The sequence below is a fragment of the Micromonospora sp. NPDC126480 genome, assembly GCF_040302465.1.
Taxonomy (GTDB): domain Bacteria; phylum Actinomycetota; class Actinomycetes; order Mycobacteriales; family Micromonosporaceae; genus Micromonospora.
On sequence record NZ_JBEORU010000038.1, the window covers coordinates 1 to 56,822 of the forward strand.

General features: G+C 72.5%; 51 protein-coding genes and 1 tRNA gene (1 of these 52 running past the window's edge). 29 read left to right on the forward strand and 23 right to left on the reverse strand.

The window, feature by feature from the left end:
• Window positions 1-98 precede the first annotated feature (98 nt).
• Together ABTW87_RS26870 and ABTW87_RS26875 are read left to right on the forward strand one after the other, a co-directional pair.
• Window positions 99-299, forward strand: coding sequence for an excisionase family DNA-binding protein (locus tag ABTW87_RS26870; RefSeq protein ID WP_350653872.1), 201 nt, complete (start codon window positions 99-101; stop codon window positions 297-299).
• A complete protein-coding gene (locus ABTW87_RS26875) occupies window positions 299-1,519 on the forward strand; it encodes a tyrosine-type recombinase/integrase (protein WP_350653873.1) in 1,221 nt (406 codons plus the stop codon). Before ABTW87_RS26870 ends, ABTW87_RS26875 begins: the two co-directional genes overlap by 1 nt.
• 21 nt (window positions 1,520-1,540) lie before the next feature.
• Here the strand turns inward: ABTW87_RS26875 and ABTW87_RS26880 are convergent, their stop codons facing one another.
• The 3 genes from ABTW87_RS26880 to ABTW87_RS26890 all read right to left on the reverse strand — a co-directional run bounded on the left by ABTW87_RS26880 (window position 1,541) and on the right by ABTW87_RS26890 (window position 3,567).
• Complete coding sequence (locus ABTW87_RS26880; RefSeq protein ID WP_350653874.1) at window positions 1,541-2,704, reverse strand: hypothetical protein; 1,164 nt, start codon at window positions 2,702-2,704, stop codon at window positions 1,541-1,543.
• 183 nt (window positions 2,705-2,887) lie between these two features.
• Window positions 2,888-2,959, reverse strand: a tRNA-Val gene (locus ABTW87_RS26885).
• Between the two features lie 50 nt (window positions 2,960-3,009).
• Window positions 3,010-3,567 carry a TIGR02611 family protein gene (locus ABTW87_RS26890; RefSeq protein ID WP_350653931.1) on the reverse strand — a complete coding sequence of 186 codons (558 nt, stop codon included), beginning with the start codon at window positions 3,565-3,567 and terminating at the stop codon, window positions 3,010-3,012.
• 294 nt (window positions 3,568-3,861) lie between these two features.
• Here ABTW87_RS26890 and ABTW87_RS26895 point away from each other — a divergent pair, with 294 nt between their 5' ends.
• Window positions 3,862-4,293: an SsgA family sporulation/cell division regulator gene (locus tag ABTW87_RS26895; protein ID WP_007457244.1), complete on the forward strand. Its 432-nt coding sequence runs from the start codon at window positions 3,862-3,864 to the stop codon at window positions 4,291-4,293.
• Between the two features lie 103 nt (window positions 4,294-4,396).
• On the opposite strand, the gene ABTW87_RS26900 is transcribed toward ABTW87_RS26895, so the two are convergent.
• Window positions 4,397-5,173 (reverse strand): RhlG family 3-oxoacyl-ACP reductase, encoded by a 777-nt coding sequence (locus ABTW87_RS26900; protein ID WP_350653876.1) that lies wholly within the window; start codon window positions 5,171-5,173, stop codon window positions 4,397-4,399.
• Window positions 5,174-5,404: 231 nt separating this feature from the next.
• Between ABTW87_RS26900 and ABTW87_RS26905 the strand changes: the two genes are divergently transcribed.
• The 5 genes from ABTW87_RS26905 to ABTW87_RS26925 all read left to right on the forward strand — a co-directional run bounded on the left by ABTW87_RS26905 (window position 5,405) and on the right by ABTW87_RS26925 (window position 8,337).
• Complete coding sequence (locus ABTW87_RS26905; RefSeq protein ID WP_350653877.1) at window positions 5,405-6,352, forward strand: helix-turn-helix transcriptional regulator; 948 nt, start codon at window positions 5,405-5,407, stop codon at window positions 6,350-6,352.
• 7 nt (window positions 6,353-6,359) lie between these two features.
• Window positions 6,360-6,815, forward strand: coding sequence for an RrF2 family transcriptional regulator (locus ABTW87_RS26910; protein ID WP_350653878.1), 456 nt, complete (start codon window positions 6,360-6,362; stop codon window positions 6,813-6,815).
• Window positions 6,815-7,327: a GNAT family N-acetyltransferase gene (locus tag ABTW87_RS26915; protein ID WP_350653880.1), complete on the forward strand. Its 513-nt coding sequence runs from the start codon at window positions 6,815-6,817 to the stop codon at window positions 7,325-7,327. The genes ABTW87_RS26910 and ABTW87_RS26915 overlap by 1 nt, the downstream gene beginning before the upstream one ends.
• 102 nt (window positions 7,328-7,429) lie before the next feature.
• Entirely contained in the window at window positions 7,430-7,609 is a 180-nt protein-coding gene (locus ABTW87_RS26920) for a DUF4236 domain-containing protein (protein ID WP_088995195.1), read from the forward strand.
• A 116-nt stretch (window positions 7,610-7,725) separates the two neighbouring features.
• Window positions 7,726-8,337, forward strand: coding sequence for a potassium channel family protein (locus tag ABTW87_RS26925; RefSeq protein ID WP_350653881.1), 612 nt, complete (start codon window positions 7,726-7,728; stop codon window positions 8,335-8,337).
• Here the strand turns inward: ABTW87_RS26925 and ABTW87_RS26930 are convergent.
• Complete coding sequence (locus tag ABTW87_RS26930) at window positions 8,315-9,235, reverse strand: hypothetical protein (protein WP_350653932.1); 921 nt, start codon at window positions 9,233-9,235, stop codon at window positions 8,315-8,317. The genes ABTW87_RS26925 and ABTW87_RS26930 overlap by 23 nt on opposite strands.
• 112 nt (window positions 9,236-9,347) lie before the next feature.
• Complete coding sequence (locus ABTW87_RS26935) at window positions 9,348-9,875, reverse strand: VOC family protein (RefSeq protein WP_350653883.1); 528 nt, start codon at window positions 9,873-9,875, stop codon at window positions 9,348-9,350.
• A gap of 50 nt (window positions 9,876-9,925) precedes the next feature.
• Between ABTW87_RS26935 and ABTW87_RS26940 the strand changes: the two genes are divergently transcribed.
• Both ABTW87_RS26940 and ABTW87_RS26945 read left to right on the forward strand, forming a co-directional pair.
• Entirely contained in the window at window positions 9,926-10,387 is a 462-nt protein-coding gene (locus tag ABTW87_RS26940; RefSeq protein WP_350653933.1) for a MarR family winged helix-turn-helix transcriptional regulator, read from the forward strand.
• A 47-nt stretch (window positions 10,388-10,434) separates the two neighbouring features.
• Entirely contained in the window at window positions 10,435-12,330 is a 1,896-nt protein-coding gene (locus tag ABTW87_RS26945; RefSeq protein ID WP_350653884.1) for a fibronectin type III domain-containing protein, read from the forward strand.
• Here ABTW87_RS26945 and ABTW87_RS26950 read toward each other — a convergent pair.
• Entirely contained in the window at window positions 12,327-13,667 is a 1,341-nt protein-coding gene (locus ABTW87_RS26950) for a sensor histidine kinase (protein WP_350653934.1), read from the reverse strand. The two genes, ABTW87_RS26945 and ABTW87_RS26950, sit on opposite strands and share 4 nt — an antisense overlap.
• An 83-nt stretch (window positions 13,668-13,750) precedes the next feature.
• Window positions 13,751-14,407 (reverse strand): response regulator transcription factor, encoded by a 657-nt coding sequence (locus tag ABTW87_RS26955; protein ID WP_350653885.1) that lies wholly within the window; start codon window positions 14,405-14,407, stop codon window positions 13,751-13,753.
• Between the two features lie 98 nt (window positions 14,408-14,505).
• Here ABTW87_RS26955 and ABTW87_RS26960 point away from each other — a divergent pair, with 98 nt between their 5' ends.
• Together ABTW87_RS26960 and ABTW87_RS26965 are read left to right on the forward strand one after the other, a co-directional pair.
• Window positions 14,506-15,588, forward strand: a complete 1,083-nt coding sequence (locus ABTW87_RS26960; protein WP_350653887.1) for a LolA family protein — start codon at window positions 14,506-14,508, stop codon at window positions 15,586-15,588.
• Between the two features lie 207 nt (window positions 15,589-15,795).
• Complete coding sequence (locus tag ABTW87_RS26965) at window positions 15,796-18,075, forward strand: HelD family protein (protein ID WP_350653888.1); 2,280 nt, start codon at window positions 15,796-15,798, stop codon at window positions 18,073-18,075.
• An 88-nt stretch (window positions 18,076-18,163) separates the two neighbouring features.
• On the opposite strand, the gene ABTW87_RS26970 is transcribed toward ABTW87_RS26965, so the two are convergent.
• Window positions 18,164-18,571, reverse strand: a complete 408-nt coding sequence (locus ABTW87_RS26970; protein WP_350653890.1) for a hypothetical protein — start codon at window positions 18,569-18,571, stop codon at window positions 18,164-18,166.
• A gap of 360 nt (window positions 18,572-18,931) precedes the next feature.
• Between ABTW87_RS26970 and ABTW87_RS26975 the strand changes: the two genes are divergently transcribed.
• Entirely contained in the window at window positions 18,932-19,309 is a 378-nt protein-coding gene (locus tag ABTW87_RS26975) for a hypothetical protein (RefSeq protein ID WP_350653891.1), read from the forward strand.
• Window positions 19,310-19,370: 61 nt separating this feature from the next.
• Here ABTW87_RS26975 and ABTW87_RS26980 read toward each other — a convergent pair whose 3' ends face one another.
• The 3 genes from ABTW87_RS26980 to ABTW87_RS26990 form a co-directional block, all read right to left on the reverse strand.
• Complete coding sequence (locus ABTW87_RS26980; protein WP_350653935.1) at window positions 19,371-20,282, reverse strand: sporulation protein; 912 nt, start codon at window positions 20,280-20,282, stop codon at window positions 19,371-19,373.
• 265 nt (window positions 20,283-20,547) lie between these two features.
• Window positions 20,548-22,359 carry a response regulator transcription factor gene (locus ABTW87_RS26985; protein WP_350653893.1) on the reverse strand — a complete coding sequence of 604 codons (1,812 nt, stop codon included), beginning with the start codon at window positions 22,357-22,359 and terminating at the stop codon, window positions 20,548-20,550.
• The gene (locus ABTW87_RS26990) at window positions 22,356-27,059 is read right to left on the reverse strand and encodes an STAS domain-containing protein (protein ID WP_350653895.1); all 4,704 of its coding nucleotides are present in this window, start codon (window positions 27,057-27,059) and stop codon (window positions 22,356-22,358) included. Before ABTW87_RS26990 ends, ABTW87_RS26985 begins: the two co-directional genes overlap by 4 nt.
• 127 nt (window positions 27,060-27,186) lie before the next feature.
• Here ABTW87_RS26990 and ABTW87_RS26995 point away from each other — a divergent pair, with 127 nt between their 5' ends.
• Window positions 27,187-27,792, forward strand: coding sequence for a hypothetical protein (locus tag ABTW87_RS26995; RefSeq protein WP_350653896.1), 606 nt, complete (start codon window positions 27,187-27,189; stop codon window positions 27,790-27,792).
• Window positions 27,793-27,839: 47 nt separating this feature from the next.
• Here ABTW87_RS26995 and ABTW87_RS27000 read toward each other — a convergent pair whose 3' ends face one another.
• Entirely contained in the window at window positions 27,840-28,616 is a 777-nt protein-coding gene (locus ABTW87_RS27000; RefSeq protein ID WP_350653897.1) for a DeoR/GlpR family DNA-binding transcription regulator, read from the reverse strand.
• Between the two features lie 36 nt (window positions 28,617-28,652).
• Window positions 28,653-30,698, reverse strand: coding sequence for a beta-galactosidase (locus tag ABTW87_RS27005; RefSeq protein WP_350653899.1), 2,046 nt, complete (start codon window positions 30,696-30,698; stop codon window positions 28,653-28,655).
• Between the two features lie 275 nt (window positions 30,699-30,973).
• Here ABTW87_RS27005 and ABTW87_RS27010 point away from each other — a divergent pair, with 275 nt between their 5' ends.
• From ABTW87_RS27010 to ABTW87_RS27035, 6 genes are all read left to right on the forward strand, one after another.
• Window positions 30,974-32,302, forward strand: a complete 1,329-nt coding sequence (locus tag ABTW87_RS27010) for an ABC transporter substrate-binding protein (RefSeq protein WP_350653900.1) — start codon at window positions 30,974-30,976, stop codon at window positions 32,300-32,302.
• Between the two features lie 22 nt (window positions 32,303-32,324).
• Entirely contained in the window at window positions 32,325-33,281 is a 957-nt protein-coding gene (locus ABTW87_RS27015; RefSeq protein ID WP_350653901.1) for a carbohydrate ABC transporter permease, read from the forward strand.
• The gene (locus ABTW87_RS27020) at window positions 33,278-34,189 is read left to right on the forward strand and encodes a carbohydrate ABC transporter permease (protein WP_350653902.1); all 912 of its coding nucleotides are present in this window, start codon (window positions 33,278-33,280) and stop codon (window positions 34,187-34,189) included. The genes ABTW87_RS27015 and ABTW87_RS27020 overlap by 4 nt, the downstream gene beginning before the upstream one ends.
• A complete protein-coding gene (locus tag ABTW87_RS27025) occupies window positions 34,186-36,318 on the forward strand; it encodes an alpha-galactosidase (protein WP_350653903.1) in 2,133 nt (710 codons plus the stop codon). Before ABTW87_RS27020 ends, ABTW87_RS27025 begins: the two co-directional genes overlap by 4 nt.
• Window positions 36,319-36,430: 112 nt before the next feature.
• A complete protein-coding gene (locus tag ABTW87_RS27030; RefSeq protein WP_350653936.1) occupies window positions 36,431-36,823 on the forward strand; it encodes a YciI family protein in 393 nt (130 codons plus the stop codon).
• Between the two features lie 5 nt (window positions 36,824-36,828).
• Window positions 36,829-38,112 (forward strand): RNA polymerase sigma factor, encoded by a 1,284-nt coding sequence (locus tag ABTW87_RS27035; protein ID WP_502891653.1) that lies wholly within the window; start codon window positions 36,829-36,831, stop codon window positions 38,110-38,112.
• A 42-nt stretch (window positions 38,113-38,154) separates the two neighbouring features.
• Here ABTW87_RS27035 and ABTW87_RS27040 read toward each other — a convergent pair whose 3' ends face one another.
• Entirely contained in the window at window positions 38,155-39,537 is a 1,383-nt protein-coding gene (locus tag ABTW87_RS27040) for a cellulase family glycosylhydrolase (RefSeq protein WP_350653905.1), read from the reverse strand.
• 228 nt (window positions 39,538-39,765) lie between these two features.
• Here ABTW87_RS27040 and ABTW87_RS27045 point away from each other — a divergent pair, with 228 nt between their 5' ends.
• Both ABTW87_RS27045 and ABTW87_RS27050 read left to right on the forward strand, forming a co-directional pair.
• Window positions 39,766-40,728 (forward strand): TIGR03557 family F420-dependent LLM class oxidoreductase, encoded by a 963-nt coding sequence (locus ABTW87_RS27045; protein WP_350653907.1) that lies wholly within the window; start codon window positions 39,766-39,768, stop codon window positions 40,726-40,728.
• Entirely contained in the window at window positions 40,725-41,582 is an 858-nt protein-coding gene (locus tag ABTW87_RS27050; protein ID WP_350653909.1) for an alpha/beta fold hydrolase, read from the forward strand. Before ABTW87_RS27045 ends, ABTW87_RS27050 begins: the two co-directional genes overlap by 4 nt.
• Before the next feature lie 134 nt (window positions 41,583-41,716).
• On the opposite strand, the gene ABTW87_RS27055 is transcribed toward ABTW87_RS27050, so the two are convergent.
• From ABTW87_RS27055 to ABTW87_RS27085, 7 genes are all read right to left on the reverse strand, one after another.
• Window positions 41,717-42,823 carry a hypothetical protein gene (locus ABTW87_RS27055; RefSeq protein ID WP_350653911.1) on the reverse strand — a complete coding sequence of 369 codons (1,107 nt, stop codon included), beginning with the start codon at window positions 42,821-42,823 and terminating at the stop codon, window positions 41,717-41,719.
• 65 nt (window positions 42,824-42,888) lie between these two features.
• Window positions 42,889-43,686, reverse strand: coding sequence for an endonuclease/exonuclease/phosphatase family protein (locus tag ABTW87_RS27060; RefSeq protein ID WP_350653913.1), 798 nt, complete (start codon window positions 43,684-43,686; stop codon window positions 42,889-42,891).
• An 8-nt stretch (window positions 43,687-43,694) separates the two neighbouring features.
• Window positions 43,695-45,185, reverse strand: a complete 1,491-nt coding sequence (locus ABTW87_RS27065; protein ID WP_350653915.1) for a phosphatase PAP2 family protein — start codon at window positions 45,183-45,185, stop codon at window positions 43,695-43,697.
• Between the two features lie 70 nt (window positions 45,186-45,255).
• On the reverse strand, window positions 45,256-46,257 hold the full coding sequence (locus ABTW87_RS27070; protein WP_350653917.1) for a YihY/virulence factor BrkB family protein: 1,002 nt from the start codon (window positions 46,255-46,257) through the stop codon (window positions 45,256-45,258).
• Window positions 46,250-47,236, reverse strand: a complete 987-nt coding sequence (locus ABTW87_RS27075; RefSeq protein WP_350653919.1) for a diacylglycerol/lipid kinase family protein — start codon at window positions 47,234-47,236, stop codon at window positions 46,250-46,252. Before ABTW87_RS27075 ends, ABTW87_RS27070 begins: the two co-directional genes overlap by 8 nt.
• Window positions 47,237-47,326: 90 nt before the next feature.
• Complete coding sequence (locus ABTW87_RS27080; protein ID WP_350653920.1) at window positions 47,327-47,905, reverse strand: Clp protease N-terminal domain-containing protein; 579 nt, start codon at window positions 47,903-47,905, stop codon at window positions 47,327-47,329.
• Window positions 47,905-48,141, reverse strand: a complete 237-nt coding sequence (locus tag ABTW87_RS27085; protein ID WP_155333268.1) for an HTH domain-containing protein — start codon at window positions 48,139-48,141, stop codon at window positions 47,905-47,907. The genes ABTW87_RS27080 and ABTW87_RS27085 overlap by 1 nt, the downstream gene beginning before the upstream one ends.
• Window positions 48,142-48,207: 66 nt before the next feature.
• Here ABTW87_RS27085 and ABTW87_RS27090 point away from each other — a divergent pair, with 66 nt between their 5' ends.
• The 6 genes from ABTW87_RS27090 to ABTW87_RS27115 all read left to right on the forward strand — a co-directional run bounded on the left by ABTW87_RS27090 (window position 48,208) and on the right by ABTW87_RS27115 (window position 54,713).
• Window positions 48,208-49,008, forward strand: coding sequence for a PP2C family protein-serine/threonine phosphatase (locus ABTW87_RS27090; protein ID WP_350653922.1), 801 nt, complete (start codon window positions 48,208-48,210; stop codon window positions 49,006-49,008).
• A 23-nt stretch (window positions 49,009-49,031) separates the two neighbouring features.
• Window positions 49,032-49,595: a TetR/AcrR family transcriptional regulator gene (locus tag ABTW87_RS27095; RefSeq protein ID WP_350653924.1), complete on the forward strand. Its 564-nt coding sequence runs from the start codon at window positions 49,032-49,034 to the stop codon at window positions 49,593-49,595.
• A complete protein-coding gene (locus ABTW87_RS27100; protein ID WP_350653925.1) occupies window positions 49,592-50,416 on the forward strand; it encodes an oxidoreductase in 825 nt (274 codons plus the stop codon). Before ABTW87_RS27095 ends, ABTW87_RS27100 begins: the two co-directional genes overlap by 4 nt.
• 90 nt (window positions 50,417-50,506) lie before the next feature.
• On the forward strand, window positions 50,507-51,346 hold the full coding sequence (locus ABTW87_RS27105) for a universal stress protein (protein ID WP_350653926.1): 840 nt from the start codon (window positions 50,507-50,509) through the stop codon (window positions 51,344-51,346).
• A gap of 86 nt (window positions 51,347-51,432) precedes the next feature.
• Window positions 51,433-53,835, forward strand: coding sequence for a phosphoketolase family protein (locus ABTW87_RS27110; protein ID WP_350653927.1), 2,403 nt, complete (start codon window positions 51,433-51,435; stop codon window positions 53,833-53,835).
• Window positions 53,832-54,713, forward strand: a complete 882-nt coding sequence (locus ABTW87_RS27115) for a universal stress protein (RefSeq protein ID WP_350653928.1) — start codon at window positions 53,832-53,834, stop codon at window positions 54,711-54,713. The genes ABTW87_RS27110 and ABTW87_RS27115 overlap by 4 nt, the downstream gene beginning before the upstream one ends.
• Before the next feature lie 12 nt (window positions 54,714-54,725).
• Here the strand turns inward: ABTW87_RS27115 and ABTW87_RS27120 are convergent, their stop codons facing one another.
• Entirely contained in the window at window positions 54,726-56,597 is a 1,872-nt protein-coding gene (locus ABTW87_RS27120) for a heavy metal translocating P-type ATPase (RefSeq protein ID WP_350653929.1), read from the reverse strand.
• A 191-nt stretch (window positions 56,598-56,788) separates the two neighbouring features.
• Between ABTW87_RS27120 and ABTW87_RS27125 the strand changes: the two genes are divergently transcribed.
• On the forward strand, window positions 56,789-56,822 hold the 5' end (the start) of the coding sequence (locus ABTW87_RS27125; RefSeq protein WP_502891652.1) for an Acg family FMN-binding oxidoreductase. Its footprint extends 959 nt past the window's final position; only the first 34 of its 993 coding nucleotides appear in the window; its start codon is at window positions 56,789-56,791; its stop codon lies beyond the right edge, outside the window.

Genomic DNA, 56,822 nt, shown 5'->3' on the forward strand with positions numbered 1-56,822 from the left:
TGGCCATGCACGGCAGCCAGCATGAAAGCCATACCTGCCTCGCCCGCGTCAGCCCGTACGACTACCACCGTCGGGCTCGCTATGAAAGGTAGGGCCGCATGAACCAAGACCTCCGCCCCCGCTGGTACTCCCCCGCCGAGGTCGCCGTCCTGCTCGGCTTCGGCATCTCCAAGGTCAAGATGAAGATCGCCACCGGCGAACTGCGCTCCATCAAGGACGGCAAGTACCGCCGCATCCTCCCCGAATGGGTCGACGACTACATCCGCGAGCAGGTCGAACGCCAGGAGGCTGCTGCCTGATGCCCGCACGCGCACGAGCCAACGGCGAAGGCTCCATATTCCCCTACCGCAACGGCTACGCCGCCTACGTCTGGGTCACCAAACCCGACGGCAAACGCACCCGCAAGTACGTCTACGGAAAGACCCGCGAGGCCGTCCACGACAAGTGGATCAAGTTGCACCAGCAGGCGAAGCAGGGGCCTGTGGCGACGAGCGTCCCCACGGTCGGCAGCTTCCTCACCTGGTGGTTGGCCGAGATCATCCAGCCGAACCGGGCACCGTTGACCTACGCCACCTACGAGACGTTCGTCCGCCGCTACATCGCCCCCGGCCTCGGAGCCAAGCGGCTCGACCGGCTTCAGTCCCGAGACGTGCAGACCTGGATCAACCAGGTGGCCCGGACCTGCCAGTGCTGCGTCCAGGGCAAGGACGCCGCACCCCCGAGAGACAAGCGGCGCTGCTGCGCCATCGGCCGGTGCTGCCAGGCCGTCCTGTCGGCCCGAACGATTAGCGACATCCGAGCTGCGCTGCGAGCCGCCCTCACCCACGCCCAGGCCGAAGACCTCATCGCCAAGAACCCCGCCGTGCCGGTCACCCTGGCCACGGTCCGTCGCCGCCGGGGCAAGTCGTGGTCGAGCGACGAGGCCCGTAGGTTCCTGGAGTCCGCCCGCGCCGACGAGGACCCGCTCTACGCCGCCTACGCCCTGGTCCTCGTCACCGGCCTACGCAAGGGCGAAGCGCTCGGCCTTACCTGGGCAGACGTCGACCTCGACACCGGAGAGCTGACCATCGGCCGCCAACTGCAACGCGTACGCGGGCAGCTCCTCCACCGCGACACCAAGACCCAGGCGTCCGACGCCACCCTCCCCCTACCCGACATCTGCCTGACGGCGCTCAAGCTCAGAAGCGAACAACGCGACGAGGCACGAGCAGCCGCCGGAAAGGCGTGGCGCGAGAACGGCCTGGTATTCACCACCCGCTATGGGACACCCATCGAGCCGCGCAACTTCCAACGCTCCTGGCAGGCGAGATGCGAGAGAGCGGGCGTCACGCCGATCACCGTCCACGACGCAAGAAGGACCTGCGCCACGCTCCTGGCCGACCTGGACGTCCACCCGCGAGTCGCCATGCGGGTCCTCCGGCACGCCCGGTTCTCCGTGACGATGGAGATCTACACGCAGGTCTCGTCCAAGGCGACGCGCGAAGCGCTCAAGCGCCTCGGGGATGTCCTCGACGGGTGATGCTGCAACCGTTCGCTACGGTCAGGTCGCGCTGCGAGGCTGTCCAGCACACCAGGCCGCGAGAGCTTCCTCTGTATTGGGGAGATTGCACTCTCCAATGGCTCGCGGCATCATCGGTCCCTGCCTCAGCAGGCGGGCATCAATGACGACGCGAACGACCTCCTGCTGCAGAGGTGAGAGATCATCGAATGCAGCGCCGTCCGGAAGCGGACCGTCGGGAAAGGCCAAGCCGAGCAGTAACCGCAGCGCCAGGAAGTCATGACGGTGCGGGTCTGGAACCCGCATCCGCTCCAGCAGCAGTCCAGCGAGCGGTGGCACCGAGTTCGCGGTGAGACCGCCGAGGGCCGAGGCGACGGCATTGACCAGTACGCCAGCCTGTGACTCCCAATCCTCAACCGGGTCCATCAGGCAGTCGGCAAGTTCGGCCAGAAGCGCCGTGTCGGGTGCCGGGAGGAGCCGCACCAAGCCGATCAGCGCCGCCCGGTGAAGAAGCCGGTCAGCGTTGCCACGCCATTGGCGTACCGCATCCACGATGGCACCGTCGGAGGGTTGACCGGCGAGTCCCGCCGCGATGCACATCTCCGCAGCTACAGCCGGGTCCGTCTCTACTGAGAGCCGTTGGGCCAGGACGGGTGACATGGTTGCCCACTCCTGCGGGAAGGCGGCGAGCAGATGCGCCATCCCGAGTCGGAGGCCCGGGTCGGGATTCTGCAGGACCTGCAGGTACGTGGGGACACCGGCCCGCACTGCCGCATACGCCGCGGCATGGCCGGCAGCGGTTACCGGGCGTTGGTATCCGCCATGCCTGCGCCACTCCGGCGACCTGGACAACCACCAGTCCGAGCGCTGCGATGCGAGCTCGCCCAGAGTCGGAACGTCCGACGCCGGCCTCGGTGACTCGTACAGCTCGACGCAATCGAGAATCATCCGCAGGAGGCGGTAGGCCACCAGCCGATCCGGTGCCTCCTGATCGGCAAGCAGATCGATCAGATACGGCGCTGCGGCGGCGGCCGGCTCCTCCACCAAGCCCTGGTCCTGAAGATGGTCCTCGAGCTGCTCCTCCGCCTCGGCTCGCGCCGCCGAGTCCTGAGATCGAAGTGTCTGCAACAGCGTCGGTACATCCGAGGCCGGTCCGTACGGGCCTTGCAGCGATTCCCAGTCGACGGCGCGCAGGTAGTCATCCACGGCCGGCAAAGTAGCATCGCGGACCGGCCGCCGGGCTGCTCGATCCCCGCCCCGCCATAACTACCCGCGTCGCCCGCGACCGGTTGGGGGCGTCACTCTCCCTGCTGGCCGTTGCTGTACTTCGCGGCTGTACGGGCAGCAAAAAGGCCACCCCCATCGATGGGAAGTGGCCTTCTACCTGCGTGGGCGATACTGGGATCGAACCAGTGACCTCTTCGGTGTGAACGAAGCGCTCTCCCGCTGAGCTAATCGCCCTCAGCGCCGACGACTCTACCTGATCGCCAGCCCCGACCAAAAACCGGGCCTCAGTGCGTCGCGAGGTAGTGCAGCGCCCGGGCCACCACGTCGATCCCGAGGCTGTACTTGAGCGACAGCCACACCACGGTCGCCACGAACACGAGACCGACCGAGCCGAGCACGAACCGCACCCCGAGCGACTGGCGTTTGATCCACTCCGTCCAGCCGTGCACGTGCCGTCGGGTGAACGCGAGCAGCCGCCGGGCCCAGTGGAACTCGACGGCCCAGATGCCGAGGCCGGCGATCACCAGCAGCCACCCGGGCCCGGGCAGCGGGATCAGCGCGACGCCGAGGGTCACCACGAGAGCGCCGGCGATCGCGACGAAGATCTTGAGGGCCACGCGGCCGGTGGGGTTGGCCCGGATGAGCGCGAGGGTGGTGGAGATCCGCTGCCGCCAGCGCGGCCGTTCCCGTCGGGCGGCCAGCGCCGTGCCACCGCCCGGCGCGCGCTCGCCGCGCGCCGGCCGTCCGGGCCTGTCCCGCTGCTCGTTCGGCACCCCGTACCCCCGCTGTTCGGCTGCCCTGACCGCGATGATCGGCGGGCCGGGCGGCGTGACCGGATCCACTGAGGATCGCTTCGTCACCATTTCCACCCCCAGTGTGGCGCGCGCCCGTCACTGCAACCGTCGACTGGACGTTACCGGAGTAAGTCGACGACTGAACCACCCGATGCCGGGCGGCACCGCGGACTGGGTAGAACCGGAAATCCTACAAGAATCTTCACGTTCTCGAAGGCCTTCCGATGTCCTTCCCACCACTGGGTGAAGTCAGCGTATGGCGGAGCGTAGCTAGGAGCAGCACCTGAGTATGGGAAAAGCGGGACACGCGCGTTCCGCAGCGGTGCCGGGGGGAGAACGTCCATGAGTGTCATCCGACCGACGACCGTAGAGGTCGAGACGTCGCTAAGGCTCGTCGCACCTGACGCCACGGCCTTGCCGGTGCGTGCCAGTCTGCGATACGACCCTGCTGACCCGTATGCGGTCCATGTCCTGTTCCACGCGGAATCGGCCGGCGGCGAGGCCGTCAGCTGGTCGTTCGCGCGGGAACTGCTGGTGACCGGCCTCGATGAGCCGGCCGGCATCGGCGACGTGCGGGTCTGGCCCTGGGCCACCCCGCGCGGGGACTTCGTCGCCCTGGCGCTGTCGTCCCCGGACGGCAACGCCCTGTTCGAGGTGCCGCGGAGCGTCCTGGTGCGCTTCCTGCGGCGGACCTACGTCGTCGTCCCGCGCGGCCGCGAGGCCGAGCACCTGGACGTCGACACGGCGGTGAACCGGCTGCTCGCCGGTCGCTGACAAACCAGAAGAACCGGCCAGACGGGGCCGCGCGGATCTGCCGAGTCCGCGCGGCTCCGGCTACCCGGGGAGTACGCGGGCAGCCTCCCGCCGCCGGCGGTGCTCAGCCGCGGGTGGTGATGCCCCCGTCGACCGGGATCACCGCGCCGGTCAGGTAGGCGCCGGCAGGCGAGGACAGGTAGATCGCCGTGCCGGCCATGTCCTCCGGCCGGCCGATCCGCCCGAGCGGCACCTGCTTCTCGATGGCGGCCCGGGACGACGGGTCGTCCAGCGCGAACGCCATCATCTTGCTCTCGAACGGGCCGGGCGCGATCGCGTTGACGGTGATGTGCTCGCCGGCGAGCTGGTGGGCGAGGCTGCGGGTCAGCATGTGCACGGCCGCCTTCGTGGCGGAGTACGCGTACACCTCCATCCACGGCACGCGGATGCCGTCGATCGAGCCGATGTTGATCACGCGGGCGGGGTCGTCGGCGCTGGCCGCCGCGCGCAGCGTGGGCAGCAGCGCGGTGGTGAGCCGGAAGACGGCCTTGACGTTGACCGCCCAGAGCTTGTCGAACGCGCTCTCCGGGTACTCCTCGAGCGGTGCTCCCCAGGTGGCGCCCGCGTTGTTGACCAGCACGTCGAGCCGGTCGTACCGCTCCCGGATCGCGGCGGCGAGGCCCTCGGCCCCGGCGTCGGTGCTCAGGTCGGCGGGGATCGCCTCGCAGTGCCCGTGCGCGGACAGCTCCTTGGCGACCGCCTCGCAGACGTCCGCCTTGCGGGAGGACACGATCACCTGCGCGCCGGCCCGTACGAAGCCCTCGGCGATCATCAGGCCGATCCCTCGGGAACCGCCGGTGACCAGGACCTTCTTGCCGTCGACCGAGAACAGATCCGTCATCGCCCATCCCCTCGCCAGTTGACCCCTACCGTCCGGTAACGTATCCGCCCCCACGGCCCCCCACAACCCCGCCCACCCTGCCGCGAGGGCGCAGTTTCGGAGAAGTTGTCCCCATCCGCGCGCTGGAGGGCACTCTTTCGCCGAAACTGCTCGGGTCGCCGAGCGCGGGCAGGGCGGACACGGAGCGTGGTGGGATGCGGTGATCGTGGCCCCGGGCTACCGTCGCAGGTGATGGTTTCTCCTGCTCAGCCCTCCCCCGGCGCGTTCCGCGCCCCGGCCGAGATCGAGACACTCGGCCTCGGTGACCTCGTGGCCGATCCGACGTGGCGGCGTCCGATCCTGCTCGACCGGGACCTGCTGGTCCTGGTCACCAGCGGCCACGGCAGCGCGGAGCTGGACTTCCGCGTCCTGCCCTGCCGGCCGGGCACGCTGCTGCGGGTCACCACCGGCCAGGTGCTCCGGTGCGCGCTGCCCGACCTGGACGCGACCGTGGTGCGCTGGGCCCCGGAGGCGCTGCGCGGGTTCGACGTCGATCCGGACGCCGTCCCGCCCTGGCTCCAGCTCGCCGGCGAGGACGAGGACGCGATCATCAGCGAGGTGAGTCAGCTCGCGGTGGACTGCGAACGGCACCGTGGCGTACCCGCCGCGGCCGGCCTGCTCCGCCACCAGCTGGCCGTGCTGTTGCTGCGCCTGACCCTGCTGCCGGACGCGGTGCCGCCGGTGCCGCGCGCCGAGATGATCACCTTCCAGCGGCTCTGCCGCGAAGTGGAACGCGGCTACCAGCACACCCGTCGGGTGGAGGACTACGCCGCCCGGCTCGGCTGCTCGGTCCGTACCCTGACCCGGGCCTGCCTGGCGGTCACCGGGCGCAGCGCCAAGCAGGTGGTGGACGACCGGGTCGCGTTGCAGGCCCGCCGGCTGCTGGCGGCGACGGACGAGCCGGTCGCCCGGATCGGCCGGGACCTCGGCTTCTCCGAGCCGACCAACTTCGGGCGGTTCTTCACCCGGGAGGTCGGGGTCAGCCCCGGTGCGTTCCGCGCCGCCCGGGACCGTCCCACCGGCACCGACGCACCCGGCGGCCCGGTGGCGGCGCCGGCCACCCCGGCCCTCGGGGTGACCCCCCGCGTGGTACGCCCGCGTCGACCTGCCGACGCGGCCGGTGACCGTCGACGGGCATGATGGGCTGGTGCAGATCTCGGCGCGCGGTGACTACGCGGTGCGGGCGGCGTTGAGCCTGGCCGCGGCGTACCCCCGGTTGCTCTCCACCCAGGCCATCGCCGCGGAGCAGGAGATGCCCCGCAAGTTCCTCGAGGCGGTCCTGGCCGACCTGCGCCGGGCCGGCGTGGTCCGGGCGCAGCGCGGCGCCGAGGGTGGCTACACACTGGCCCGGCCGCCGCGCGAGGTGACGGTCGGCGCGGTGCTGCGAGCGGTGGAGGGCCCGCTCGCCGGGGTACGCGGCATGCGGCCTGAGGAGACCCGGTACGACGGCGCGGCGGCGAACCTGCCCGGGCTGTGGGTGGCCGTGCGGGCCGCCGTGCGGCGGGTGGTCGACGAGGTGAGCCTGGCCGAGCTAATCAGTGGCCGGCTTCCCGCGCACGTGCGGAAACTGACCGCCCTGCCCGACGCCTGGGAGCCACGCTGATGCCCACCCCCGTCCTGCGCACCGACCGGTTGCTGCTGGAGCCGTACCGTCCGGACGACGCCGAGGACTTCGTCGCCCTGTTCGCCGACCCGGAGGTGGGCCGGTTCATGGGTGACGGTCCACTGTCGGCAGACGAGGCGGGCGCCCTGTTCGGCCGGGTGTTCACGAAGGTCTACGCGGAGGACCTGTTCGACGTGTGGGCGGTGCGGCACGACGGCCGGTACGTCGGGCACGCCGAGATCAAGCGCACCGACCAGGTCGACGGCTACGAGATCGTGTACGCGCTGGCGAAACCCGCCTGGGGTGGTGGCCTCGGCACCGAGTTGGCCCGGGCGCTGGTCCGGTACGGCTTCGACACCCTCGGCCTGCCGGTGGTGTACGCGACGGTCGCCGACGCGAACCGGGCGAGCCTCGCGCTGCTGGCCAAGCTCGGCTTCGTCCACGAGCGCGACATCGCCGAGGAGGACGGCACGACCACCCGCGTCCTCGCCGTGCCGGCTGCCACGGCCTGACCGGCGGTCCACACCGGATCGGCACCGGGTTTCGCGAAAAGACGCTCCGGGCATGTTCGGGTTCGACACGGCAGGGAAAGGGACACCGAAGGGAGCCCGGCGATGGGTCTCATGTTCCGCAAGCGCAAGAAGTACGGCCCGATCATCCTGAACTTCACCGAGAACGGCTTCTCCTCCTGGAGCATCAAGATCGGCCGCTGGTCGTGGAACTCCCGGGCGAAGGCTCACCGCGTCGACCTGCCCGGCCCGCTGTCCTGGAAGCAGGACAAGTCCCGCACGTGAAAGGAAGGGCCCCCTATTAACGCCTGCGGTAGAGGAAGGGCCCCTTCTTAACACCCCGAACACCGCGCACCGCCAACCACCGCGCCCGCTCCCGCGTTCGGTTCCCGGAACCGGCCGTGGGAGCGGGCGTCGCGGTGAAGAATCTCGGCATGGCCCGGCGCTGGCGACGCGAGACCCGACACGCGTTGCTGGCCTGCCTGCTCCTGCTGGTGACGTACTTCGTCATCCCGGTGAAGTCCGACCCGGACACCACCCGGCTGGTGGCGCGCAGCGCGGTCACCGTACTGCTGGTGGCGGCGGTGGCCTGGCTGGTTACCAGGCAGGTACGGCGGGAGTTCGTCGCGGACAGCACCGGGGCCGAGCCGGAGGTACGGTCGCTGGCGCGGCTCGCCGTCGGCCTGGTCGGGGGCCTGCTCGCCTTCGCGCTCGCCGACTACGTCATCTCCCGCACTCCGGGGCAGTTCGCCAACCTGGAGACCCGGATCGACGCGCTCTACTTCGCCCTGAGCACCCTCACCACCATCGGTTTCGGAGACGTGCACGCCCGGGGACAGGTCGCGCGGGCTGCCGTCTGCGTGCAGATGGTCTTCAGCATCGGGGTGCTCGCGACCGGGGTGTCGGTCCTGGTCCGGCGGCTGCTGCCGGGCCGGCCCCCGGGCCCGCCACCGGCCGGTCCACCGTCGCCGACGATGACGCCCCGTGGGCCTACCGGCCCGCCACCGAGATGACGACGTCCCCGCCGAGCCGGCCGTGGTCCGGGTCACGGGTGACCGCGCCGGAGTGCAGCAGCCCGGTGAGCGCCCGCTGCACGTCCGCCGACCGGTACACGGTCGCGGTCAACGCGTGCCGGCGCAGCTCGGTGACCGTACGCGGCCCGGAGCGGGCCAGCTCGGCGAGGAGTTCGCGGCGCAGCGGCCCCGGTTCCGGGTCGAGCGCGATGTCGAGCGGCCGCCCGGCCGGGTCGGCGGGGTCGCGGTAGCGGACGCCGGCGTACTCGTCCACCGCCCACAGCACGTCCTTGAACGCCTCCAGGCTGCGGTCGTGGCCGGTGCCGAACGCGAGCCGCCGCCCCGGCGACCCGTCGACCGGTACCAGGTCGACCTCGGCCGCGAGCGGGAACCCCGCGGCGGCGAGCGCCACCCGGGGCGGAGTGTCGGTCGCGGTGCCGTCGGTCGGCCCGGAGTCGGTGACGAGGAGGATCTCGGCGGGGCGGCCGGACGCGGCGGCGGCGAGCACGGCCGGGTCGACCGGGCCGGCGTCGTCCAGGTACGACAGAAGTGGCGCGCCGGTGGCGCCGGCCGCCTTCAGCGCGACGGGCAGCCGGGCCGGCCCGCCGGGCACCAGGTGCACGGCGACCTCGGCCGGCAGCGTCGCCTCGACCGCGCCGAGCCGGGCCGGCAGTTCCTCGGTGCCGCCGGCGAGCACCAGCACGGTGACCTGCCGGCCGCGCAGGCGGTCGGCGTACTCGGCGACCACGCCGAGGACCGCTTCGGCGGACTCGGCGGCGACGGCGGCGGCACCCGCCCCGTAGGCGAGCGCCACGACGCTGCGCCGCCCCCGCCCGACCGCCCGCGGCACCCAGACCTCCAGATGCCGGACGAGCACCTCCCGCACAACCCCGTCCATCACGCCCTAGGTTCTACCGCAACTCGGCGATCATGGAGTTGTGGTGGTTGACAAACATGGTCGGAAGAGGGCTTACCGGGCACCACAAGTCCATGATCGACGGCCCGGCGCCTTACGGCAGCGCCGGGACGCTCACGCCCAGGCCGCCGCGGGTCTGCCCGCCGTAGCGGCGGCGCTCGGCGTCCAGGTCGAGGCGGCCGATCCGCTTACGGGCGGCGAGGGCGTCGTCGTCGAGGCGGTCGGCGGGGACCAGCCAGACGATCTCGAACTCCAACCCGTCCGGATCCCGGCCGTAGAGGCTCTTGGTGGTGCCGTGGTCGGAGCTGCCGGCCAGCGCACCGGCGGCGGCGAGCCGCTGCGCGGTGGCGGCCAGCTCGTCGAGGGTGTCGACCTCCCAGGCCAGGTGGTAGAGGCCGACGGTGCTCCGCCCCGCGGCGGAGCGGGCGGCCCCGGCGCCGATCTCGAACAGGCCGAGGTCGTGGTCGTTGGTGGAGTCGGGCGCCTGGAGGAAGGCGGCGCCCCGGAAACCGTCCGGGGTCATCGGCACCCGGCGGAAGCCCAGCACGTCGCGGTAGAAGGCGACGCTGCGCCCCAGGTCACTGACGTACAGGACGGCGTGGTTGAGGCGATGGATTCCCATGCCCTAGACGGTAGCGCGATTTAGTTGAGCGTTCAACTATCGGGGCTATGATGGCCGTCATGACCCGTTGGCTGGACCCCGACGAGCAGCGCACCTGGCGGGCGTTCCTCACCGCGACCCGGGCGCTGATGGACACGCTCGACCGTGAGCTGCAGCGCGACGCCGGGATGCCGCACGCGTACTACGAGATCCTGGTCCGGCTCTCCGAGGCGCCGCAGCGGCGGCTGCGGATGAGCGACCTGGCCGATGCCACCGGGTCGTCCCGCAGCCGGCTCTCGCACGCCATCGCCCGTTTGGAGGCCGCCGGGTGGGTCCGCCGCGAGGAGTGCCCGACGGACCGGCGCGGGCAACTCGCGCTCCTCACCGGGGAGGGCTTCGCGACCCTGGCGGCCGCCGCGCCCGGCCACGTCGAGGGGGTACGCCGTCACCTGTTCGACGCCCTCAGCCCGGCGCAGGTCGACCAGCTCCGCCGGATCAGCGAGACCCTGGTCGACCATCTACGCGAAACCTGACCGGCGCGGGACTTGTACTTACCGTCGCCGGATGAGCACGATGGGGCGTGCCCGGCTTCGGTGACCTGACTGACCACGCGCATCACCTGGTGTCCACCGGCGACCTCGCCGGCGCCCAGCGGCTCCTCGCCGACGCGCTGACCGATGCCGACCCGCGTCCCGCCAACGCCACCCCCGAGCTGGCCGAGGCGGCGAGCCTGCAGGCGCGGGTGCTGGTGGCGCTCGGCGATCCGCAGGCCGCCCGGGGCTGGGCCGCCTACGCGTACGCGGCCACCACGCACCTGCACGGCCGCTCCGACGAGCGCACCGTCGCGGCGGCCGCCACCCTGGCCGCGGTGCTGCACCGGGTCGGCAGCTGGTCCCGCGCGGCCCGGCTCTACCAGGAGGTCATCATCGAGCTGACCGCCCTGGACGGTCCCGAGTCGCTGCGTGTCCTCGCCGCGCACGCCGATCTGGCCACCGTGGAGTACGCGCGCGGCCAGTGCCGGGTGGCCCGTGACCGGCTCGCCGACGCGTGGGAGCTGCACCGCGAGGTGTACGGCGACGGGCACCCCAGTGGCATCAAGATGCTCGCCCGGCTCGGGGCGATGCAGCGCGACTGCGGCCGGTTCGGCGAGGCCCACGAGAACCTGGGGCTGGCCGAGGAGCTGTGCCGCCAGCACCTGTCCCCGGACGACCCGCTCACCGGGCAGGTGGCCGCGCTCGCCCGGGCGGCGGCCGATCCCGACCACCTCTGCGCCGACATCGCGCCGGTCGGGCGCGACACGCCGATCGTGCCGACCGCGCGTACGCCCCCGCCCGGCGACGCACCGGCGCCCCCGGCACACCACCCGTCGCAGCCCGGCTACCGCCCCGCCGGCCCGTACGCCGCCACCGACCGGGACCTGGACGGGCCCGAGGTCGAGGAGCACCCGGCGACCGGGTACGCGCCGCCGCCCTCGGTTCCGACGCCCCGCCAGCCGGTGGACGGCACGGCGCCGCCGGAGGACGACCGGCCACCCGCGGACGGCGACGCGGGCCGGTGGCCGCCGGCCACGGACGGCGCCGCCGGGCAGTGGCCGCCGCCCGCGCAAGGCACGGCAGCCGACGATCCGTGGGCGCCGGAGCGCAACGCCGCCGAGCCGACCGACCCGTGGCCCTCGGAGCGCGGCGCCGCCGAGCCGACCGACCCGTGGCCCTCGGAGCGCGGCGCCGCCGAGCCGACCGACCGGTGGGCTTCGGACCACGGCGCCGCCGAGCCGGCCGACCGGTGGCGGACCGGGCCGGACACCGAGTGGCCTCCGGAAGACGAGCCGTGGCGACCCGCGCCGGCGACCGGTGAACACGGTCCGGCCGTACCCCCGTCGGTGGTTCCCCTCGCCGGCGACGAGGAGGCCGACGGCGTCCGCCGGGTCCGCCACCACGCCGCGTCCGGCGAGCCGGCGTACGACCCGTCCCGGCTGCTGCCCGTGCCGGTGCACCGCGCCCCCGAACCGCCGCGCAACCGGCTGCTGCCGCTGGTCGTGGGTGGCGTGGCGGTGGTGCTGCTCGGCACGGTAGCGGTGATCGCCGGTGTTTCCCGGTTCGACAACGCACCGCCGGTGGCGACCGGCACGTCCGGGCCGGCCACCGGCACCCCGGCCGCGACGGGCGGCGCGTCCGCCACCCCCACCGCTGGGGCGTCCGCCGCCCCCGGCACCCCGCCCGGCGACGTCAGCCTGCGGGACAACCGGGACAGCGTCACGCTGCGCTGGACGTACCCGTCGGGCAGCGAGGGGCCGGTGGTGATCTCCGGCGGGCGGGCCGGCCAGCCGCAGACGGCCTTCGCGAACCTGCCCGCCGGCACCACCGACTTCGTCGTGTACGGCCTCAACCGCAGCACCGACTACTGCTTCACGGTGGCGGTGGTCTGGTCGACCGAGTCGATCGCCCGGTCGGCGGAGGTCTGCACCGACCGCGGCTAGGCCGCCTCGGCGTCCTCGGGCAGGGCCGGCAGCAGCACCCGTACCCGCAGCCCCGGCGGTGGGTCCGCGTCGTCGAGCTCCACCCGACCGCCGGCCCGCCGCACCAACTCGCGCACGATGGCCAGGCCCAGGCCGGCCCCGCCGGCGTCCCGGTCGCGCGCCGGGTCGAGCCGGGTGAACCGGCCGAACACCCGCTCCCGGTCCTCCGCCGGGATGCCGGGCCCGTCGTCGGTCACCGTCACCCGGTGGTACGCGGACCCGTCCGGCTCGGCGGCGACGACCACCCGGTTTCGCGCGTGCCGCACGGCGTTGTCGACCAGGTTGGTCAGCACCCGGCGCAGCTCGTCGGCGTCGCCGACGGTCCACAGCGGCGCGGCCGGGGGCGCCACGACGACGGTCCGCGCCGGGTGCCGGGCGGCCACCTCGGCGACCAGCGCGCCCAGTTCGACCGGCCCGGTGGCCCGTGCGGGTGGCGCCTCGTCGAGCCGGGCGAGCAGCAGCAGGTCGTCCACGAGCCGGCCGAGCCGCTCGGTGTCGGCGAGGAGGTTCGCCGACACGACCGGCCAGTCGGTGCGGTCCGCCAGCCGCTGCGCGACCTCCAGCTCGGTACGCATGTTCGTCAGCGGGCTGCGCAGCTCGTGTGCGGCGTCGGCGACGAAGGCGCGTTCCCGGTCCCGGCTGGCGCGCAGCCGGTCCAGCATCCCGTTGAGCGTGACCGCCAGCCGGTGGATCTCGTCCTGCGACTCCGGCACCGGCAGCCGCCCGCCGCCGTCCCGGCCGGTGATCTCCTCGGCGCCCCGCCGCAGCGCCTCGACCGGGCGCAGCGTCGCGCCGACCACCCGCCAGGCCACGGCGGCGAGCAACGCGACCAGCAGCGGGAAGCTGACCAGCAGGATGGTCCGGACGACGTGGGTGCTGTGCCGCACGTCGGCCAGTGACCGGGCGACCAGCACGGTGAGCGGTTCGGCGGCGCTGCCGGCCGGCACCGCCACGACCCGGACCGGCCCGGCCAGCCCCACCCGCTCCCCCGGCACGGTGAGCTGCTGCCGGGTGCCGGCGTCGAGCCGTCCGGGCCGGACCATCGGCACGAGGCGGTCGGCGTCGATCGAGGCGGCCCGCACCCGCCCCTGCGCGTCGACCACCTGGACGCGGGTCTGCCCGCCGGCCACCGGCAGCGGGTCGGGCAGCGCGTCCTCGGCGGCGAGCAGCGCCACCGCGTCGGCGGTGCGGAACGCCTCGGTGTCGACGGTGCGGTGCAGCGACCAGGTGAGCACGGCGAGCAGCACCAGCCCACCGACGGCCAGGCCCACCGACATTCCCGAGACGCCGATCAGCATGAGCCGGCCGCGCAGCCCGAGCACCCGTGTTAACCGGGGACCCTTCCTATACCGGAGGCGATAAGAAGGGGCCCTTCCTTTCCTCACGTCGTGAGCCGGTAGCCGGCGCCGCGGACGGTCTCCAGCCGCTCCCGGCCGATCTTGCGGCGCAGGTAGCCCACGTACACCTCCACCGCGTTCGGTGCGGTCTCCATGCCCGCGTCCCACACGTGGTCGAGCAGCTCGGTCTTGGAGACCACCTCGCCGGCACGACGCATCAGGTAGGCGAGCAGGGCGTACTCCCGGGCGGTCAGGGCGACCTCGGCGTCGCCCCGGGTGACCCGCCGCCGGGCCGGATCCAGGCGCAGGTCACCCACGGCGAGCACGGCTGGCCGCTCGGGCGCGCCACGCCGCAGCAGGGCGCGCAGCCGGGCCAGCAGCACCACGTACGAGAAGGGCTTGGTGAGGTAGTCGTCGGCGCCGCAGTCCAGCCCGTCGGCCTGGTCGTACTCGCCGTCCTTGGCCGACAGCATGAGCACCGGCAGCCAGCGCCGCTCGGCCCGAAGCCGGCGGACCACCTCGTAGCCGGAGAGGCCGGGCAGCATCACGTCGAGGATCATCGCGTCGTACCCGCCGTGGCGGGCCGCGTCCAGGCCGGCCGGGCCGGTCGGCGCCACGTCGACCGCGAACCCCTCGGCCTGGAGCCCGCGTTGCAGGGCGGACGCCAGCCGCGCCTCGTCCTCCACCACCAGCAGCCGCACGAGGTCAAGGGTGCCACCACCGCGCGAGTGGCGGGACCGCCGTCCTCAGGCCCTTCACAGGGTGCGTCGGTCAAGATGGTCGGCAGGAGGTGTCACCCATGTCCGTCCTGACAAGCCGTCCCGCCCTGCGCTGGCTGGTACCGGCCGTCGCCGTCGTGACCGTCGTCGGCGGTGGCGCCGCGCTCGGCCGGTTCGCCGCCAACGCCGAGCCGAGCCTGCCGCCCCGCTCCGCCGCCCAACTCCTGGTGGACCTGCAGACCGCCCGCCTCGACGGCCTCTCCGGCACCGTCGTGCAGCGCGCCGACCTCGGCCTGCCGCCGATCGCCGGCCTGCTCTCCGGCGACGGTCCGGCCGACCTGCTGACCGGCACCCACACGGTGCGGGTCTGGCACTCCGGCCCGGACAAGCAGCGGATCGCCCTCGTGGACACGCTCGGCGAGCGGGACATCATCCGCAACGGGCGCGACGTGTGGACGTGGAACAGCCGGACCAACACGGCGACCCACCGCACCCTGCCCGCGGACAAGGACGCCGCCGCCCGGCCCGAGGTGCCGGCCACGCCCCAGGACGCCGCCGCGACGGCCCTCGCCGCGATCGACCCGACCACCGAGGTGAGCGTCGGGCGGGCGGCCACAGTGGCCGGGCGCGACGCGTACGAGCTGGTGCTGACGCCGCGCGACGACGCCTCCCTGGTGCATCAGGTCCGGATCGCCATCGACGCGACCGAGCACCTGCCGCTGCGATTCGAGATCTTCGCCGACGGCGGCGACCGCCCGGCGTTCGAGATGGCGTTCACCCAGATCGACTACGCCCGGCCCGACGCCGACCAGTTCGCGTTCAACCCGCCGCCCGGGGTGCGGGTGACCGAGGAGGGGGTCGGCCGGGAGCGGCCGGACGTCCCGCGCGGGCCGGCGGACGGCGAGCGGCCGGACGTGCGTACCGTCGGCGAGGGCTGGACCACGGTGGTGGTGGCGAAGGTCGACGGCGCGCAGCGGCCGTCCGCCGCCACGGACGCGCCCGAGGTGGACGTGCTCGCCAAGCAGTTGCCGGCGGTCTCCGGCGACTGGGGCAGCGGGCGGCTGTTCCGCAGCGACCTGGTCACGGCGCTGCTCACCGACGACGGCCGCCTGATCGCCGGGGCGGTGACCCCGGAGCGGCTCTACGAGGTGGCCCGGGGCTGAGCTCGCTCACTCGTCCGGGGGTCCGCGCGCGGCGCGGGCCCCCGATCGTGTCGGCGCGTGGGAACGCTTTGGGCGCCGGCCCGCCGGGCGGTATCTTTCTCAGTTCGGAGCAACAAAAAAGAACGGCTCGGCGGCCGTTCCGAGAAAGATACTAACCAATTGGGAGACGGCTTGTCAAGGCACTCCGGCGGATCCGATGTTCTGCCCGTGGACGACGACGAGATCGGCCAGGAGCAGGAGTACGTCTCGATGCTCTACCGCCGGCTGGACGAGCTGCGCGAGCAGGCCGCCCGGCGACTCGCCGACGAGCTGCGTACCGGCGGCGGCACCCTCCAGGCCCGCTCCCAGCGCGACAGCGCCGTGCGGATGTACGCCGAGCAGGTGGAGCAGTTCTCCGCGGTGGAGAACGGCCTGTGTTTCGGCCGGCTCGACACCGAGGACGACGCCCGCCACTACATCGGCCGGATCGGCATCTTCGACACCGACGGCGACTACGAGCCGCTGCTGATCGACTGGCGGGCCCCGGCCGCCCGCGCCTTCTACCTGGCCACCGCCGCCAACCCGCAGGGGGTGCGCCGGCGGCGGCACCTGCGGACCCGGCAGCGCAAGGTGGTCGGGCTCAACGACGAGGTCCTCGACCTGGCCGCCGCCTCCCCCACCGCCCACGAGGAGCTGACCGGCGAGGCGGCGCTGCTCGCCGCCCTCACCGCCGGCCGCACCGGCCGGATGCGGGACATCGTCGAGACCATCCAGGCCGAGCAGGACCGGATCATCCGGGCCGACCTGCCGGGGGTGCTGGTGGTACAGGGCGGCCCGGGCACCGGCAAGACCGCGGTGGCGCTGCACCGGGCGGCGTACCTGCTCTACACCCACCGGCGGGAACTCTCCACCCGCGGCGTGCTGCTGGTCGGGCCGAACGCCACCTTCCTGCGCTACATCTCCCAGGTGCTGCCCGCGCTCGCCGAGACCGGTGTGCTGCTGCGCACCCAGGCCGACCTGTTCCCCGGCGTCACCGCCCGGCGCGCCGAGCCGGCCGCGACGGCCGCGCTCAAGGGCCGCGAGGTGATGGTCGACGTGCTCGCCGCCGCCGTCCGCGACCGCCAGCGGGTGCCCGACGAGCCCGTCGAGATCGAGCAGCCCCAGCGGGAGATCCTGGTGCTCGACCCGGAGACCGTCCGCGCGGCCCGGGAGCGCGCCCGCCGCTCCGGCCGCCCGCACAACCTGGCCCGGCCGCTGTTCGACGTCGAGATCGTGCACGCGCTCGCCGCGCAGGTGGCCGAGCGCATCGGCGCCGACCCGCTGGGCGGGGAGAACCTGCTCGACGAGGCCGACGTCGCCGAGATCCGGCGTGAGCTGCGGGAGGACCCGGAGGTACGGGCGGCACTGGACGAGCTGTGGCCGCTGCTCACCCCGCAGCGCCTGCTCGCCGACCTGTACGCCGACCCGGACCGGATCGCCACCGCCGCGCCCATGCTGACCGACGCCGAGCGGGCCCTGCTGCACCGCGAACCGGGTGGCTGGACGCCGGCCGACGTGCCGCTGCTGGACGAGGCGGCCGAGCTGCTCGGCGAGGACGACCGCGCCGCCGAGGCACGCCGGGAACGCCTGCGCGCCCTCCAGCGGGAGTACGCCGAGGGCGTGCTGGAGATCGCCCGTGGCTCCCGGTCGATCGACGTCGAGGACGAGGCGGACGGCGGCGAGATCCTCGGCGTGACCGACCTGCTCGACGCCGACCGCCTCGTGGAGCGGCAGGAGGAGGCCGACCGGCTGACCACGGCGCAGCGGGCCGCCGCCGACCGGAGCTGGGCGTTCGGGCACGTCATCGTCGACGAGGCGCAGGAGTTGTCGCCGATGGCGTGGCGGCTGCTCATGCGTCGCTGCCCGAGCCGGTCGATGACGATCGTCGGGGACGTGGCCCAGACCGGCGCGCTGGCCGGCGCGGGCTCGTGGGCCGACGTGCTGGAGCCGTACGTCGCCCAGCGCTGGCGACTGGAGGAGCTGACGGTCAGCTACCGCACGCCCGCCGAGATCATGGCGGTCGCGGCGGACGTACTGGCGGAGATCGACCCGGCGCTGCGCCCGCCCCGCCCGGTGCGGTCGACCGGCGTACCTCCCGTCGACCGCGCGGTGCCGGCGGAACGGCTCACGGCGGAGCTGGTCGACGTGGCGACGCGCGAGGTGGCCGACCTGACCGACGGCCGCCTCGGCGTGATCGTGCCGGCGGCCCGCATCGACGAGCTGGGCGCCGCCCTGACCGAGGCTCTCCCCGAGGCGGCCGTCGGCGCCGACCCGGACCTGGAGAGCCGCACGGTCGTGCTCACCGTCGCGCAGGCCAAGGGCCTGGAGTTCGACACGGTCCTCCTGGTCGACCCCGAGACCATCACGAGCGAGTCCCCGAGAGGCCGCAACGACCTGTACGTGGCCCTGACCCGCGCCACCCAACGCCTCCAGATCCTCCGCCCGAACGAAGTTGATCAAGAGGTTTAGGGGTGGTTCCGAGATCAACTCACCCGAAAACCTCTTGATCAACAAAGGTGGGGTCCCCGGCCCGGGTGGGCCGGGGGCCGGCGGCGGGTCAGTCGTCGGAGAGGTTGGCCACGTGGACGCCCGGGCCCGACTGGTCGCTTGTGGAGCCCGACGTCGGGGTGCTCAGGCCACCGGTCGTGGCGTCGCCCGTGGTGGTCGGGGCGACCTTGCCGGGATGGCGCTCCGGCTGGCGGGCCACCCGACGCGCGCTGGCCGGGCCGGCCGTGCCGCCGGTCGTCGTGATCGCGCCCTGACCCCTGGTCGGGCCACCGTCCCGCAGCACCTGCGGATCGACGCGGACGTGCGCCGGGTCATCCGGGTCCTCGTCCTGGATGACCCGCTGCACGTCGGTCTGCGGCACGGTCACCTCGTCCAGGACGCCCTCGCCGTACACACCACCGGCGATCCGCTCCTCGGCCCGGCGGGCCGCCTCGTTCCGCGTGTCGTCGGTACGCACGCTGCATCACCTCGCAGACATCGTCGGTAGTCCCGTTGCGTGCCCGACGCCGAGCCACCCAAACCCGCACGACCCGATGTAAGGAAGGGCCCCTTGTTAACGCCTCCGGTAGAGGAAGGGCCCCTTGTTAACACCTGCGGCACCGTCTGGGGGGCATGCCCGGTTTCCCCGGTCGAGGCCGGGCTGGCAGCGGGCCGGGGTTCAGGTGCGCCCCGGTTTTCCGGCCGGAGGCGGCGTTACTGCCCCCGGCCGGTCGGGTAGACGCAGGGTGCCCCCGCCATGTACGCGAACCGTGCCGTGGCCGATACGCGGTAGCGGGGCGAGGGATCGCAGTACTCATCAAATCCTGAGGAGGACCAGATGAGCACGCAGGCTGCATCCACCAGGCCGATGAACCGTCCGCAGACGGACGTGCAGAACCGCGCGGCCATGCAGGAGACACCCACCCGGCCGATGCCGATGATGGGTGACGGCCACCGGCAGCCGGCGCCCGCACCCGGCTCCGAGACCAAGACCTCGTTCCTGACGACCGAGTTCTGGATCTACGCGGCAGGTGTGGCGGCCATCGCCATCGCCGCCTTCTGGCCGGGCACGGCCGCCGACGGGCTGAACCTGAACAACCCGGGCCAGGCGTGGTTCTTCATCACGCTGCTGACCCTGGGCTACCTGGGTAGCCGGGGCCTGGCGAAGGCCGGTAGCAGTCACCGGTCCGGTGAGGAACGCTCCAAGCGCCGGTGACCCCGGCGAAACGGTGCCCTCCGGGACGAGATCCCGGAGGGCACCGTCGTGTCTTCCGGGCCTACTCCTCGAAACCGCCGAAGTCCCCGCCGAAGTCGCCCTCCATGGCGTCCTCGATCATCTCGCCGGCGATCATGCCACCGGCCATGCCCAGCGCGGCGCCGGCGACCACCCCGCCGACACCCATCCCCCGGCGGCCGTGGCCGTGCTGGTGCGGCATGCCGAAGCCCTGCGCCCGCAGGCTGCCGTAGCGGGACGTGGTCTCACGCAGCCAGCCGTCGACCACCTGCGTCCAGTCCAGCCGGTCCGCGTCCTGGTGCGCCACCTGGTAGCGGCCGAACACGTCGTGCCCGGAGGTGAAGAAGCCGCCCCGCTTGTCGCACTCCAGGATCACGTCCACGCCGTGCGGGCTGGTGACGAACGTCAGCTCGACCTCGTTGATCGTCTGCGCGTACTGCGGCGCAGCGAAGAACTCGATCTCCTGGTAGAACGGCAGCGTCTGCTGCGTACCCCGGATGTGGCCGCGCTCCAGGTCGGCGTGCTTGAACCGGAAACCGAGCCGCTGGAACGCCTCCAGGATCCGCTCGTGCACCGGCAGCGGATGCACGTTGACCTGGTCCAGGTCGCTCTTGTCGACGGCGCGGGCGATCGCCAGCTCGGTACGCAGGCCCATCGTCATGCCGTGCAGGCGCTGGCCGTACACGTCGGTGATCGGGGTCTCCCACGGCACCGGCAGCTGGAACGGGATCGACAGCTGCTGCTTGGGGGCGAGCTGGAGCGGACCGGAAACCGGCAACCGGTGGAACTCCATGACGCCGGCGTACTCGGTGTCGTGCCCCTCGATCTCGACCCGGGTGACCAGGCCGACGACGATCTGCTCGATGGCCGCCGGCGCGTCCCCGCCGAGCAGGTTGACCTGCCCGTCGAGGGTCAGGCCGGGTCGGGTGTTCGGGTTCGCGAGGACGGTGTCCACACTGGGCCCACCCACGCCGAACGCGCTCAACATCTTCTTGAAGACCATCGGAACTCTCCCGCTGGGTCTGGTGCCCACGCTCGGCCGGAGCGGGACGATTACGGCAGGCACGGTATCGGCCGCCGCTGTGAGGTCGCTGAAAGTGTCGCACCGGCGCTGGTCGGCCACCAGCCGCCGCGCTCAACCACTGGTGTACACGGCCAGCTACCCAGGCGTCGTTCCGGTCCGTCAGGACGAGGATGCCGCTCCCGCCTGTCGACGGAGGTCAGCTATTCGGCCGCGCCGAACGCGGCCTGCGGCCCTTCCCCCGCGGCGTCGGAATGGCCGGTGGTTCCGGGGGCTCCGCCGGCTGGTCGGCCCGGGTGGCGACACAGGCAGCCGGCGTCGCCGCGCTGTCGGTGGAATAGCTGATCATGGCGTACGCGTCGGCCGCGAAGGCAAGTTGACGCGCGGCCGCAACGATGGCGGCTACCGCTCGCGGCCCTGGCAGTCCGGCGCGGGTGCCCTGACGGACCAGTTCCTTGGCCAACGCCGCGTGCCACTGCCAGTGCCACTGCTCGGTCGTCATCTGCAACGCCTCCGCATGCACGTAGGTTGGCAGCTCATCGACGATCTGCCCAATGAACGCGTCCACCGCTTCAGGTGCCGCCTCGGGCCGGGCGGCGCGGGCCGGGCCGCAGAGACCATCGAGGTAGGACGAGACCTCGGCGACGTTCGACCAGTGCAGGGAGGCCGGCCCGGCCCGGCGCACCGACAGCACGAGGTCGACGACCAGGCGGGCGGCATCGACGGCCCAGTGGTTGGGTCCGTACATCGAGGCGTCCACGAGCACCGGTCGGCGGTGCGGGCTCGGATAGACCAGGACGTTCGTGCAGTGCAGGTCACCAAAGGCATCGATGAAGGTGGTCGTTCCGTCGGGCCTGCGCCCGTTTGCCAGCACCCCCTTGTCGACGAAGTCGGTTAGGGCGTCGGCCCACCCGGCACCGCCGGACGGGCCCGCCGTCGCCTCCTCCCCAGCCAGGATCTCCTCGTAGAGAGTGAGCGTGTTGCGAAGGCGAAGGCGCAGGACCGGGGTGCCGGTGAGCCACTCAACGAGCGGCCTGGCCTCCCGCTGCCCGGGCGCGAACAACTTGGTCAGCTGCGCGCCGAAAAGGATCTCAGCGACCGTCTCGGCCTCGTCGATAGTCGCCTCGGACAGCCATTCGGCCAGCGTGACCGCCTCCATCGCCAGCGGGGCGGTGACCGCGTGATAGCCGTAGTCGCTGTGCGACCGGATCTGGCCGGAGAACCCGACCAAGTCGCCGGCCCCAAGCACGTGCAGGGCACGCTTGTTGGCAGCGACCTCGAACTCGAGCGCCCGCCGGTCCAGGCCGATCTTCAGCACGTGTGAGCTCGTGGACCTGCCCTCCTGGTGGTCGATGCGGCAGACGTGGGCTCCGGACCGGCCTGGCGCGAGATATCCGACCGTGAGCGTCGTCGCGTCAGGCCGATAGGTCGGCGCGAGACACTCGATCGCCAGGGTGCGGACTATCTGCTTTCCGATGGCGACGGAGTCGGTTCCCGGCGGATTGGGGCTGCCGATCGTGTGCAGGGTCGATTCCAGGTTCAGGTCGTCGTCGGGGAACACGACGCGGAGACCTTCGAAGTCACGCTGACGGGCCAGGTGCAGGCGAATCTGGTTGGCGAGGTCGCGGAACGTCATCCCGCCCGGGCGGCCCACGTTCAGGATGAACCGGATGACCGCTTCGTCGGCCCCGGCCTTGAGCGCCTCGTCACGGAAGTTCGGGAACTCGTTGCCCCGGCCGGTGATGACAAGGATGTACGTCTGCGCGCTACGTGCCCGAAGTTCCTCGACCACCGCGATACCGCTCTGTTGTCCCTCACCGAGGCCATAGTCGACAATGGCGAAGTCGAACGGCGAGCGGTCGCGGACCGCCTTTCGCGCGGAGATGGCGTCCAACTCGATGGCCCACGTCACCGTCAGCCCGATCTCCTCGAACTCCAGATCCATGTGGTCCCGGATAATGGCCCCCTGCCGGTGCTTGTTCTCGACGATCAGTCCTCGGATCTCCATCATCGTCCTGCCAACCTCCACCGCTCGAACGTGACCTCGACGCAGAAGCTCGCCCAGGTTTCCGGCGGCGGCACCCGCCGGATCTGAGCGCCGAACGCGGCCAGGTCGCCCTCCAGGGAGCTGAGCCCCCGGCCCCCGCCCCGGTCCGACGGCCGGCTGTCGTCGTTGAGTACGGAGACCGTCACGTACCCCGGTGTGCCCTCTTCGACCACGACCTCGATCCGCTGCTCACCGTCGCCGACGCGATGGGCCTTCACGGCGTTCATTTGGATGTGGGTGAAGACGTCCTTGACGATGCGCTCGCTACAGAAGATCGCAAGCTGGGATGCCCCGGACGCAACGCGCACCGGTTGCTCGTGAAAGGCGCCACGAAGGATCTTCACGAGGTCGGTCGGACACCGCTCGACGACCTTGTGGATCCCGGCACCGGCGGCGGGCAGAAAGAAGTCGTACCACCATTGCAGATCGCGCAGAAGCTGATCCACATCGTGGGGAGCGCTCCGATCGCTGTCGCGTACCCGCTCGAACAGCCCGTCGAGCTGAACGGTCGTCTCGTCCAGCGGGCTGCGGCCGTTGGCCGTGTTGACCACGTCCATGAAGAAGCTCGCGTCGCTGCGGGAAAGCCGGGCGAGGGTGTCACGGGTCAACAGAGCGTCACGCAACAGGTAAATGTTGGGCAACACGTCGAGGTTGAGGAAGTTACTGCATACCGCCCAGTCCTCCCGCGTGCCGTCCAGGTCCTCCGGCCGGCGGCCCCGGCCGATCAGCGTGACCGTCTGGATGACCCGCCACATCGCGTTCTCGTAGTCGTGGTCGGCGATCGAACGCCGGTGCTCCCGCAGAGCGGCCCAGGCGGTCTGCCGGTCGGCGGGCTCGGGCGCGACCATGCGCTGCCCGTGCGAGAGGACGTAGCGCACCAGGTTGCGGCTGAGCACAGTGCCGCCGTCGGCGTCCCGGACGCGCGCTCCCCGCAACTCGTCCTCGAGCCGGACGAGCCGCTGCACGATCGGGTGGATGACCAGGTCCCGGGAGTACTGGTTCGGGGAACGCGTCGCGGCGACCAGACTGAGCGCCTCCAGCATCGCCTGCAGCACCACCGGCTCGTCGTGCCGGTTCGCTTGCAGGATCTGGCTGAGCTGGTCAGAGAACGTGATCGCCGAGACCTTCGCCAAGAGGATCACCGCTTGGACCCGCAGCATCGCGTCGGCCGACGAGGCGGCCTCACCGGTCAGCAGTGACAGCGCGAGGTCAGCCACGGTCGCCCGGCACTCCGGGAACCACAACGGCGCCGAGCGCAGCCAATGCGCCTCGGCCACCAGGAGCCGGACCAACGCGTCCCGGATGATGGGCTGCCGGCCCGCCAGATCCAGCTTGCGGGCCACCTCGCGGCGCTTGACCGTGTCCAGATTGGCCTCGCGCAGTTCGTAGCGCCAGCGGAGATACTCCGTGCAGTCCCTGGGCCCGACGTTCGCCCCGAAGAGGTCGGTGGCCTGCTCCTCGAACGCGGCCCGCTTGGAACGCGGCTCCAGCAGCCGGAGCAGCCAGTCGCGGTGCGTCTCCAGCTTGGTAGGGACGGGCACGAGCATCGCCAGTTCCCGGTACCGGCGGTGCAACGCGCAGATGTCACAAACCCGGCGGTCGCGGCCGCTCATCGCCGTCCGGGCCACGTAATGCAGCGCGACCGGGATTGAGTCTCTGCGGAACCGGCCGTTGGAACGGGAGACCGTGGTGGTCTGGTGCAGGACCAGCGCATCGTCCCCGGTGAGGCCGTTGAGCAGGAGGAAACCGCTGATCGCGTCGGCGCCTCCGGCAGCCGCGATCCGTTGTAGGTGACCGATCGTGCGTGCGCTGCCTGCCGCAGCGTCGATGATGACCGTGTGCCTCGCGTTGGCGGGCAGCTTCACCGAGCCCGGGTACCACCACCACTGATCGACCGGTGCCCGGGGGACGCCCAGGGTCGCGACCACCTGCATCCCGGCTCGGGTCAGCGCGGCGCTCAGGGCTTCGGCGACCCGCGGCAGGTCGTCCACCGTGCCCTCCGGATACAGCACACACGCTGCGGCCTCGGCGCCACCGAAGGCAGTGGCGTGCGTCTCCGCGACCTTCTGGGTCAGCAGCCGGGTGACCCGCTCGACCCAGTCCCGCTGCCGGAACAGGCGGGTCGGGTCGACGTAGGCGGTGTAGTGCCGGTTGGCCGGCCGCTCGATGTGGCCGAGACGCGCGGCGTTCGACCGCTCCATCGCGTCGACGTACACCTCCTGGGTGACCAGGGCCTTCGGCATGGTGCGCGAGCCCGTGCTGGGCTGGCGGAGGACCGGGTCGATGGGCTGCGGCTCGCTGGGGTGCGGCGACGGCACCCGCACGTCGAGGTCGGCGAGCTTGATCATGGGAACCCGGCGGTTGAGGAACACGACCTCCCCTGGGTCGCTCGCACCGTCGGGCGTCCCGGTGTCGACCCCGGCGGCGACCGCCAAGGGGACCATGTCGCGGTCGACGACCTGCAGCAGCGCGTGCGTGAGCGTCCGGCGGCTGGAGACCAGGTCGGTCACCAGCAGTACCTGGGCTTCGCCGTCGGCCCCCCGGCGGGCGCGCTCCAACCGCACGTCCTCCAGTGAGTTGGCGTAGCTGTCGTGACCGGTGAATGACCGAGCGAACGCCGCCACCATGGCGTGCGGCGCGTCGCCGACCCGGACGACCAGCGGCGCGGCCGACCGATCGAAGCGACCGAGGCGGTCCTCCATCCGCGCGGCAAGCGCGTAGCCGGCCAGGCTACCGAGATTGAGGCCTGCGAGGATCCGGCCGAGGTCGCACCAGCGGCTGGCGACCTCCAGTGTCGGAGTGAGGAACACGCCCTGCTCGACACCATCGGTGGTGCTGTCCTGGATGGCCGTCGTGATCTCCCGGCCGACGTAGTTGGCAAGCGCGCTCATCGCGTCCTGCGGCTTGATCCGCAGATGGAGCACATCATTTTCGGCGTGCAACAGGCCGGTACGGTTCTGCAGAGCCCGGACCGCTGGGAGCACCTCGGCCGGGCCCCACTCGTCGTCGGCCAGGTCGTGCAGGTGCACTGGATACCGTGCGCCGGACAACCGGCTCAGGATCCGTCGCCCGGCCGGGCTGCCGCCGACCCAGAAGTGCCGGTTGTCGGAGCCGAGGACCAGGACCGGTGATTGCATGTCGCGCGGGACGTCGTCCATTCGCGGGCCGCACTCGGCGTTGAGGAACTCCACGGCGACCGACATCAACTGGCGGTTGACACCGGGGAAGGCGAGCACCGCCGGAGCCAGGTCCTCCGGGGCGTTGGCGAGGCGCAGCACCTGCCTGATGGCGGTACCGATGTCGACGTCATCGGGACGGGCATCGCCGTCGGGGACGGTGACCGCTACCACCAGCCCGCCGGTGGCCGTGGGTCGCCGGCCCAACTCACGGCGGATGTCGTGCAGGTCCGCCTCGGCCAGCCCGCGCCGCCGGCGCAGGGACACCGCTACACAATTCAGATCGGGTCGCCCGTCCTCCCGTCCGGTACGTCGCGGCGGTGTGATCACCTCCTCGGCGCTGAGCTGCGCCTCGTCGTCGGGCTGCAGGAGCATGTCGCACTCGACGAGCGTGCCCGGCGTGGCGACGCCCGCGGGCCGCGCCCCGTCGTACGGGTCCGGTGACTCCCCGAAGACCCGGCTGACCACCTGCCCACTCGACGTGATCAGCAATCCGCCCTGGTATCCGCGGGCGAGGCGAGCCACCTTCCACAACCCGCGGGCGTGGTGTCCGTCCTCACCCGCCGGTTTCCGGGCCGATGGCTGCCGGTCCAGCGTTGCCCGGATCGTCTGCTGCGCCTCGCCCGGGTCGAGTCCGACCCCGACGGTGCTGGCCTCGGCGAGCGCACTGATCATGCCGCGACCGGGATCGGCAACCACCAGACGGACCAGTGGGCTGGGGAGCTTGGCGGCCCACGTCACCAGGTCGCGAATGCTCTCGTCGAGGTCGCCGCCGCGGTCCTTGTACGTCTCCGGCGGCACGATGACACCGCCGAGGAGGATCCCGGCGCGTCCGGCACGCTCCGCGAGGCCTGAGTGCTCCGCGGCGTTCTCCAACAGCTCGGCGATGATCCCGCTCCCGAATGCGGCCGCCTGCTCGTCGGAGAGACCGAGATCCTTCAGGTCGGCGTCCCACCTGGCGGCGTCGCTCGACTCGGTCAGGCCGCGCGCGTCACCGACATCCACCCACCGGTACGGCAGGATCCGCCGGCGTCGCTTGGGCAACTGGCCGCGTTCGTCGTCCTCCATCGCACGGTGGCCGAGCGCTGGCCGGTCCGCGCCGTCCGGCGCCTCGAACTCGACCTTCCCGGCCATGCCCTCGTAGGCCGCCACGAAGCCGGTCTGCTCCAGATACAACTGGCAGTTGCGCCGGCGCAGCCGCCGCACACCGGCCGCAGGGTCGTGCAGCGACTCGCCTGGCAACGGCTCGGGTCGCGGCTGTACCACGGAGAACTGGGCACCCGCGTTGGTCACCGCGCGCAGGAGTACGAGCACATGCCCCAGGGCCACGAAGTCAGCGAATCCGACCTCGGACAGGTCGACGACGACGTGTTCGCCGACGAACTCATCGGGTGCGAATGCGGCGTTGGCGAATTCGTCGGAGTGGACGCTGAGAGCCTCCGACCAGGACCGCGCATTGAGGCGTATGCCGAAGTTCAGGAGAATCATAGTGGAGCTCCGCTCGATCCCCCGCCTGGAAGACCTCTCGGTCACCCTGTCGGACGGTAACTCTCGGGCAATCCACTGTTTACCTGAGTGGTAGCCCGGACTGCAATCACGGGTAAAGGAGAACGCGGTGACAAACACGGACGTTCAGGGCGCACTGGCCGAATATCAATCTCTTCGTATGGAGATTGATTCGCGGGCGAAGTTCCAGCAGCAAATTCTCGGTCTACAACTCACTCTCACCAGCGCGATCGTTGCATTGGGCCTGTCCCGCCCGGGCCTCATCGGGGCGCTGCTCATCGTGCCGTTAAGTTCCTATTTGCTATGCGGGCGCTATGTCGGACAACGGACAGCGATGCGATGGATTACCAGGTATATCGACGAGGAAATCGCCCCCCGTGTTCGGGGCGGACTGGGGTGGGGACCATGGTCGCGGACCAACCGCCGGCCAGCCCGCCTTCTGGACTGGTTCCTGCCGCTGGTGATCTGCTTTCCGGGCGCGAGCCTGCTGGCTCTCGGGTGGACCGCACCGATGTTGGCAGCCCCGGAATCCTGGTACGGGACGGCCGGCGTCACCGCCGTCTGGCTGGTCGGCCTCCTGGCCACCGGCACGTCGCTCCATCTCCTAGTCGATGTCCTCCGGGGCCCGGCACCCACGCCGGCTGCACCGACGTCGCAAGCCATGCCACCGCTCCCCCCCGCCCCCGCTCCGTCGGCATCTGTCGATCCGCCGTGACAGCCCCATCCGCCCGGGCCGACCCCCTTCACGGCGGTGCCCCGTAGCTAGCCGACGTCGACGATCAGCAGCTCGCCGACCTGGTCGCCGATCTGGCCGCGCGCCTCGTGCGGCAGCCCCGAGTCGGTGACCAGCACGTCGGCGTCCTCCAGCGGCGCGATGGTGGCGATGCCGATCGTCTCCCACTTGGTGTGGTCGGCCAGCACCACAAGCCGGCGGGACGCGGCGATCAGCGCCCGGTTCACGCCCGCCTCGAGCAGGTTCGGCGTGGTGAAACCGGTACGCGGACTCATCCCGTGGACGCCGAGGAAGAGCAGGTCCACGTTGAGCGACCCGATCGCCGCCTCGGCCACCGGGCCGGTCAGCGCGTCCGACGGCGTACGGATGCCGCCGGTCAACACGACCGTCTGGTCGGCGCGCGGGTTCTGGTAGAGCGCGTCGGCCACCGGGATCGAGTTGGTCACCACGGTCAGGCCCGCCACGTCGGCGAGAAGGCCGGCAAGCGCGGCGGTGGTGGTGCCGGCGGAGAGCGCGATCGCCATGCCGGGCTCGACGAGCGCGGCGGCCCGCTCGGCGATCGCCCGCTTCTCGGCCTGCTGGCGCACCGACTTGGCGGCGAAACCCGGTTCCTCGGCGGAGCCCGGGCCGGCAAGCGTGGCCCCGCCGTGCACCTTGTCGATCAGGCCCCGCTCGGCGAGCACCTCCAGGTCCCGCCGGATGGTCATGTCGGAGACCCCGAACCGGCTCACCAGGTGGCTGACGCGTACGCCGCCCCGCTGCCGGATCAGCTCGAGGATGGCGGTCTGCCGCTGCTGGGCGAGCATCGGACCTCCTTGCCGGGTCGAGGGTGGGACAACCACTCAGGCCGCGTCCGCAGTCTGCTCGGCCGGTTCCTGGACAGCCGCCTCGGCGGCCGTGGCCGCCTCCTCCCGTACCACGGCCACCTCCCCCGGCGCGATCGTCAGCTCGCCCGTGCAGGGCTGCCCGCCGAGCAGTTCGGTGCCGGTGGCGGCGACGCGGACCGCGCCGTCGGTGTGGTTGACGACGAACAGCCAGCTCCGCTGTCCCTCGCGGCGGCGGACGGCCTCCACGCCGGGTGGGACGTCGGCGGCCGGGCGTACGCCGGCCTCGGTGACCAGCCGGGCCACCAGCCGGTCGGTGGCGGCCGGGTCCAGCCGGGTGCCGACGTAGAAGGCCGCGCCGGCGCCGACCGGGTTCCGGGTCACCGCCGGTACGCCCGGCAGCGGACCGTCGGCGTACGAGGCGAGCACCTCGGCGCCCTCGGTGTGCAGCCACTCGGTCCACACGTCCGCGCCCGACCCGTCGTCCAGGGTGACCCGCTCCCCCGCCCGCAGCGGGAAGAACTCCTCCACCCGGACACCGAGCAGATCGCGGAAGGCGCCCGGGTACCCGCCGAGGCGGATGTGGTCGTTCTCGTCGACGATCCCGCTGAAGTACGTGACCAGGGCCGTCCCACCGGCCTCGACGAAGGTGCGCAGCGCGGCGGCGTGCGCGTCCCGGACCAGGTACAGGGTGGGTACGAGCACGAGCCGGTAGCGGGTCAGGTCGGCCGAGGGGTGCACCACGTCGGTGGTGACGCCGGCCCGCCACAGCGCCTCGTACAGCGCCCGCAGCCGGTCGGCGTACGTGACGTCGACGCTGGGGTGTGAGTCGAGCTCGACGCCCCACCAGGCCTCGTAGTCGAACAGGATCGCCACCTCGGCGTCCACCCGGCTGCCGACGGTCTCGGACAGGGCCGCCAGGTCGGCGCCGAGCCGGCACACCTCGCGGAACACCTTGGTGTCCGGTCCGGCGTGCGGCACCAGCGCCGAGTGGAACTTCTCCGCGCCGGCCCGGGAGGCCCGCCACTGGAAGAAGAGCACGCCGTCGGCGCCGCGCGCCACGTGGGCGAGGCTGTTGCGGCGCAGTTGCCCCGGCGTCTTGGCCACGTTGCGGGGCTGCCAGTTGACCGCGCTCGTGGAGTGCTCCATCAGCAGCCACGGCTCGCCGGCGGCGACGCCACGGGTCTGGTCGGCGGCGAGCGCCAGCCCGACGTGTGACTCCGGGTCGGCGGCGGTCAGGTAGTGGTCGTTCGCGACCAGGTCCACGTCGGACGCCCAGGAGTGGTAGTCCAGGTACTTGATGCCGGTGCCGATCATGAAGTTGGTGGTGACCGGCTGCCGGACGAGCCGGGCCAGCACCGCCCGCTCGGATCGCAGCTGGGCGCGCTGCTCGTCGGAGGAGAAGCGCAGGAAGTCCAGTTGCTGCGTGGGGTTGGCGAAGGTCGGCGCGAGTCGGGGCGGGTTGATCTGCGCCCAGTCGCCGTAGCGCTGGCTCCAGAACGCGGTGCCCCAGGCGTCGTTGAGCGCCGCCAGGGTGCCGTAGCGGTCCCGCAGCCAGTCGCGGAACGCCGCGGCGCTGACGTCGCAGTAGCAGTGCACGTTGTGGCAGCCCAGCTCGTTGGAGATGTGCCACATCACGACGGCCGGGTGCTCGGCGTACCGGGTGGCGATCGCCTCGACGAGCGCCAGCGAGTGCTCCCGGAACGCCGGGGAGCTGGGGCAGTACGCCTGCCGGCCGCCGGGCCAGAGGATCGCGCCGTCGGCGCGCCGGGGCAGCGTCTCCGGGTGCCGGTGGGCCAGCCACGGCGGCGGGCTCGCGGTGGCGGTGGCCAGGTCGACCGCGATGCCGCCGCCGTGCAGCAGGTCCAGCACCCGGTCGAGCCAGCCGAACTCGTACCGACCCGGCTCCGGTTCGAGCAGGGCCCAGGAGAAGATCCCGACCGAGACCAGGTTGACCCCGGCGCGGCGCATCAGCTCGACGTCCTCGGCCCAGGTCTGCTCGGGCCACTGCTCGGGGTTGTAGTCGCCGCCGTAGAAGATCCGCTCACCCTGCCACCGCCGCATGACAGCAGAGGGTGCCCGGCCAAGAAGGTCAAGTCAACAGGTTCCAACATCGATGTTCTTTCCAACGTTTACCTCGTAACAGCCTTGTCACGACTGAGTTATCAGCGCTACCTACCCCTCTTGACAGGGCCCCGGAGACGAGTAGCTTGAGCGGCCACTGGCAGTTCGTGTTCGGCAATGTGGATTCGCGGTGGATCACATGTCGGATCACGGCGGATGTACTGCCAGCCGACGGCCCTCGGGCGCAGCGCACCTTCTCATTCGCAGGAGGCACCATGTCCCGTCCCCGATCCCAAGCCGAGTACCTCGCCCGGCTCGTACCTCCGTCCGTCGCCGGACTCCGCCGCCGCTCGCTGCTCACCGGCGCCGCCGCCACCGGAGCGCTGCTCGGCACCGGCCTGCTCGCCGGCTGCGGCGGCGACGACTCGGGCGGTTCGGGCTCCAAGACGGTGTCGCTCGGCTCCAACCAGTCCGATCCCAAGCCCAAGGACGTCGTCGCCAAGGTCGTGGACGGGTTCCAGACCTCGTCCGGCCTCGAGGTGTCGATCAACACCGTCGACCACAACACGTTCCAGGAGAACATCAACAACTATCTCCAGGGCCGGCCGGACGATGTCTTCACCTGGTTCGCCGGATACCGGATGCGGTTCTTCGCGGCGCGCGGCCTCGCCGGCGACCTCAGCGACGTCTGGGGCAAGCTCTCCGGCTTCTCCGACGCGTTCAAGACGGCGTCGACCGGGGACGACGGCAAGCATTACTTCGTGCCGGCGTCCTACTACCCGTGGGCGGTGTTCTACCGCAAGTCGGTGTGGCAGCAGAACGGCTACCAGGTGCCCAAGACCCTGGACGAGCTGACCGCCCTGGCCACCGAGATGAAGAAGGACGGCCTCGTCCCGATCGCCTTCGCCGACAAGGACGGCTGGCCGGCGATGGGCACCTTCGACATCCTCAACCTGCGGATCAACGGCTACCAGTTCCACATCGACCTGATGGCCGGCAAGGAGTCGTGGACCTCGGACAAGGTGAAGAAGGTCTTCGACACCTGGCGCGGGCTGCTGCCGCTGCACCAGCCCGACAGCCTCGGGCGCACCTGGCAGGAGGCGGCCCAGTCGCTGCAGCAGAAGAAGAGCGGCATGTACCTGCTCGGCCTCTTCGTCGGGCAGCAGTTCAACGACGACGAGCAGGACGACCTGGACTTCTTCACGTTCCCCGAGATCGACCCGGCCATCGGGGCGAAGGCGCTGGACGCGCCGATCGACGGCTACATGATGGCCCGCCGCCCGAAGGAGGAGGCCAACGCCAAGAAGCTGCTGGAGTACCTGGGCTCGAAGGCGGCCGCGGACATCACCGTCAAGAACGACCCGTCCACCCTGGTCGCCAACAGCGAGGCCGACACCGGCGGCTACACGGCGCTGCAGCGCAAGGCCGCCGAGCTGGTCGGCTCGGCCACCGAGATCGCCCAGTTCCTCGACCGGGACACCCGCCCGGACTTCGCCTCGACGGTGATCATCCCGGCGCTCCAGCAGTTCATCAAGGACCCGGCCGACATCGACGGGCTCACCAACAGCATCGAGAACCAGAAGAAGTCGATCTTCACCGACTGACGGCGGAAGGGGGAGGACAACCGTGTCCGACCTACCCCTGGTCCAAGCGGACCGCGCCGTACCGCCGCCGGCCGCGACCACCACCACCGGTGGGCGCGGCCGTCGGCTACGGCTCCTGTCCGGCACCGACCGCGTGGTCATCGCGCTGATGGTGCTCGTACCGCTGCTGCTCGTCGTCAGTCTGGTCTGGTTTCCGGCGTTGGCCACGGTGGCCCTGTCGGCCACCGACTGGGACGGCATCGGCCCGATCAGCGAGATCGAGTGGGTGGGTGGCCGCAACTACTCCGACGTGGTCCAGATCTACCCGCCGTTCGTCCCGGCCGTGCAGAACAACCTGCTCTGGCTGGCCGCGCTCTTCGTGGTGGCCACCCCGTTCGGGATGTTCCTGGCCGTACTGCTCGACAAGGAACTGCGCGGCACGCGGTTCTACCAGACCGCGCTCTACCTGCCGGTGGTGCTCTCCCTGGCGCTCATCGGCTTCGTCTGGCAACTCATCTACTCGCGCGACCAGGGGCTGCTCAACGGCGTGTTCGGCAGCAACGTCGACTGGTACGGCGACCCGGACGTCAACATCTGGGCGGTGCTGGTCGCGGCCGGCTGGCGGCACGTCGGCTACATCATGCTGCTCTACCTGGCCGGGCTCAAGGGCGTGGACCCGTCGCTGCGGGAGGCCGCCGCGGTGGACGGCGCCTCGGAGACCCGCGCCTTCTTCCGGGTGGTCTTCCCGGTCATGCGCCCGATCAACATCATCGTGCTGGTGGTGACCGTGATCGAGTCGCTGCGCGCGTTCGACCTGGTCTGGGTCATCAACAAGGGCCGCAACGGCCTGGAGCTGCTCTCCGCGCTGGTCACCGCGAACGTGGTGGGCGAGGCGAGCCGGATCGGCTTCGGCTCTGCGTTGGCGACCATCATGCTTGTCGTCTCGCTTGTCTTCATCACCGTCTACCTGGCCACCGTCATGAGGGAGGACCGGCGATGAGCACCGGGCTGCTGACCCGCGAGCCGGCGGCCACCGCCCCGGTCGGGCGCCGCCGACCGCTGCGGCCGGCCCGGGTGGTCCTGCACGTCTTCCTGGGTACGGTCGCCGTCGGCTGGCTGTTCCCGATCCTGTGGGCCGTGCTCACCTCGCTGCGGTCGTACGAGTACACCGCCGCCAACGGCTACGTCTCGCTCGGCGGCTGGACCTTCGACAACTACGTGACCGCGTGGCGTACCGCCGAGTTCGGCCAGCACTTCCTCAACTCCGCGTACATCACGGTGCCGGCCGTGCTGCTGACGCTCTTTCTCGCCTCGTGCGTCGCGTTCGTCATCGCGCGGTTCAGCTGGCGGACCAACCTGATCCTGCTCGGCCTGTTCACCGCGGCCAACCTGCTGCCCCAGCAGGCCCTGCTGATCCCGCTGTTCCGGCTGTTCACCCAGGTGCCGTTGCCGGAGTTCATGAGCGACTCCGAGCTGCTGTACGACAGCTACTGGGGACTGATCCTGGTCAACGTCGCCTTCCAGTGCGGCTTCTGCGTCTTCGTGCTCAGCAACTACATGAAGGCGCTCCCCCGCGACCTCTACGAGGCGGCGATGGTCGACGGGGCCAGCATCTGGCGGCAGTACTGGCAGGTCACCATGCCGCTGTGCCGGCCGGCCCTGGCCGCGCTCGCGACACTCGAGGTGACCTGGATCTACAACGAGTTCTTCTGGGCCACCGTGCTCATGCGCACCGGCGACAAGTTCCCGGTGACCAGTTCGCTGAACAACCTGCGCGGCGAGTTTTTCACCGACAACAACCTGGTCTCGGCCGGCTCGGTGCTCGTCGCGATCCCCACCCTGGTGATCTTCTTCCTGCTCCAGAGACAGTTCGTCCGGGGCCTGACGCTGGGAGCCAGCAAGGGATGACGATCCTGCATCTGCGCCGCGACCGGACCAGCCTGGTGCTCGACGCGCGCGGCCCCGGCCTGCCCCGCGTCGTGCACTGGGGCGCCGACCTCGGCCCGCTCACCGACGCGGACCTGTCCACCCTGGTCGCCGCGACCGTGCCGCCGGTGGTGCCGAGCAGCTTCGACGCGCCGACCGTGCTGTCCGTGCTGCCCGAGCCGAGCGCCGGCTGGAGTGGTCGGCCGGGGCTGGCCGGGCACCGGGACGGGGATGCCTGGTCCACCGCGTTCCGGCTGGACGGCGTCGAGGTCGACGACGACGCGACCGGGCGGGTGACCGTGCGGGCCTCGGACCGGGCCGCCGGCCTGTCACTCACCGTCGAGCTGGCGCTGGACCCGCACGGCCTGCTGACCGTACGGCACCGGCTGCGCAACGACGGCGCGACGGCGTACGAGCTGCGGGAGCTGACTCCGGTACTGCCGGTGCCGCCGGTCGCCACCGAACTGCTCGACCTGACCGGCCGGTGGTGCCGGGAGCGGTCGCCGCAGCGGCACCCGTGGCCGATGGGCACCTGGGTCCGGGAGGGCCGGCACGGCCGTACCGGGCACGACGCCACCCTCCTGCTGGTGGCCGGCACCGCCGGTTTCGGCTTCGGGCACGGCGAGGTGTGGGCGGTGCACACCGCCTGGAGCGGCGACCACGTGACGTTCGCCGAGCGGCGGCCCACCGGCGAGTCGGTCCTCGGCGGTGGCGAGCTGCTCGCTCCCGGCGAGGTGCTCCTGGCGCCCGGCGCCGAGTACGCCTCCCCGCTGCTCTACGCCGCCCGGTCCGACGCCGGGTTGGACGGGCTCAGCGACGTGCTGCACCGGCACCTGCGTGCCCGGCCGAACCACCCGGGCACGCCCCGGCCGGTCACGCTGAACGTCTGGGAGGCGGTCTACTTCGACCACGACCTGGACCGGCTGCGCGCCCTCGCCGAGCGGGCCGCCGAGGTCGGGGTGGAGCGGTTCGTCCTCGACGACGGCTGGTTCCGCGGCCGGCGCAACGACCTCGCCGGGCTCGGCGACTGGTACGTCGACGAGGAGGTCTGGCCGGACGGGCTGACCCCGCTCATCGACCATGTGGCGACGCTCGGGATGCGGTTCGGGCTGTGGGTCGAGCCGGAGATGGTCAACACCGACTCGGACCTGTTCCGCGCCCACCCCGACTGGGTGCTCGCGGTCCCCGGCCGGCTGCCGCCGGAGTGGCGGCACCAGCAGGTCCTCGACGTCGCCCACCCGGAGGCGTACGCGTACCTGCTCGGCCGGCTCGACGCACTGCTGCGCGAGCACCCGGGCATCAGCTACCTCAAGTGGGACCACAACCGGGACCTCACCGAGGCCGGGCACCACGGCCGGCCGGGCGTGCACGAACAGACCCTCGCGGTGTACCGGCTCCTCGACGACCTGCGCGCCCGCCACCCGGGCGTGGAGATCGAAAGCTGTTCCTCCGGTGGCGCGCGGGTCGACCTGGAGATCCTGCGCCGCACCGACCGGGTCTGGGCCAGCGACTGCAACGACGCCCTGGAACGACTGGCGATCCAGCGCTGGACCGGCCTGCTGCTGCCGCCCGAGCTGGTCGGCACGCACATCGGCCCGGAGCGCTCGCACACCACGCACCGCGTACACGACCTGGGTTTCCGCGCAACGACCGCGCTCTTCGGTCACCACGGCATCGAGTGGGACATCGGGGCGATCAGCGCCGGCGAGCGCCGGGAACTGGCCGCCTGGGTGGCGCTGCACAAACGGCTCCGGCCGCTGCTGCACAGCGGCCGGGTGGTCCGGGTCGACCACCCGGACCCGGCCGTCTGGGCACACGGCGTGGTCGCCCACGACAGGTCCCGGGCGGTGTACGCGGTGGCGCGGCTGGCCACCTCCGTGGCTCAGGTGCCCGGTCCGGTCCGGCTCCCCGGCCTCGACCCGCACCGGCGGTACGCGGTCCGCCCGGCGGCGGGCGTACCGGAACCGGCTGTGCTCCAGTTGACCGAGCCGGGCTGGTGGGCCGAGCGTGGCGTCACCCTCGCCGGGAGCGTACTGGCCACGATCGGGCTCCAACTGCCGGCGCTGCACCCGGAGCAGGCCCTGCTCCTGGAGGTCACGGCGGCGGACTAGAAACCCTCGGAAAAGTTCGCGGAGGATGTCGAGGACCGGTGTGCCGGCTTCTACCTACGGGTGAGAGCACCGACGATGGTGCCCGAGACCTGAGGAGTCAGACGTGAAGTACATGCTGCTCATGCAGTTCAGCGCCGCCGGCACCGACTTCCCGCCGATCCACACCTGGACCCCGGAGGAGATCCGGGCCCACATCGGCTTCATGGGCGAGGTCAACGAGAAGCTGGTCGCCGACGGCGAATGGGTCCAGGGTGAGGGCCTCGGCGGGCCGGCGCAGGCGAAGATCGTCCGCGCCGGGTCGGCCGGCGAGCCGGTGGTGACCGAGGGCCCGTTCGCCGAGACGAAGGAGTTCCTCGCCGGCTGGTGGATCGTGGACGTCGACAGCCCCGAGCGCGCGGTGGAGGTCGCCGCGCACATCTCCACCGCTCCCGGCCCGGGCGGCCGGCCGCTGAACATGCCGATCGAGGTGCACCCCGTGATGTCCGCGCCACCGCAGGAGCTGTGACCGACCTGGACCGGAGGACCGTCGAGGACCTGCTACGCGAGCTGGCGCCGCAGGTCCTCGGCGTGCTCGCCCGCCGCTTCGGTGACTTCGCCACCGCCGAGGACGCGGTGCAGGAGGCGCTGCTGGCGGCGGCGACACAGTGGCCGGTCGACGGGCTGCCGGACCACCCGCGGGGCTGGCTCGTGCAGGTCGCGTACCGCCGGATGATCGAGCTGGTCCGCGCCGAAGCCGCCCGGCGGCGGCGGGAGGACCTGGTGGTCCTCCGGGAGCCCGACGACCGGCGGGCCGCGCCGGCCGCGGACGAGGAGCTGGGCGGGGACCGCGACGACACACTGATCCTGCTGTTCCTGTGCGCGCACTCGGCGCTCTCCCCCGCCTCGGCGATCGCCTTGACGCTGCGGGCGGTCGGCGGCCTGACCACGGCGGAGATCGCCCGCGCGTTCCTCGTGCCGGAGGCCACGATGGCGCAGCGGATCAGCCGGGCCAAGCAGCGCATCCGCTCCTCGGGTGTGCCGTTCCGGATGCCGGGGACGGCGGAGCGGCCGGCCCGGCTCGCGGCGGTCCTGCACGTGCTCTACCTGATCTTCACGGAGGGGCACACCGCCGGCGTCGGCGCCGATCTGCGGCGGGTGGACCTGGCCGAGGAGGCGGTCCGGTTGGCGCGCGCACTGCACGCGGCGCTGCCCGACGAGAGCGAGGTCGCCGGGCTGCTCGCGCTGATGCTGCTCACCGACGCGCGCTCCGCCGCGCGCACCGGACCGGCCGGGGAGCTGATCTCCCTCACCGACCAGGACCGCTCGCGGTGGGACCGGACGGCGATCGCCGAGGGGGTGGCGCTGGTGACGGGCGCGCTGCCCCGCGGGCCGGTCGGGCCGTACCAGGTGCAGGCCGCCATCGCCGCCCTGCACGACGAGGCACCGAGCGCGGCGGAGACGGACTGGCCGCAGATCCTGGCGCTGTACGGGGTGCTGGAGCGGCTGTCGCCCGGTCCGGTGGTCTCGCTCAACCGGGCGGTGGCGACCGCGATGGTGCACGGTCCGGCCGCCGGGCTGGCCGCCCTGGACGAGTTGGCCGGAGACGCCCGGCTGGCCGGCCACCACCGGCTGCCCGCCGCCCGCGCGCACATGCACGAGATGGCCGGCGACCGGAACCGCGCCATCGCCGACTACGTCGCGGCGGCGGCACTGACGGCAAGCCTCCCCGAGCAGCGCTACCTACGCATGCGCGCCGCCCGCCTCGCCACCCGCCTCGCCGATCATGGAGTTGTGGTGGGCGAAAAAGATGCCTAGGCCCGTTTTGTGGGGCACCACAACTCCATGATCGGCGCTGGTTTAGGCGGCGGTGCAGGTCGGTGTGGGTGCGGTGTTGGTGTTGGTCCAGGTGCCGATGAAGCCGAAGCTGGTGTTGGCGCCGGCGCCCAGCCGGCCGTTCCAGTCGACGTTGCGGGCGGTGACCGTCGAGCCGCTGCTGGTCACCGACGCGTTCCAGGCCTGGTTGACGCTCTGGCCGTTGGCGAACGTCCAGCGCACCGTCCAGCCGGTGATCGCCGCTCCGCCGGCGGTCACCCGGACGTCACCCTGGAAACCGCCCGGCCACTGGTTGGTGATCGTGTACGTGGCCGTGCAGCCGCCCGGCGGAGGCGTGGTCGGCGGCGGGGTGGTCGGCGGCGGCGTGGTGGGCGGCGGGGTCGTCGGCGGCGGCGTGGTCGGCGGCGGGCTGGTCGGCGGGTTGCCGAAGATCGTCGCCTCCCGCGCGGTGGCCTTGATGCCGTTGGCGCCGTTGAACAGGCGCTGGCCCCACGTGCTCAGGTTGTTCGGGTCGAAGTTGATGACGAGGTCCAGGTACTCGACCCCGCCGCCGTTGCCGCTCCACGACCAGCCCAGCCAGCCGATGCCGTTGGCCTGGGTGTAGCTGAGGATGGCGTCCTCGTCGGGGTTGCCGTCGGAGTGGTTGTGGCCGAACTCGCCCACCACGATCGGCAGCCCGGCCGTGCGGAACCGGCCGAGGTAGTCGCTGATCTCGGCGGCGGTGTCGAACACGCCGTACATGTGGATCGAGAAGACGGTGTTGCGGTCCGGGTCGGCGGCGAAGACCGTCGACGCGTTGTCGCGCATCGTGAACGACCAGTCCTGACCCCAGTTCGGGGCGTCCACCATGATCGTGTGGTCGAAGTTGGCGTCGCGCAGCCGCTTGATCGCGTTCGACGTGTCGGTGGTCCAGGCGGCGTAGCCCTGGTTGCCGTGCGGCTCGTTGCCGATGTTGACGATCACGTACGCCTCCTGTCCACGCAGGACGTCGGCGATGCTGATCCAGTAGTCCACGGCCCGGTCGAGCGAGACCGCGCCGCTCTGCTCGCCGTACCCGGTGGTGTCGTGCACCTCCAGGACGCAGATCAGGCGGTTGGTCTTGCACAGCGAGATGACGTTCGCGACGTCGGCGGCGCTGTTGCGGGTCCACCGGTCGCCGCTGGACAGCACGACCCGTACGGTGTTCGCCCCGAGCGCCTTGATGTTGGCGAACGAACTGGTCTGGTGCGTGTACCAGGTGTGCGCGTGGTTGACCCCGCGCATGATGAACTCGTTGCCGTTGGCCTCGTACAGCTTGCCGTTGGCGACCGTGAACCCGGTCGCGGCCCGTGCCGGCTGCCCGAGCATCAGCACCGCGACGACCAGCGCGAGCAGCGCCGCGCCGGCGGCGGAGAGTCTTCTTGTCATGGCCTTCCTCACCGAGGGCCCCCGCTGCCCGGCGGGGGTGGGGACGTCACAGGGGAGGGCGGCTGCAGCCCGACAGCCGCCACCTGGCTCCCGGCGGCGTAGGAATCAGCGTAGGGCGATGGCTGCTCCAGCGCAATGAACCGGTTAAGGAACCGGCAACCGCAGGGTTGACCGACTCCGGCCGGGGTAACCCGGGAGGATCCGCCCGGGTGGGAACGAGGAGGCGCCATGGTGAACGTCGGCTACACGCTCATGGGCGAGCAGGCCGGACCGAAACAGCTCGTCGACTACGCGGTGCGCGCCGAGGCGGCCGGCTTCGACCACCTGGTCGTCTCCGACCACTACTACCCGTGGCTCGACTCCCAGGGCCACTCCCCGTACGCCTGGTCGGTGCTCGGCGCGGTCGCCCACGCCACCTCGCGGGCCGAGCTGATGTCGTTCGTCACCTGCCCGATCCGGCGCTACCACCCGGCGGTGGTGGCGCAGAAGGCGAGCACCGTCGGCGCGCTCTCCGACGGGCGGTTCACCCTGGGGCTGGGCGCGGGCGAGAACCTCAACGAGCACGTCGTGGGCGGCTGGCCGCACGTGCAGCAGCGGCACGAGATGTTCGAGGAGGCGCTCCAGATCATCCGGCCCCTGCTGAACGGGGAGACGCTCACCTTCTCCGGCAACCACTACGACGTGCCCGACGCGTACGTGTGGGACCGGCCGGACCGCCCGGTGCCGATGGCCGTCGCCGCCTCCGGCCGCCAGTCGGCCACCCTCGCCGCCGAGTACGCCGACGGCGTCGTCGCCACCGAGCCAGACCCGCACCTCATCCAGATGTACGACGACGCGGGCGGCGTCGGGCGGCCCCGGTACGGTCAGGTCGCCATCTGCTACGGCCCGGACGAGGCCGAATGCCGCAAGATCGTGCACGACCAGTTCCGCTGGTTCGGGCTCGGCTGGAAGGTGAACGCCGAGCTGCCCGGCCCCGACTCCTTCGCCGCCGCCACCCAGTTCGTGCGCGAGGAGGACGTGGCACAGGGCGTCAGCTGCGGCCCGGACGTGGACCGGCACGTCGAGGCATTCAAGAAGTTCGTCGACGCCGGCTTCAGCCACGTCGCGCTCGTGCAGGTCGGCGGCGAGAGCCAGCCGATGTTCCTGGAGTGGGCGCAGGAGCAGCTGCTGCCGCGCCTGCGGGAGCTGTGAGGCCCTCGCCGCTGCGGCGGCCCCGCCCGACCGCGCCCGGCCGGTTCGGTCCGGCCGAGCTGCGCCTCGCGCTCGCGGCACCCCGGCCGGCCGCCGGGCTCACCAGCGAGTGGCGGCTCGTCGACGGCCTGCGGACGCACACCCGCCGCGGCGCCGACCCGGGCGCCGGGGCGCCGCCGGTGGTCCTCGTGCACGGGCTGGCCGTCTCCCACCGCTACCTCACGCCGCTGGCGGTGGCGCTCGCCGACACGCACCCCGTGTACGTGCCGGACCTGCCCGGTTTCGGCCTGAGCGAGCGCCCCGCGACGGCGTACGGCGTGGCCCGGCTCGCCGACCATCTGGCGGCCTGGCTGGCCGCGTACCGGCTGCCGCCGGCCTGCCTGCTCGGCCACTCCTTCGGCGCGGAGGTCGTCGCGTCGCTCGCCGCCCGCCACCCCGAGGCGGTCCGCGCGGTCGTCCTGGTCGGACCGACAAGCGACCCGGCGGCGCGTTCCCGGCGCGGCCAGTTCGGCCGCTTCCTGGTGGACACCGTGCGGGAGGCGAAGCTCCAGGCGCCCATCCTGCTGCGCGACGTGCGGGACGCCCGCCCCTGGCGGGTGTACGCCACGCTGACACACTCGGTGCGCAACACGGTCGAGTCGGACCTGGTGCGGATCGCCGCGCCGACTCTGGTGGTCACCGGCTCGCGGGACCCGGTCGCGCCGGCGGGCTGGCGGTCGCAGGCCGCTCGGCTCGTCCCCGGTGCCCGGGACCTGGTGGTGCCCGGCGCCGCGCACAACGTCGCCACCACCGCGCCGGAGCAGGTCGCCGACGCCGTCCGATTCCTACTGGCCCCTACCCTGACGAACAGGTGACTCGCATGCGCATCGGCAACACGGAGATCCGGCCGGCCGGCGGCGGCCTCGGCTGCCTGTTGATGATCCTCTTTTCGATCGTCGCCTCGATCGTGCTGACCGTGCTGCTCAACCTGGCGCTCTGACGCCAGGGGTCAACCGGCGAGTTGCGGGAATGCCGTCCGCACGTCGGCGAGCAGTGCTGGAAAGCCGTCCCCGTGGGTGACCGCCGCGGCGAACAGCGCGTCCAGGGCCGCCTGCAGGGAGTCCGGCTCCGCCGCGGCGAACAGTGCGGGCACGGCCGCGTGCTGCTGCGACACGTGCTCATGACGACCGTCGTACGAGCGCACGGTGGTGATCGGCACCGTGTCCAGGTAGGGCCAGACACCGATCAGATCATCGAAGGGCGGTGGCAGCGGCCGACCGTCGCGCAGCGCCGCCAGCGCCGGGGCCGTCCAGGGTAGGTCGGCGAGACCGGCGGCGGCGTACGCCTTCCCGGCCGCCCACCGGGCCACTGCCCGCTGCCTCCTCTCGTCCGCTTCGGCCAGCGCGAACACCAGCTCCAGGTCGAGCTTCTCCATGCCGCGCACGTTGCCCTGCACGTGGCGCAGCCGGTCGTTGGGCACCCGGTCACCCCAGCGCCGCCGGTCCGCGGCCGCCCGCAACTGCGCCTCCCGCCGTTGCTGCTCCAGCACCCTCTGCCGGGCCTTCTCCGCGACCTCCTCCGGGGTCGGCGGGGGCGGAAGTGCGACCGCCCACCGGTGCCAGTACGCGGCCTGAGCCGTGGTCTGCCGCACCACCCGGTCGGCCGTGGGCGGTGCCGGCCACAGCTGCAGCAGGTAGCTGTCCCACGGTGGTTCACCGTCCGCCGGCATACCACCCTGATGCCCCTCGGCCATGCCCCGGGCGCAGTACCGGACGCGGTAGTCGCCGGCCGGGACGTCGAGCGGGTGCCCGCGACCACCCCACTCCTCCAGGCTCACGTCGCCGTGTGCGGTGAACGGCACCTCGACGGCCTCCTCCCACCCGCCGTCCAGGGGCGGCTCGTGGCGGTGGAGCTCGATCGTGAAGGCGACGCGGCCGGTGTGCGTACCGGTGATCAGGAACAGCCCGCCGGGCAGGCTCGCTCCGCACAAGCCGTTGACCTGCCTGCGGAACCAGTCCGCCATCTCACCCGTCGAGTGGTCGTCGCCACGGCTCAGCAGATAAATCTGCCCATAGTGGACCCAGACCTCGTGGTCGAGCAGCACTTCGACAGGCATCGACCCTCCAACGCTCGGCCGCCTCGGGAGAGCCTGCCACCGGCGTACGACAGCCGCTGCCCCGGTCAGGCGGGGTCCAGGTCGAGGTCGGCGGCGACCGGATAGTGGTCGGAGGCGTGCTCGGCGTCGCCGCCCCGCAGCACGCGCACCTGCCGGGTCAGCCGGGCCACCGCCGGCGTACCGAGCAGGTAGTCCAGGCGCATCGGCGCGAACTCCGCACCGCCGTGCCGGGTCGGCACCGTCCACCCGTCCGGTTCCGGTCCCCCGTCATGCCGCGCGAGGTCGACCAGGCCCGCGTCCAGCAGCCGGCCGACCGCGCGGGTGTCGACGGTCCGGCCGTCGCGCCGCAGGTGCCGGCGCCGGTACAGCTCCGGCAGGCCGGCCAACCGCTCGGCGTGGTCGGCGGCCGGGTCGAGGGTGTTCAGGTCACCGGCGACCAGCGCCAACTCGCCGCCGGTCCGGCGCAGGGCAGCCGCCAGCCAGTCCGCCTCCATCAGCCGCCGCCCGCCCGAGTACGGGTTCAGGTGCGTGCCGAGCAGCGCCAGCGGCCCGGCGGACGTGGCCACCCGGACCCGGACGGCGGCGTGGTGGAACGGGCGGCGCAGCGGACCGGCGGCGAGCACCCGCAGCGGCGGTCGGACCAGCACCGCCACCGGCTGCCCGAACCACGACCGCGCCAGGTGCCCGCGCATCCCCAGCCGGTCGGCGACGCCGGCCAGCACCTGGTCGTCGAAGCCCCGCAGCTCCTGCAACGCCAGGACGTCCGGCCGCAGGCCGTCGAGGACCCGGAGGATCAGCTCCCGGCGATCGTGGCCGGAGTCCCGGCCGCCGGTCCGGATGTTCCAGGTCGCCACCCGCAGCATGCGGCCGGTCAGTCCACCCGGCCGGCCTTGGCCAGCTCGTCGTCCAGGGTGCCCACGTCCTCCGACTCGATCGCGGGCTGGTTGCCTTCGCGCAGGTCCTCGTTCGGGCGGACCACCCAGTAGAGCAGCCCGACCCAGAGCGTGCACAGGATGATCGCGCCCATGAAGTCGGTCGGGTGGTGCATCCCCCGGTACATGCGGGAGACCGCCACCAGGACCGGCATCACCACGGCGAGGGCCACGAACACCCAGCGCCACCAGCGGTCCGTACGCGGGAAGAGGATGATCGCGATGGCGACCCAGACGCACAGGGTGGCCGCGATGTGGCCGGACGGGAACGACGACGTCGGCATCGGCCCGTCCAGGTTGCCCACCGGCGGCCGGGGGCGGTCCACCGCGGCGGCGGAGGCGAGGAACAGGGTCAGCTCACCGAACATGGTGAGCGCGACGAACAGCACCGGGCGCCACCGCCGCCAGACCGCCAGCACCAGGGGGCAGAAGACCAGCGAGATCAGCAGGATCGCGTGGGTGTCGCCGAGCTTGCTCCACCACCAGGAGATGTCGTCCCGTACCGGAGTGCGCTGCTCCGCGAACCAGCGCGGCACGTCGGTGTCCAGAGCGGCGAAGAACGTCCCCCCGGCGTAGTAGCTGACGAACATCCCGAAGCCGTAGAGGGCCCCCAGCACCAGCACCCAGCCGACGAGCACCTCGAACACGGCGGCCCGGGGATGCGGCAGCAGGTGCGTCTCGTCGGGCGCCGGCGCCACGTCGTGCGCGGCCTCCGGCTCCAGACCCTCGGTCAGCGCCGGCACCGGCCGGCCGCGCTCCAGCCGCCACAGGCGGAAGGCGTACGCGGTGACACCCAGCCACGCGGCGCCGAGCAGCCAGGCGCCGAGCACGTCGGAGACGAAGTGCACGCCCAGCGCGATCCGGGTCAGCCCGATCAGGAAGACGATCGTGGCGACCAGGCCGATCGCCGGCTTGCGCCAGCGGGGCGCCATGGCCGGGAGGAAGACCAGCAGCAGGGCACCGTACGCGACGAACGAGCCGAGCGCGTGACCGGAGGGGAAGCTCTGCCCGGCGTACGTGCCGATCGGCACGTCCACCTCGGGACGCAGCCGGTCGACAAGCGTCTTGAGCGCCGGGTCCAGGATGAGCGCGCCGGTACCGGTGACGATGAGGAACACCGCCAGCCGGCCCTGCCGGCGGATCAGCAGCCCGACCACGGCCACCGAGATCAGCCAGATCAGCACCGCGCGCCCGCCCAGGTCGGTGAGCGCGTTGAGCACCGTGACCAGCGGCCCGTACGGCGACACGAGGTCGTTGAGCCAGGCGGCGATGCCATGGTCGACGTCGTACAGCGGGGTCCACCGGACCCGGACCAGCACCAGCAGCAGGCCGAAGCCGACGCCGGTGCCGAGCACGAGCGCCAAGCCGGCAAGTGTCCGCTCGGTGAAGTGCCCCAGGGGTCGGCGCAACACATCGATGACCGCGCTCACGGCAGCCTCCCTCTCCGCTCCTGGCGTGCCGCAATACCCGATCGGCGCTCGGCCTACACCGGACGGCGAGCTACAGGGCGGTCATCTCGCCGGTGTCGTGCACCTCCAGGCGGGCGGCCTCGGGCTCCCACAGGTCCGGCTGGGCGGGCTCCTGGACGCCGATCCGCACCGCCTCCAGCTGGGCGGCGAAGGCCAGCCCGCCGAACAGCGCCATGCCGGTGAGGTTGGCCCACAGCAGCAGCGCCATGATGCCGGTCAGCGCCCCGTACGTCTGGTTGAAGTCGTCGCTCCAGGCCACGTACGCCGCGAGCAGCAGGCTGGTGGTCCACCACAGCGCGGTGGCGATCCCGGCGCCGAAGAAGAGCCAGGAGAGGCCGGGCTGGTTGCGGCGCGGCGCGTGCCGGAAGAGCACGGCGACGGCCAGGACGACCAGTGCGAGGCTCAACGGCCAGCGCACCACGCCCCACGCGCCGTGCGCGACGTCGCCCCATGCGTAGTGCCGCCGCACCGAGTCGCCGATCGCCCCACCGGAGACCAGGATGAGGAACCCGACAAGCGCGGGCAGGCCGGCGGTGAGGGCCAGGACCGCGGCCCGCACGTACTTCCACAGCGCCGGCCGGTCCCGCTCGACACCGTAGATGCGGTTCGCGCCCCGCTCGATCTGCGCCATCGTCATGGTCAACGCGACCAGACCGGTGAGCAGGCCGAGGGTCAGCGCCAGCTCGCCCACGTCCTCGGTGCGCTCGCCCTCCCCGAGCAGCTCGCCCACCACCTCGTCGCTGGCACCGGGCGAGAGCGCCAGCACGGTGTCGGCGACGACCTCGCCGCCCTCCTCGACGCCCAGCTCGGAGATCAGCCCGGTCAGCGCGATCAGGAACGGCACCACCGCGAGGCAGAGCTGCAACGCGAAGGCCCGGGAGTGGCTGAAGCCGTCGCCGTAGCGGAACCGGATGAACGCGTCCCGCAGCAGGTGCCAGCCGCCCTCCCGGCGCAGTGTGTGCCAGGCGTCGTCGGCGGACAGCTCCTCGTCGGCCATCAGCCGGGTCTCCGGCACGATACGGGTGCTACTCACGGTGCGCCTCCTCGATGAGCCGCTCGCCGCGCTCGGCGGCCGCCTCGGCGTCCACCGCCAGGTCGGGCGCGCGCTCCGGCTGCGGCACGCACAGCCACAGCGCCCGCCGCCGGATCTCCGCCTTGAGCGTGCGGCCCGGTTCGATCAGGTCACCGTCCAGCTCGCGCGGCTGCGGGCGGTCGCTGGTGATCTCCACCCGCCGGCCGCGGAACACCTCCATCCGCGGCACCCGCTCGCGCCGCCGCAGCACCGCCCAGCCCAGCTCGATCCAGTGCCGCAGCGTACGCGGGGTGAGCACGGCGACGTCGAGGTAGCCGTCGTCGGGCTCGGCGTCGGTGAGCAGGCGTACGCCGCCCTGGAGGCGGCCGACGTTGGCGACCAGCACGGACCGGGCGCGCCGACGGACCGGCTGCTGGTCGTCGATCCGGATGGCGACGCGCATCGGCCGGTCCCGCAGGTGCCGGGCGGCACCCATGACGTACGCGGGCCAGCCGATCCGCCGCTTCGTGGTCTCCGAGGTGTCGGCGAGCATCTGCGCGTCGAAGCCCATGCCGGCCATCACCGTGAAGTAGTGCTCCTCGACCTGGCCGACGTCGAGCAGGCGCCGGCCGCGCTCGACCGCCACCTCCAGGCCGGCGGCGAGGTCGTTGGAGAGACCCAGGTTGGCCGCGAGCAGGTTGCCGGTGCCCTGCGGCAGCACGGCGAGGGCCACCTCGGTGCCGACGAGCCCGCTGACGCAGGACATCACCGTGCCGTCGCCGCCGCAGGCGAAGAGCACGTCCACGCCGGCCTTGACGGCCTCCTCGGTCTGGCCGCGCCCCGGGTCGTCGACCGTGGTCTCGAACCAGAGCGGTTCCGGCCAGCCGGCGGCGGCCAGGGCGTCGTCCACGGTCCGGCGCAGCTCGTCCAGGTCGGCCACCTTCGCCGGGTTCACCACCACGGCCGACCGCAGCCCGCCGCCGTCCTCTCCACCGTTCACGGCGCCAGTGTGCAGTACGGCGGCGGCTTCAGCGAGTCCACGGAAACCGGCCGTCGGCTGTGCCACAGACAGGTTTCGGCCCGGGGCGGGTCACGCGGCGGCGCGGAGGGCCGTTTCGACGCGGCGGCGCAGGTCGGCCAGGTCCACGCCGGCCTCGGTGAGCACCAGGGCGCCGAGGCCGTTCCCCTCCCGGAGGAGGCCGAGCAGGATGTGCTCGGTGCCGATGTGCCGGTGGCGCAGTCGCAGCGCCTCGCGCAGCGCCAGTTCGAGCACCTTCTTGGCGCGGGGCGAGAACGGGCCGCCCGCGTACCGTCGCCGGCCCCAGCGGCGGCGCGGCGCCGGCACGGCCTCGCGGAGCGCGTCCGGACCGAAGGTCTCCTCGATCCGCGCGACGATGGCGGCCAGGTCGATGCCGATCTCGCGCAGCGCCGCCGCGTCGGCGTCGGCCAGGCCGGTGCCGGCGTGCTCGGTGTGGCGGCGGATGCGCGCGCGGAGGTCGTCGCCGCTCACGCCCGCCTCCCGCAGCACGCGCACGGCGAGGCTGTCGCCGTCGGCGAGCAGCGCGAGCAGCAGGTGCTCGGTGCCGACCGGCCGTTGCCCCTCGGTGGACGCCTCGTTGCGGGCCTGCTTGACCACGCTGCGGGCCCGGTCGGTGAACCGCTCGAACATCACGCCTCCCAGGATCGGTCGACCGCCGGTCGCCCGGCGTGCTTCTTGTGGACCGCCTGCCGGCTGACCTCGAGCGCGTCGGCGATCTCCTGCCAGGACCAGCCCTGCCGGCGGGCGTTGTCGACCTGGACCACCTCGAGCCGCTCGAGCAGCCGGCGCAGCGCGCGGACGGCGCGCAGCCCGACCCGGGGGTCGGTGCTGCTGGCGGCCGCCGCGAGTTCTGTCGCCTGACTCATGGTGTCAACTTACGTTGACGATGCGGACCCGTCAACCCCAGTTGACAGCCTGCTAGGGTCCGGCGCATGCGCCGTGACCCGACCGTCGCCCGGCCGGCCGTCGGTGACCTCCGGCTGGAGCTGGCCGGCGACACCGTGGTCGGTGACCGGTACCCGGCGAACTTCGACGTCGTCCACGTCGACCCCGACCTGCCGCTCGCCGTGGTGGCCGACGGGATGGGCTCCGGCGAGGGGAGCCGGCGGGCCGGGACGACCGCCGTGCGGACCCTCGTCGACCGGATCCGGGCCGCCTGGCCCGGGGTCGACGCCCGCCGGTTGCGCGCCGCCGTGGCCGAGGTCCAGTCCGCCGTACGCGCCGCCGGCGCCGACCTCGCCGGCCTGACCGGGTGCACCCTCACGGCCCTGCTCGCCGAGCCGGACGGCGACCAGGGCTGGCTGGTGCAGCTCGGCGACTCGCGGGCGTACCGGCTGCGCGACGGGCTGCTCGAACTGCTCACCGTCGACCACACGGCCGCCTGGCTCGGCGTGGTCCACGGCTGGTACGCGGCCGACTCCCCCGCCGCCGCCCGGGCCCGCTACCAGCTCACCCGGTACGCGGGCCACCCCGACCAACCGGAAGCCGACCTGCTCGCGGTGACGCTGCGTCCCGGCGACACCTGGCTGCTCTGCACCGACGGCGTCAGCGACCAGCTCGACTACCACCGGATCCGGGAACTGCTGAGCGGCCCCGACCCGGCAACCGCCGTCCGCGGCCTGCTCGACGCCACCCTGACCGCCGGCGGCGCCGACAACGCCACCGCCGTGCTCCTGCGGGTGCACGGACGGGCCCCCTCCTGGCGAGTGACCATCGTTACTTTGACGACCTGACGTTTCATGCAAAGATTGTCAGCATGTCGAACGATCGGCTGGACGCCATCCTCGCGGCTGCGTACGAATGCTTCACCCGGCACGGGATGCGCCGCACGACGATGGACGACATCGCGGCCGCCGCCGGGATGTCCCGACCCGCGGTGTATCAGTACGTCCGCAACAAGGACGACGCGTACCGGCGTCTCGCCGAGCGGCTCTTCGCCCGCTCCCTCTCCGACGCGCACAGCGCCGCGGCGGACCCCACCACACCGCTCACCGAGCGGCTCGTCGCGGTGCTCGGCGCCAAGCTGGAGCTCACCCTCACCCTGCACCGGGACAGCCGGCACGCCGCCGAACTGCTCGACGAGAGCACGAAGCTGACCGGCGACCTGGTGGCGGCGTACACCCGGGAGTTGACCGACGTGGTGGCCGACGCGCTCGCCGGGCCCGCCGGCACGCGGGCCCGCGGGGTGGCCGACGTGATGGTCGCGCTCACCCGCGGCCTGGAGGCCGACCTCACCGACCCCGACCTGCCCCGGCGGCGGCTGCGCGACGGCGTCGCGTTGATCGTCGCCGGCCTGGACACCCCTGGAGACCCCGCATGACCACCGTTCTCGTCACCGGCACCTCGTCCGGAATCGGCCGGGCCACCGTCCGGCGCCTCGCCCGGCGCCCCGAGCTGACCGTCTACGCCACCGCCCGGAAGGTGTCGGCGATCGCCGACCTGGCCGAGACCGGCGCCCGGCTGCTTCCGCTCGACGTCACCGACGAGGCGTCGATGGCCGCCGCCGTCGCCGCGGTCGAGGCCGAGCACGGGCAGGTCGACGTGCTTGTCAACAACGCCGGCTACGGCGAGTACGGCCCGATCGAGGAGACCCCGATGGACCGGGTGCGGGCGCAGTTCGAGACGAACGTGTTCGGCCTGAGCCGGCTCACCCAACTGGTGCTGCCCGGGATGCGCCGGGCCGGCCGGGGCCGGATCGTCAACGTCAGCTCGATGGGCGGCCGGATCGTGTTCCCGGGCGGCGGCTACTACCACGCGAGCAAGTACGCCGTGGAGGCGATCTCCGACGCGCTGCGCCAGGAGGTGCGGCCGTTCGGCATCGACGTGGCGATCGTCGAGCCGGGCCTGATCCGTACCGGCTTCGGGGCCGTCGCCGCCGAGTCGCTGGGCAGGGAGGCCGACCCGTCCGGACCGTACCGGAGGATGGTGGCCGCGGTGGACGTGACGATGGCGCGGTCGTACCAGAACAGGCTGCTGGCCGCGACCCCCGACACGGTGGCCCGGGTGATCGAGCGCGCGGTGACCGCCCGTAGGCCGCGCACCCGCTACCTGGTCACGGCGGCGGCGTGGGCGATGGTGCACAGTCGGCGGCTGTTCGGCGCCCGCGTCTTCGACGCGATCAATCGTCGCCAGTTCCGTTGACCCGCCCGCGGGTGCGCTGATCCCGCCCCGCCGCGCTGCCACCCGGACTAGCCTCGGAACAGGGCGCGACGCCTGCGGAGGTGATGCCCGATGGCCGCAGCCACCGACGCGCCGGTGCTCGCCGGTATCGGCTCGGAACGCAATCTGACACTGGTCCGGCTGGCCGCGCGGGAGGCCGCCACCCACGAGCGACCGCTGCGCCTGCTGCACGCCTTCGACTGGGCCACCGCTCTGGCGGCACCCTCCGTCGTCGGCCCGCACGACGCCGCGGAGGAACTCCTCGCCCGGGCCACCGAGATCGCCAAGGACGTCGACGAGACGCTGCCGGTCAGCGGCGAGATCACCGAGGGCCCGGTGGTGGAGATGCTGGTCCGCCGGTCGGACGCGGCGTTCCTGGTGGCGATCGGCGACGGCGGGATGAGCACCGACTCCGGCTGGGTCCCCGCCGACGCGGTCGCGGTGCAGGTCGCCGCCCGCGCCGGCTGCCCGGTGCTGGTGGGTCGCCGGGACCCGCCGCCGGAGGGCCCGGTGCTGGTCGGCGTGGACGGCTCGGACGGCTCCCGGCGAGCACTGGAGTGGGCGTTCGACTGCGCCGCCCGACGCGCGGCGCGGCTGGTCGCCGTCCGCGTGGTCGAGCCGGGCGGGAACGACGACCCCGCGGTGCTCGGTGACATCGCGGCCGCCGCCGGGCGGCGGCACCCGTCGGTGGCCGTCGAGTGCCACACCATCCGCGGCGACCCCGGGCTGGTCCTCGTCGAGCAGTCCAGGTCCACGCAGGTGACCGTGGTGGCGGCGCGCGGCCACCGTCCCGGCCGGGGAATGCTCGGGTCGGTGTGCCAGAAGGTGCTCTACCGCGCCTCGGCGCCGGTGATCGTGGTTCGAGGGATCGACGCGGCGGAAGACCCCGGAGGCAGGGACCAAGGACCCTGATCGAGAACGGTCGTTTCGGCCAGGCTGAGGACGGAAACGCTCCGTCCGGATGCGCCACCAACCGACCCGCGAGAGGCTCAGGCAGTATGGACACCGCAACCGCCCTGCACAGCCCCCTGACCGAAGACGAGCTGCGCCGGCTGGACGCGTACTGGCGTGCGGCGAACTACCTCACCGTCGGGCAGATCTACCTGCTGGGCAATCCGCTGCTCCGCGAACCGCTGGCCGCGGAGCACGTGAAGCCCCGCCTGCTCGGGCACTGGGGCACCAGCCCCGGCCTCAACCTGCTGTACGCGCACCTCAACCGGGTCATCGTCGCCCGCGACCTGAACGCCATGTTCATCACCGGTCCCGGCCACGGTGGACCCGCCATCGTGGCGAACACCTGGCTGGAGGGCACGTGGAGTGAGCGCTACCACGGCACCGGCCGGGACGAGGCCGGCATGGCCCGGCTCTTCCGCCAGTTCTCGTTCCCCGGCGGCATCCCCAGCCACGTGGCGGCGGAGGTGCCGGGTTCGATCCACGAGGGCGGCGAGCTGGGGTACGCGCTCAGCCACGCGTACGGCGCCGCGTTCGACAACCCGGACCTGCTGGTCGCGTGCGTGATCGGCGACGGCGAGGCGGAGACCGGGCCGCTTGCCGGCAGTTGGCTGTCGAACGTGTTCCTCAACCCGGCCCGCGACGGCGCGGTGCTGCCCATCCTGCACCTTAACGGCTACAAGATCGCCAACCCGACGGTGCTGGACCGGATCCCCGAGTCCGACCTGCTGGAGATGATGCGCGGGTTCGGCTACCAGCCGTACGTGGTGGCCGGCGACGACCCGGCGACCGTCCACCAGGCGCTCGCCGCGACCCTGGACCGGGCGCTGGACGAGATCGCCGCGATCCAGCGGAAGGCCCGCTCCGGCGGTCCGGTCGAGCGCCCGCGCTGGCCGATGATCGTCCTCCGTACGCCGAAGGGCTGGACCGGCCCGCGCGACGTCGACGGCAAGCAGGTGGAGGGGACGTACCGGTCGCACCAGGTGCCCCTGTCGCAGGTGCGCACCAACCCGCAGCACCTGGCCGAGCTGGAGCACTGGCTGCGCAGCTACCGGCCGGAGGAGCTGTTCGACGCCACCGGGGCGCCGGTCTCCGAACTCCTTGCCCTGCCGCCGAAGGGTGACCGCCGGATGAGCGCCAACCCGGTCACCAACGGCGGGCTGGTGCTGCGCGACCTGACGCTGCCCGACTTCCGCGAGTACGCCGTCGACGTCCCCCGGCCCGGCGCGACGGTGACCGGGGCGACCGGCGAGCTGGGCAAGTGGGTACGCGACGTGATCGCCGCTAACCCCGAGACGTTCCGGCTGTTCGGGCCGGACGAGGTCGCCTCGAACCGGCTCGGCGCCGCGTTCGAGGTCACCGACCGGGTCTGGATGGCCGGCACCGTGCCGGGCGACGACCACCTCTCCCCGGACGGTCGGGTCATGGAGGTGCTCTCCGAGCAACTGTGCCAGGGCTGGCTGGAGGGGTACCTGCTGACCGGCCGGCACGGCATCTTCACCAGCTACGAGGCGTTCATCCACATCGTCGACTCGATGGTCAACCAGCACGCCAAGTGGCTGAAGGTGACCCGGGGAATCCCCTGGCGGCAGCCGGTCGCATCGCTCAACTACCTGCTCTCCAGCCACGTGTGGCGGCAGGACCACAACGGCTTCTCGCACCAGGACCCGGGCTTCATCGACCATGTGATGAACAAGAAGGCCGAGGTGGTGCGGGTCTACCTGCCGCCGGACGGGAACACGTTGCTGTCCACCATGGACCACTGCCTGCGCAGCCGGCACTACGTCAACGTGGTGGTCGCCGGCAAGCAGCCGGCGCCGAACTGGCTGTCGATGGACGAAGCGATCATGCACTGCCGCCGCGGCATCGGCATCTGGGACTGGGCCAGCAGCGACGGCGGCGAGGAGCCGGAGGTGGTGCTCGCCTGCGCCGGTGACGTGCCGACCCTGGAGACCCTCGCGGCGGCCGACCTGCTGCGCCGGCACCTGCCCGAGCTGAAGGTGCGGGTGGTCAACGTGGTCGACCTGATGCGCCTCCAGCCGCCCAGCGAGCACCCGCACGGGCTGGCGGACAAGGAGTTCGACACGATCTTCACCGCGGACAAGCCGATCATCTTCGCGTACCACGGCTATCCGTGGCTGATCCACCGCCTGACCTACCGCCGCACCAACCACGAGAACCTGCACGTACGCGGCTACAAGGAGGAGGGCACCACCACCACGCCGTTCGACATGGTGATGCTCAACGACCTGGACCGGTTCCACCTGGTCATCGACGTGATCGACCGGGTGCCCGGGCTGGCCGCACGGGCGGCGCACCTGCGGCAGGAGATGGTCGACGCCCGCCAGTCGTGCCGCGACTACACCCGCGAACACGGCGAGGACGACCCGCGCGTCGCCGAGTGGCGGTGGATCCGGGAGACCGACCCCCAGGTCCGGGGCCAGCAGTGACCGACGGTGAGAGGAGCGGCGAGGAGATCCTGGTCGGCTACGACGGCTCCCCGGACGCCATGCGAGCGCGGGACTGGGCGCTGGACGAGGCTGAGCGCAGCGGACGGCCGGTGCGGCTCGCGTACGTCTTCGAGTGGTTGACCGTGACCGGCTGGGTCGGGCCCGGCGTGGCGCCCGGCGTCTGGCCCGACGAGGCGGCCCGGCAGCAGGTTCAGGAACTGGTCCGGCGGGCGGCGGCCGACGCCGCCCGCCCCGGGCTCACCGTCACCGGCGAGGTGCTCGACGGTCCGCCCGCCCTGATCCTGCAGGAGCGGTCGGCGCGGGCCGGCCTGCTGGTGCTCGGTACCCGCGGCCACGGCGGCTTCGGTGGCCTGCTGGCCGGCTCGACCGCGGTGTCGGTGGCAGCGCACGCCCACTGCCCGGTCGTGGTCGTCCGGGGTGACGACGACAGCCGGGCCCGCGCCGGGCACGTCGCGGTCGGCGTGGACGGTTCCGAGCAGTCGCTGCTGGCCCTGGGCTTCGCGTTCGAGCAGGCCGCCGCCCGGAAGGTGCCGCTGCACGTGCTCCGCGCCTGGCACCTGCCGCCGGGCCAGCGCCCACCGTCCGACCCGGACAGCCGGGCGGCGACCCGGACCGACCGCGCGGAGCTGGACGAGCCGCTCTCCCGGTGGCAGCGCACGTTCCCCGACGTCGACGTGACGGTCGAGGTCGCCGAGGGCAGTCCGGCCGCGCTGCTGGTGGCGGCGAGCCGCAACGCCCAGCTCGTCGTCGTCGGCACCCGCGGCCGGGGCGGGCTGGCGGGGATGCTGCTCGGCTCGGTCAGCCAGCAGCTCCTGCACCACTCGCACTGCCCGGTGGCGGTGATCCGCGAACGCTGACCCGCGCCGCCCTCAGCGTGGTTTGAGGAGGGCGCGCAGGGCGTTGAGGATCACCAGGACGTCGATGCCCTCCTGAAGGAACGCGCCGCCGACCGGGGGCAGCCGCCCGATCGCGGCCACGAACATGGCAAGCACCGCGAGCCCCATGCCGACCGTCGCGCTCTGCACCGCGATACGGCGCGCGTACCGGGCGATCTCCACGGCATCGGCCAGCCGCCCCAGCTCGTCCACGGTGAGCACCGCGTCGGCGACGTCCGCCGACGCGGTCGCCCCGGTGGCGCCCATCGCCACGCCGACGTGCGCGGTCGCCAGGGCGGGGGCGTCGTTCACCCCGTCGCCGACCATCACCGTCACCGCACGGTCCACCTCGGCACGCACCCGGTCGACCTTCTCGGCGGGCGTGCACCGGGCGACCACGTCGTCCACGCCGACGGCACGCGCCACCCGCTCGGCGGTCTCCCGACGGTCCCCGGTGACCATGACGATCCGGCGCAGCCCCGCCGCCCGCAGCCGCTCGACGGTGCGCGGGGCATCGGGACGTACCGGATCATCCAGCAGGATCGCGCCGAGCGGCCCGGCCTCGCCGCCGACCCACACCACCGACCGGCCGGCGCCCTCGGCGCGGGCCCGGGCCGACTCCGCCCACTCCGGCAGCGGGCCGTCGACCTGACCCACCCGAACCTCCCGGCCGTCCACCCGCCCGCGGACGCCGCGGCCCGGCTCCTCGGTGACGCCGACCGGCTCGGCGAGGGCCAGCCCCCGCCCCCGGGCCTCCTCCACCAGGGCGCGGGCCAGCACGTGCGGGGAGAGCTGCTCCACCGAGGCGGCGAGCCGCAGCACCTCGTCCCCGGTGACATCCGGCGCGGTCACCGTCTCGGCCGCCCGCGGCCGGCCGGCGGTGAGCGTCCCGGTCTTGTCCACCAGCAGGGTGTGGGCACGGCCGAGCAGTTCGAGGGAGCCGCCGTCGCGGACCAGGACGCCGTGCCGCGCCGAGCGGGACAGACCGGAGACGATCGCGATGGGCGTGGCCAGCAGGAGCGGGCACGGCGTGGCCACCACCAGCACCGCCACCGCCCGGACGACGTCGCCGGAGACCAGCCAGCCCAGACCGGCGAGGACCAGGGTGAACGGAACGAAGGCGACGGCGTACCGGTCGGCCAGCCGCACCGTCGGGGCCTTCCGCGCGGTGGCCTCGCGCGCCAGCCGGACGATCCCCGCGTACGTGCTGGCGGCCGCGTCCCGGGTCGCGCGCATCCCGAACGCGGCACCCGCGTTGAGCACGCCGCTCGCGACCAGGTCCCCCGCCGGGCGCTGGGCCAGCCGCGACTCACCGGTCACCACCGACTCGTCGAGCGTGGCCGCCTCGTCGAGCCGCCCGTCGACCGGCACCACGTCGCCGGGGCCGACGAGCAGTACGTCCCCGACCGCGACCCGGTCCATCGGCACCACCTCGATGGTCCCGTCCGGAGCCCGCCGGCGGGCGGTACGCGGGGCGCGGGCCAGCAGCGCGCGCAGGTCGCGGGTCGCCCGGCCCTGGGCGTACGCCTCCAGCGCCCGGCCGGTCGCCACCATCACCGCGATCACCGCCCCGGCCAGGTACTCCCGGACACCGAGGGAACCGGCCAGGGCGAGGACGGCGATGACGTCCACGCCGTACCGGCGGTGCCGCAGGTCGCGCACCATCGACACGACCGCCGGCACCAGCGCCGTCACGGTGGCGGCCACCCACAGCAGGTCGCCGACTCCGGGCCGCCCGGCGAGCCGGGCCGCCGCGCCCGCCAGGACCAGCGCGGTCAGCCCGAGCAGCGGCGCCCACAGCAGCAGCCGGCGGCCCTGCTCGACCCGCGCCGGCTGCTCGGGTACGCACTCCCGTGGCTCCCCCACATGCGGATCGTCCCAGGGCACCGGGCGCGGCGTGCACCGCACCGGGCAACCGGCCGGGTCGAAGGACCCGGCGCGGCCGGGACCTGCGCACCGTGCGACGGCCCGGCGGAAGGCGCACGATGGAGCGGCAACCCGGCCCGGGGCGCCGCCCGGGTGCGGCACGATGGGCTCGAGACGGAAAGGTCGTGAGGATGAGCCAGGAGACGGACCGCCCGCTGCCCACGG

What these genes read in the sequence shown, in the direction of transcription:
- ABTW87_RS26870 (WP_350653872.1), top strand. Translation starts at nt 99, where the DNA reads ATGAACCAAGACCTCCGCCCCCGCTGGTACTCCCCCGCCGAGGTCGCC.
- ABTW87_RS26875 (WP_350653873.1), top strand. Translation starts at nt 299, where the DNA reads ATGCCCGCACGCGCACGAGCCAACGGCGAAGGCTCCATATTCCCCTAC.
- ABTW87_RS26895 (WP_007457244.1), top strand. Translation starts at nt 3,862, where the DNA reads ATGAGTGTCATCCGACCGACGACCGTAGAGGTCGAGACGTCGCTAAGG.
- ABTW87_RS26900 (WP_350653876.1), bottom strand. Translation starts at nt 5,173, where the DNA reads ATGACGGATCTGTTCTCGGTCGACGGCAAGAAGGTCCTGGTCACCGGC.
- ABTW87_RS26905 (WP_350653877.1), top strand. Translation starts at nt 5,405, where the DNA reads ATGGTTTCTCCTGCTCAGCCCTCCCCCGGCGCGTTCCGCGCCCCGGCC.
- ABTW87_RS26915 (WP_350653880.1), top strand. Translation starts at nt 6,815, where the DNA reads ATGCCCACCCCCGTCCTGCGCACCGACCGGTTGCTGCTGGAGCCGTAC.
- ABTW87_RS26920 (WP_088995195.1), top strand. Translation starts at nt 7,430, where the DNA reads ATGGGTCTCATGTTCCGCAAGCGCAAGAAGTACGGCCCGATCATCCTG.
- ABTW87_RS26930 (WP_350653932.1), bottom strand. Translation starts at nt 9,235, where the DNA reads ATGGACGGGGTTGTGCGGGAGGTGCTCGTCCGGCATCTGGAGGTCTGG.
- ABTW87_RS26935 (WP_350653883.1), bottom strand. Translation starts at nt 9,875, where the DNA reads ATGGGAATCCATCGCCTCAACCACGCCGTCCTGTACGTCAGTGACCTG.
- ABTW87_RS26940 (WP_350653933.1), top strand. Translation starts at nt 9,926, where the DNA reads ATGGCCGTCATGACCCGTTGGCTGGACCCCGACGAGCAGCGCACCTGG.
- ABTW87_RS26950 (WP_350653934.1), bottom strand. Translation starts at nt 13,667, where the DNA reads ATGCTGATCGGCGTCTCGGGAATGTCGGTGGGCCTGGCCGTCGGTGGG.
- ABTW87_RS26960 (WP_350653887.1), top strand. Translation starts at nt 14,506, where the DNA reads ATGTCCGTCCTGACAAGCCGTCCCGCCCTGCGCTGGCTGGTACCGGCC.
- ABTW87_RS26975 (WP_350653891.1), top strand. Translation starts at nt 18,932, where the DNA reads ATGAGCACGCAGGCTGCATCCACCAGGCCGATGAACCGTCCGCAGACG.
- ABTW87_RS26985 (WP_350653893.1), bottom strand. Translation starts at nt 22,359, where the DNA reads ATGATGGAGATCCGAGGACTGATCGTCGAGAACAAGCACCGGCAGGGG.
- ABTW87_RS26990 (WP_350653895.1), bottom strand. Translation starts at nt 27,059, where the DNA reads ATGATTCTCCTGAACTTCGGCATACGCCTCAATGCGCGGTCCTGGTCG.
- ABTW87_RS27000 (WP_350653897.1), bottom strand. Translation starts at nt 28,616, where the DNA reads ATGCTCGCCCAGCAGCGGCAGACCGCCATCCTCGAGCTGATCCGGCAG.
- ABTW87_RS27005 (WP_350653899.1), bottom strand. Translation starts at nt 30,698, where the DNA reads ATGCGGCGGTGGCAGGGTGAGCGGATCTTCTACGGCGGCGACTACAAC.
- ABTW87_RS27010 (WP_350653900.1), top strand. Translation starts at nt 30,974, where the DNA reads ATGTCCCGTCCCCGATCCCAAGCCGAGTACCTCGCCCGGCTCGTACCT.
- ABTW87_RS27020 (WP_350653902.1), top strand. Translation starts at nt 33,278, where the DNA reads ATGAGCACCGGGCTGCTGACCCGCGAGCCGGCGGCCACCGCCCCGGTC.
- ABTW87_RS27025 (WP_350653903.1), top strand. Translation starts at nt 34,186, where the DNA reads ATGACGATCCTGCATCTGCGCCGCGACCGGACCAGCCTGGTGCTCGAC.
- ABTW87_RS27030 (WP_350653936.1), top strand. Translation starts at nt 36,431, where the DNA reads ATGCTGCTCATGCAGTTCAGCGCCGCCGGCACCGACTTCCCGCCGATC.
- ABTW87_RS27040 (WP_350653905.1), bottom strand. Translation starts at nt 39,537, where the DNA reads ATGACAAGAAGACTCTCCGCCGCCGGCGCGGCGCTGCTCGCGCTGGTC.
- ABTW87_RS27045 (WP_350653907.1), top strand. Translation starts at nt 39,766, where the DNA reads ATGGTGAACGTCGGCTACACGCTCATGGGCGAGCAGGCCGGACCGAAA.
- ABTW87_RS27055 (WP_350653911.1), bottom strand. Translation starts at nt 42,823, where the DNA reads ATGCCTGTCGAAGTGCTGCTCGACCACGAGGTCTGGGTCCACTATGGG.
- ABTW87_RS27060 (WP_350653913.1), bottom strand. Translation starts at nt 43,686, where the DNA reads ATGCTGCGGGTGGCGACCTGGAACATCCGGACCGGCGGCCGGGACTCC.
- ABTW87_RS27080 (WP_350653920.1), bottom strand. Translation starts at nt 47,905, where the DNA reads ATGTTCGAGCGGTTCACCGACCGGGCCCGCAGCGTGGTCAAGCAGGCC.
- ABTW87_RS27085 (WP_155333268.1), bottom strand. Translation starts at nt 48,141, where the DNA reads ATGAGTCAGGCGACAGAACTCGCGGCGGCCGCCAGCAGCACCGACCCC.
- ABTW87_RS27090 (WP_350653922.1), top strand. Translation starts at nt 48,208, where the DNA reads ATGCGCCGTGACCCGACCGTCGCCCGGCCGGCCGTCGGTGACCTCCGG.
- ABTW87_RS27095 (WP_350653924.1), top strand. Translation starts at nt 49,032, where the DNA reads ATGTCGAACGATCGGCTGGACGCCATCCTCGCGGCTGCGTACGAATGC.
- ABTW87_RS27100 (WP_350653925.1), top strand. Translation starts at nt 49,592, where the DNA reads ATGACCACCGTTCTCGTCACCGGCACCTCGTCCGGAATCGGCCGGGCC.
- ABTW87_RS27105 (WP_350653926.1), top strand. Translation starts at nt 50,507, where the DNA reads ATGGCCGCAGCCACCGACGCGCCGGTGCTCGCCGGTATCGGCTCGGAA.
- ABTW87_RS27110 (WP_350653927.1), top strand. Translation starts at nt 51,433, where the DNA reads ATGGACACCGCAACCGCCCTGCACAGCCCCCTGACCGAAGACGAGCTG.